Below are 57,115 nucleotides of genomic sequence, written 5' to 3' on the forward strand. Positions count from 1 at the left end.
CCCGGCGTTCAGGCCGGGCCGCGACCATCGATCAGCCGCCGCAACCCTTGCCGATCTGCTGACCAGCCTCGGCGCCCACCGCCTGCGGGTTGCCCTTGATCTTGCCGGCCATCGCCAGGGTGCGCACCTGGGCCGAAACGGCGGTCGAAATGCCGGTCGGACCGGATTTGCACAGCGCGGCATTGTCGGGATTGGCCGCCTTGGTGGCGGCAACCACGGCAGCCACCTCGGCCGGATTTTCTGCTGCAAAAGCCGCCGGCATCGACAGCGCCAACACCGCCGCGCCAATCACTAAAGCGAATTTCATAACGATCTCCCCCTTGCTGGTTCTATCGCACTGGCAGCGCTCGTCCGTAGACGGCACAACGGATGCACCTGTCATTTTCCCCCCGCGGGCCGGGCCGTCGCATCGCCCGAACGAGGTATGCGCTGAAAGTTCACATACCTCCCGCGCGTGGAGCATGCTTAGATACAACAAACAGTTGCCGCAGCAGACGGCCGGAGGGGGCATGGAGTTACGGGAGTTCTCTGTGTTGGTGGAGCGCCTTTACGAAGCGACCCTGCATCCCGATGGCTGGCAAACTGTCGCCACCGATCTGGCCCGGGCTTTTGACTCCAGCAGTTGTGCCATCCAGCTGCGCGATCTGGCCAATGGCCAAACGCTGATCCTGTCGAATACCGACAATTATGACGCCAAGGCGCTGGCCGACTATGAAGCCCATTATTACGCCAACGATCCCTATGTTGAAGGTGCGCTGAAAATCGGGTTCGGCGTTCCGCTGCTTGGACATCAAATCGTCGATGCCAATGCACTGCTGAATTCGGAATTGTATGCCGACTGGGGCAAGGGCATCGGGGTCTTCCATCTCACCGGTGCGATGATGTCCGTGGATTCGAGTGCCATTGCCGGGATCGGCATCCATCGCGCCTATGGCTCGACCGACTACACCGTGGAAGACCAGCAGGCGGTGGGCCTGCTGCTGCCGCATCTGACCCGCGCGCTGCAAATGTATCGCAAACTGAACGGCCTGGAGCGCCAGGGCCAGATCGGGCTGGCCGCGCTGGAGGCCCTGACGGTGGGCGTGATGGTGGTCGATGTCACGGGCCGGTTGCTGTTCTCCAACACCGTGGCCGAAAGGCTGCTGCAGAAAGGCCAGGGCATTGCGGCCAGCCATGGCCATCTGCGCGCCCAGTTCGCCGACCGCAATCCCGTCTTGCAGCAGGCCATTCGTGACGCTGTTGCGGGCTATTCGGGGCGGTCGTCGCATACCGGCATGCTGGTGCTACCGCGCCGCGATGCCCTGCCACTGTCGCTGCTGTTCTGTCCGGCCCCGGCCGACCGGCTGGGTAGCGACCGGCTGAAAGCCGCCGCGATCATCTTCGTGAACAACCCCGACGACCGCGTCACGCCGACAGAAGCTGCACTGACCGCGCAATTCCGGCTGACGCCCGCCGAAGCGCGCCTGACCGCCGCATTGCTGGATGGCGAGCATGTCGACGACTATGGGCTGCGCACGGGATTGAGCCTGCATACGGTGAAGACCCAGCTCAAGGCCATCTTCGCCAAAACCGGCTGTGGCCGGCAGGCCGACCTGATCCGCGTGGTGCTGGCAAATCCGGTGCTGCGCATGTGCCGCCCCGGCTGATAGCCCCGCCTTTTGCGGCTTCAGCCGCCGAAGCAGTCCTTGCCGATTTTCGCGCTGGCCTCGACACCCAGCGCCTGCGGGTTGCCGTGGATCTTGCCATCCATCGCCAGCGCCTTGGCCTGGGTGGAGACCGCATTCAGGATGCCGGCCTGGCCCGACTGGCAGAGCTTGGCGCTGTCGGGATGGGCCTCGCGGGTGGCGGCCACCACCACCTCGATTTCGGCCGGGTCCTCGGCGGCATGCGCCATCAGCGCCATCAACGCCAGAATCACCGCCACCTGCAGCGTTCCAACCGGCAGTTTGATCCTCATGACAGCCTCCGCGCCCATGGCGTGAACCTCCGTCATAGCAAAGGCGGACAGCACGGCGACTGGTGCAAAAGAGGTATGTGGCAGCGCATTTGCGCCATGGCGCCATGCGGATTTGTACCGACCCGGCGTGGCGGCCGGCTGACAATCCCTTCATTTTGCGTTAACTTATGCCGCGAAACACCGGATATAGTCGTTTTCTACGATTCGTTTCGCCGAGGGGGACGTCGAGCTTATATGGGCCTGATGCTGGAAGGCGCGCCACAACTGACGCTGGAGACGCTCCGGGCGCTCTATGCCTACTGGGCCGGCAAGCGCCATGGCCGCGCCCTGCCCGATCGCGCCGATATCGATCCCATCGAGATGAAGGCCTGGCTCGGCAACCTGATGCTGGTCGAACGCATCGAGGATGGTGACTACTTATATCGTCTCTATGGCTCGACCTTCGTGAACCAGTTCAAGGTCGACATGACCGGCAAGCGGGTCAATGGCCTGCCGGCCCAGCAGGCCGAATTGCTGCGCAGCGAATATGATGCCGTGGTGCATAGCGGCATGCCGATGTCGCGGCGCTATACCGCCACCTTCGACTACACCTCGCGCGACAAGCGCTCGACCTGGCAGGTGGAGCGCAGCTGGGAGCGGCTGTCGCTGCCGCTGACCGCCGGCGGCGACGAGGTGCGCATGCTGCTGGTGGCCGCCTTCCCGCTGGAACCGGCGCCGGAAGACCGGTTGTCCTGATCTCTCACTCCTGATTGCCTCCGGCCCGTTTGCGGCCGGTGATCATGGCTTTCACCAGATTTTCGCCATGCCGCAGGCTGCCGTACAGCACGCCGGCCACATGCACGGCAACCAGCGGCAGCAGCAGGTTGGCAAAGGCTTCGTGCACCTCTTCCAGCCATTTGACGCGGGTGAAGATGTCCCAGGTGGTCATCCAGCCACTCATGGCAATCAGCGCCAGCAATGCCATCAGCGCCAGGATCATGACGGCTCCGAGCGGGTTATGGCCCACATGGCGAGGCTCACGAAACATCAGCGCGGCCAGCCCATAGCGCCGCAGACGGGTCCAGCTCGGGATGAAATCGCTGAAGCGCGCGTGCCGGCTGCCCACAAAGCCCCAGAGAATGCGAATGACCAGAGCGCCCGCTATGGTGTACCCGACCCAACGATGGACCAGCTTGCCATCGTCGATCACGAAGTTGATCAGGCAGCCTGCCACCACGATCCAGTGAAACAGCCGAACGACTACATCCCAGACCGGGCGTTCGGCTTGGCCGGAAGAATCGACAGGGTGGTGGCTCGACAGGGTGCCAGACATCTTTATCTCCAGACGCAACACCGCCGGCGCAGTACCGGCAGGTGCCCCAAAATGCCTGGTCAACCTGACAATCAGCTGACAATTGCCGAAACTATCATTGATTATCAATATCTTATGAGACACCTACGGATGCCCGATTTGACAAGGCGGGTTGCATCGCCCATGTTCCGCCTGCCGCGCCGGTCGGGCCGTAGTCCAGACTCGGGTGTTATGTTCGTCTCATTTTTGTTGGAAAACCGCACATTATGAAAGTCGTTGTCGTCGAGAGCCCGGCGAAGGCAAAGACCATCGAGAAGTATCTCGGCCCAGGTCACACGGTCCTGGCCTCCTTTGGCCATGTCCGCGACCTGCCGGCCAAGGAAGGCTCGGTGGAGCCCGATAAAGACTTCATGATGCATTATGAGATGTCCGGCCGCGGCTCGGAGTCGATCCGCGCCATCGCCGGTGCGCTGAAGGATGCCGACACCCTGATCCTGGCGACTGACCCGGATCGCGAGGGTGAGGCGATCTCCTGGCATGTGCTGGAAGCCCTGAACAACCGCAAGGTCGTGAAGAGCAAGACCGTGCGCCGGGTGGTGTTCAACGAAATCACCAAGACCGCCGTGCTGGAGGCGATGGCCAATCCGCGCGACATCGACATGGACCTGGTCAACGCCCAGCAGGCGCGCCGCGCGCTGGATTACCTGGTCGGCTTCACGCTGTCGCCGGTGCTGTGGCGCAAGCTGCCCTCGGCCAAGTCGGCCGGCCGCGTGCAGTCGGTGGCGTTGCGCCTGATCTGCGAGCGCGAGACCGAGATCGAGGCCTTCCGGGCGCGGGAATACTGGACCATTGGCGCCGACTTCCGCACGCCGCAGAACCAGACCGTGACCGCGCGCCTGGTCGAGCTGGCCGGCAAGAAGCTCGACAAGTTCGACATCAACAACGAGCCGGCGGCCAGGGCCGCCGTGGCCAAACTGGCGGGCCTGAGCTACGCCGTCACCGACGTGTCGATCAAGCCGGCCAAGCGGCATCCCTCGCCGCCGTTTACCACCTCGACCCTGCAGCAGGAAGCCGCGCGCAAGCTGGGCTTCTCGGCGCAGATGACCATGCAGATCGCCCAGCGCCTGTATGAAGGCGTCACCATCGGCGGCGAGACAACCGGTCTGATCAGCTATATGCGTACCGATGGCGTCAGCATGGCCGATGAGGCCATCCGCGCCGCCCGCGATGTGATCGCGGAAGATTTCGGCCGCGAGGCCGTGCCGGAAAGCTGGCGCGTCTACAAGACCAAGCAGAAGAGCGCGCAGGAAGCCCATGAGGCGATCCGCCCGACCGATTTCCGCCGCCGGCCCAAGGCCGTTGCACGCTATCTCGATGAAGTCCAGCTCAAGCTCTACGAACTGATCTGGGTGCGCGCGCTCGCCAGCCAGATGGAATCCGCCGAGCTGGAACGCACCACCGTCGACATCACCGATGCCAAGAAGACCGGCATGTTCCGCGTCACCGGCACCGTGGTGCTCTCGCCCGGCTTCCTCAAGCTCTATGAGGAAGGCGTCGACGACAAATCCGCCGATGACGAGGAAGGCGCTCGCCTGCCGAAGATGACCATCGGCGAGGCGATGAAGGAAGAAGGCGTCAAGCCGGAGCAGCATTTCACCGAGCCGCCGCCGCGCTATTCGGAAGCCAGCCTGGTGCGCAAGCTGGAGGAACTCGGCATCGGCCGGCCGTCCACCTATGCCGCCATCCTGGAAGTGCTGAAAGCCCGCTCCTACGTGAAGCTGGAGAACAAGCGCTTCACGCCGGAGGATGCCGGCTGGCTCGCCTATGCCTTCCTGGTCTGCTTCTTCGAGAAGTATTTCGCCTACAGCTTCACCGCCGGGCTGGAAGAAAAGCTCGACGAGATCGCCGAACACAAACTCGAATGGAAAAAGGTGCTGGAGGACTTCTGGGAAGCCTTCAGCCTGCATGACGAGACCCAGGGTCTGACGCCCTTCTCGGTGAAGGATGCCGTCACCCGCATCGACGAGAAGATGGGCCGCCGCGGCGAAGTGCTGGACGCCATCAACGCGCTGCTCGAACATCACTTCTTCCCGGCACGCGAAGACGGCAAGGATGCCCGCCTCTGCCCGGCCTGCAACAAGGGCCAGCTGGCCATCAAGGCTGGCCGCACCGGCGCCTTCATCGGCTGTTCGGATTACCCGGAATGCAGCTACACCCGGCCGCTCAGCGCCGGCGGCAACGGCCATGGCGATATCGCCATCTCCGGCCCGCAGGAGCTGGGCATCGATCCGGCCACCAGTCTGCCGATCACGCTGCGCCAGGGTCCGTTCGGTCCCTATGTGCAGCTGGGCGAAGCGGAAGGCGAAGGCAAGGCCAAGACCAAGCCGAAACGCGCTTCCCTGCCTAAGGGCGTGACGCTGGAAGACGTGACGCTGGAAATGGCGCTTAAATTACTGGCGCTGCCGCGGGTGATCGGCCTGCATCCGGCCACCGGCAAGGAAATCCTCGCCGGGCTGGGCCGCTTCGGGCCCTACCTGCTGCATGATGGCGCCTATACCAAGCTCAAAGACGCCATGGAGGCGCTCGAGATCGGCATCAATCATGCCGTCGAGAAGATCGCCGAGGCCGATGCGCGCCGCAAAGGTCCGCGCCAGCGTGCCGAACTGAAAGTGCTGCGCGAAGTCGGCAAGCATCCTGATGACGGCGAGGCGATCCAGGTGATCGACGGCCGCTATGGTCCGTATCTGAAGCATGGCGCCACCAATGCGCCGATCCCGCGCGGCACCGAGGTTGAGGCCGTGACCATGGATATGGCGATCCTGGCAATTGCCTCGCGCGCCAAGAAGGGCGGCAAGGGCAAGAAGAAGGCCGCAGCCCCCAAGAGTGCGCCCAAGGCGAAGAAGGCTGCCGCGCCGAAGGCTGAGAAGCCCCAAAAGACTTCTGGGGCTGAAAAGCCTGTCGCCAAGAAGCCAGCGAAAAAAGCGGCGCCGAAGAAGAAGGCCGCAGCCAAGAAAGCCGCGGCAGCGTAAGCGACGTGGCAAAGAAGAAACTCGCCGAAGGCCTGCCGTCCAAACAGGACATCCTGAAATACATTGCCGACAATCCCGGCATGGTGGGCAAACGCGAGATCGCCAAGGCCTTTGGTGTCGGCCCAGAGCTGCGCGTGCAGCTGAAAGGCCTGCTGCGCGAGCTGAAGGCCGAGGGCGACATCAACCAGGGCCATGGCAAGCGCATGGCACCGAAGGACAGCCTGCCGGAAGTGACTCTGGTCGATCTGGTCAAGCTCGACCGCGACGGCGACCTGATGGGCCGTCCGGTGGAATGGACTGGCGACGGCGAGGCCCCGCGCATCATTTTCGAGACCGGCGGCAAGGCGCGCCGGCGTGAAATGTCCGATGTCGGTGTCGGCGACCGCGTGCTGGCACGGGTGACACGGGCCGGCCGCAGCCGCTATGTCGGCCGCGTCATCAAACGGCTGGAAAAAGACGAACAGCCAGTGCTGGGTGTCTTCACCCTCACCGAAGACGGCGAAGGCCGCCTGCAGCCGACCGACAAGAAGGTGCGCCACGAATATGTGATCGCGCAGGAACACCGCAACAATGCCAAGCCCGGCGAGATCGTGGTGGCGCAGCCGATGCAGGGCCGCCGCTTCGGCCTGAAGACCGCCAAGGTGATCGAGGTGATCGGCAGCAGCACCGATCCCAAGGCACTGAGCCTGATCCCGATCTTCAGCTTGGGGATTCCGACAAAATTCTCCGAGGCCGCGCTCCACGATGCGGAAAAGGCCAAACCGGTCCATCTCGGCCAGCGTGAAGACCTGCGCTCCATCCCACTGATCACCATCGATCCGGAAGATGCGCGCGACCATGACGACGCCGTGTTTGCCGAACCCGATGACGATCCGAATAACCCCGGCGGCTGGCATGCCATCGTCGCCATCGCCGATGTGGCGCATTACGTGAGGCCGGGCGGCGCGCTGGATCACGATGCACGCCAGCGCGGCAATTCCACCTATTTCCCCGACCGCGTCGTGCCGATGCTGCCAGAAGCGCTGTCAGCCGATCTGTGCTCGCTGGTCGAACACAAGGACCGCGCCTGCCTGGCCGTGCATCTGTGGTTCGATGCCAACGGCAACAAGCGGCGCCATAAATTCGTGCGCGGCCTGATGCGCTGCGCGGCGGGCCTGAATTACCGCCAGGTGCAGGCCGCCATCGACGGCATGCCCGACGATGCGGCGCAGCCGTTCCTCGAACCCGTGCTGAAGCCGCTCTATGCCTGCCACGCCGCCGTGAACAAGGCCCGCGAGGCGCGCCAGCCGCTGGCGATCAATGCGCCCGAGCGCCGTGTCGTCATGGGCAAGAACGGTCATATCGCTGCCATCAAGCCACGCGATCATATGCTGAGCCATCAGGTGATCGAGGATTTCATGATCATGGCCAATGTGGCGGCGGCCGAGGAACTGGAAAAGCGCAAGCAGCCCTGCATGTATCGCGTGCATGAGCAGCCGTCGGACGAAAAGATCGACTCTTTGCGCAAATTCCTCAACACGCTGGATTACAAGCTGGCCAAGGGCCAGGGTCTGCGGCCGATGCATTTCAACGCGATCCTGGACGCCGCCAAGGGCAGCGAGCATGAACGCCTGATCAACGAGGTGGTGCTGCGCAGCCAGATGCAGGCCATTTACTCGCCCGACAACAAGGGGCATTTCGGCCTCAACCTGCAGAAATACGCGCACTTCACCTCGCCGATCCGCCGCTATGCCGACGTGCTGGTGCATCGTGCGCTGATCCGCGGCCTCGGCCTGGGCGATGACGGCCTGCCGCCGGAAGACGACGCCGATTTCGAGAATATCGCCGAACATATCTCGCAGACCGAACGCCGCTCGATGCAGGCCGAACGCGATGCGATGGACCGTTTCGTGGCCGCCTTCATGTCCGAGCATGTCGGCGCGCAGTTCGATGGCCGTATCACCGGCGTCACCCGCTTCGGCCTGTTCGTCGAGCTGGACGAGACCGGTGCCGACGGTTTCGTACCGATCTCGACGCTGGGCGATGATTTCTACGAGCATGACGAGGCCCATCGCGCCCTGGTGGGCAAGCGCAGCCACAAGCGCTTCCGGCTTGGCGACGGAGTCACTGTGCGGCTGGCCGAGGCCACGCCGGTGACCGGCGGCCTGCGTTTCGAGATCATGGGCGGCGATGGTGCCAGCACCAACACGCGACGCGGTGGCGCGGGCGGCAAGCCGGTGGTGAAGAAACCGACCAATCGCGCCCCGTGGTCGAAACACCGGAGCAAGAAACGCAAATGAAGCGCGCGATCCTGACCATAGCCTTGATGCTGGCGGCAGGATCAGCCGCCGCCTTTGATTTGCAGGGCCATCGTGGTGCGCGCGGCCTGGCGCCTGAAAACACCCTGCCCGCCTTCGCCACCGCGCTCACGCTCGGCGTCACCACACTGGAGCTCGACGTCAATCTCAGCCGCGACGGCAAGCTGGTGGTCGGGCATGACCCGGTGCTGCTGCCGCATCTGGCCCGGATCGACGGCAAGTGGATCACCTCGCCCGGCCCGGCGATCTGGCACAGCACGCTGGACGAATTGCAGCGCTATGATGTCGGTCGCCTCGATCCGGCCAGCCGCTACGGCCAGACCTATCCCGAGCAGAAGCCGGTGGATGGCACCCGCATGCCGCTGCTGGAGCAGGTGTTTGCGCTGGCGGCGAAAAGCGGCCATGCGGATCTGCGTTTCAACATCGAGACCAAGCTCAGCCCGCTGAAGCCCGACGAGAGCGCGCCACCGGAACAGTTCGCCCAGGCGCTGGTGCTGGCGATCCGCCAGGCCGGCCTCGGCCATCGCAGCAGCATGCAGTCCTTCGACTGGCGCACCCTGCGCGAGGCGGCCAGGCTGGCGCCGGAGATTGCGCGCGTGCATCTCACCATCGAGGGCACCACCAGCGACAACGTGCAGCGCGGCCAGCCCGGCGCCAGCCCATGGCTCGGCGGGCTGGATGCCGATGATTTCACCTCGACCCCGGCGCTGGTGAAAGCCGCCGGCGGCCAGGTCTGGTCGCCCTTCTGGCGCAATGTCACCCCGGCCCTGGTGGCCGAGGCGCAGCAGCTTGGCCTGCAGGTGATCCCCTGGACGGTCAACGATCCGGCCGAGATGGAGCGGCAGATCGCCATGAAGGTCGATGGCCTGATCTCGGACTATCCCGATCGCCTGCGCGCCGTGATGCAGGCCCGGGGCATGGCGCTGCCGCGGCCATCGCCTGTTACGCCATAGACCGGCATGCCATAAAACTGCCGTATCCCGCTGCCACTGTGGTTGTGCGGCAAAATCGCCGCGGACCGGTTTCAGGGCTTCCCAGGCCCCGCTTACGGGGCTAAAAGGGCGCCGCGCTGCACCGCCGGGTCAGCGCCGGAACACCAGGGACGGCCAGCATGATTACTGCCTACCTGCCGCATGGCGGCCAGCTGCAACGTATCGAGCTTACCCCTGACTCGACCCTGCCCGAGGGTGTCGTGTGGATCGACCTGCTCGAACCGAGCCAGGCCGAAGCCAAGGCCGTCGAACGCCTGCTCGGCATCGAAGTCCCGACCCGTGAAGAGATGCAGGAGATCGAGATCTCCAGCCGCCTGTATCGCGAAGGCGATGCCAGCTTCATGACGGCCAATATCCTCTATCACGCCGAAACGCCGCAGCCGCAGACCACGGCCGTCACCTTCATGCGCACGCCGCGCGCCACCGTGACCCTGCGCTACGCCGATCCGCAGTCCTTCCGCCAGTTCGTCGCCCGCGCCCAGCGCCAGCCGGCGCTGCTGGTCTCGCCCGATGCAGCACTCTGCGGCATCCTCGATGCCGTGATCGATCGCGCCGCCGACGTGCTGGAAATCGGCAGCAAGGATCTCGACACCATCTCGCGCGACATCTTCGGCTACGACCGCAAGCCCGATGAAGTTCCTGATGACGAGTCCGACCTGGAAGCGGTGGTGCGCAAGCTCGGCCATATCGAGGACCTGAACTCGCGCATCCGTGACAGCCTGCTGTCGCTGACCCGCCTGATCGCCTTCCTGACACTGACCATGGCCGAGCAGCGCGGCACCAAGGAAAGCCGCACCTGGCTGAAGACGCTGGCGCGCGACGTGCAGTCGCTGAACGAACAGGCCGCCTTCCTCGCGCATAAAGGCAACTTCCTGCTCGATGCGACGCTGGGCCTGATCAACATCCAGCAGACCAAGATCATCAAGATCTTCTCGGTGGCCGCCACGGTGTTCCTGCCGCCGACCCTGATCGCCAGCATCTACGGCATGAACTTCCAGCATATGCCGGAGCTGAACTGGAACTTCGGCTATCCGATGGCCATCCTGCTGATGATCGCCTCGGCCGTGCTGCCCTACTGGTGGTTCAAGCGTAAGGGCTGGCTGTGACGCTGCCCCCGGCGCTCGACGATCTGGTTGAGCGGCCAACCGGCGAAGCGATGTGGCGCGGCTGGCGCCAGCGGTGCCCGCGCTGCGGCAGCGGGCGCATGTATGGCCGTTATCTCAAGGTCGAGCCGGTCTGCACGCAATGCGGTCTCGCACTGGCGGGCCATCGCGCCGACGATGCGCCGCCCTATTTCACCATCCTAATCGTCGGCCATATCATCGTGCCGCTGATGCTGATGTTCGAGCAGCGCCTGCAGCCGCCGGACTGGCAGCATATGGCGCTGTGGCCGCCACTGACGCTGCTGCTCTGCCTGTGGCTGCTGCCGCGCATCAAGGGCGTTCTCATCGGCCTGCAATGGGCCCGGCGCATGCACGGCTTCGGCAGCGAGCCGCATTAAGCCATTTGGCCTATACTGGGCCGATGGGAAACGCCGAATCGCCCCCTGCCAAAAAGCCGCCGCAGCCGATCCGGGACGCCGCCACGCTGGTGCTCTGGCGCCGGCGCGCGGGCCAGCTGGAAGTGCTGATGGGCGAGCGCCATGGCGCCAGCACCTTTATGCCGAACCGCTATGTGTTTCCCGGCGGCCGCCTCGATCTCAACGATTACCGCATCCACCCCGCGGCTGCCCTCAACCCGGTCAGCACCGCGCGGCTCGCACGCTGCAAGGGCACCGGGCCGCGCAAGGGCCTGGCGCTGGCCCTGGCGGCGATCCGCGAAACGTTTGAGGAAAGCGGCCTACGCATTGCCGGACCGGCCATGCCGGCGGCAAAGCCAGCCCCGGCGGGCTGGCGCACCTTCTGCACCGGCGGCCTCGCCCCCGATCCCGCGGCGCTGCTCTACATCTGCCGCGCCATCACCCCGCCGGGCCGGCCGCGCCGCTTCGATGCGCGTTTCTTTGCCGCCCCGGCCGAGCTGGCGACCGGCGAGCTGGTGCCCTCGGCCGAACTGGACAAGCTGAGCTGGGTCACCAGGGCCGATACCGAGGGCCTGCCGCTGCCCGGCATCACCCAGTATGTGATCGCCAATCTGGAACACTGGCTCAGCCCGGCCCAGGCCGCCGACCCGGCCCAGCGGGTGCCCTTCCACCACATGCTGCGCGGCGAGCGGCAGGTGGACTGGGAGTGACCCGGCCGGTGACGCCCCCTGTCAAACCCCGGGATGCCGCCAGCCTGGTGCTGGTGCGGCAGGCGGCAGCGGGGCCGGAAGTGCTGCTCGGCCGCCGGGCCGGTAAGCACCGGTTCCTGCCCAATGTCTATGCCTTTCCGGGTGGCCGGGTGGATGTATCCGATAAGGCAGAAACTCCCCTCAAGCCATTAAATTTCATCGGGAAAGAGAACTTTGAACCCCTTGCTGTCGCGGCCGTGCGCGAGACCTGGGAGGAAACCGGCATCCTGCTCGGGGCGGTCGAAAACGGCCAGCTGCGGCCCGACCTGTCGGGCCTGCGCTACCTGTGCCGGGCGATCACGCCATCGGAAAGCCCGATCCGCTTCCATGCCCGGTTTTTCCTACAGGATGTCAGCGGCCTGCCGCTGACGCTCGGCGGCTCGGGCGAGCTGCTGGACCTGGCTTTCCGGCCCGTGGACGAGGCCCTGCGGCTGCCACTGGCCGACATCACCGAGTTCGTGCTGCGGCTGGTCGGGCAGCTCGGTCCCGACCTGACCCCGCATCAGGCGGCATTCTGGCGCTACCGTCGGGGTAAACCCATGATTAGCTGGCATAATCCTTAAGCGTTGACATCGGGGCGCGAATCCCTATGCTGCGCCGCCAATCCCAGCCGCACGCATTTTTGGAACCGAGTCATGGCAAAGCCGACTACCCTCAAGATCAAGCTTCTGAGCACCGCCGATACCGGCTTCTTCTACGTGACCAAGAAGAACCCGCGGACCAAGACCGAGAAGCTGTCGTTCAAGAAGTACGACCCGGTGGCCCGCAAGCATGTCGAATTCAAGGAAACCAAGATCAAGTAAGGTTTCCCGCGCCGGCGTTCCGACGCCAGGCTGCCTGAACTAAAAAGCCCTGCCTTCCGGCGGGGCTTTTCGTTTTGGGTCTCAGATCAGGATCAGGATGCAGTCCGGTAGATGATCCGGTTGCGGCCGCCATTCTTGGCCTCATACAGCGCATCGTCGGCGCGCTTGAGCAGGCTGTCGGCGGTGTCGCCCCCCTGCTGCGAGGAGGTGCAGCCGATCGAGCAGGTCACCGTCAGCTCGCCGGCGCGCGTGGTCACCGGCTTGCCGCCGATCGCCTGCAGCAGGCGGTTGGCCACCACCTCGGATGATTCCAGATCGGTATCGGGCATCAGCACGACGAATTCCTCGCCGCCATAGCGGCAGGCCATGTCGATGCCGCGGATGTTGCGCACGATGCGGTTGCCGATTTCGCGCAGCACCTCATCGCCCACCGGATGGCCGTGGGTGTCGTTCACCTGCTTGAAGTGATCGAGATCGAGGATGGCGACGGCGGTGCCATGCTGGCTCGCGCTCTGCGCCAGCAGGGTGGCCAGATGCGAGGCCATGTAGCGGCGATTGTAGAGGCCGGTGAGCGGATCGGTGACCGCCATTTCCATGCTCTGCTGGTAATGCAGGCGCAGGCGGTCCTGATAGCGCTTGCGGCGCACCTGGGCGCGCAGGCGGGCGATGAATTCGTTGCGGTCGATCGGGCGCACCACATAGTCGGTGACGCCGATCTCCAGGCCCTTCACCAGCTGCTTCTGGTCGTCCGGCCCCACCAGCAGCAGGATAGGCACATTGCGGGTTTCCTCGGTGGTGCGGAACTGCGAGCAGAGCCGCAGGCCATCGGGATTCTGCAGGCTGAGGCTGACCACAACGGAATCGTATTCGACCTGACGGGCGCGATGCAGGGCATCCAGGCCATCGGCGGTCATTTCGGTGCGGAACTGGCCTTCGATCATGCGCTGCAGGCGCACCTGGTCGCGCGGATTGTCTTCCACCAGCAGGATCTGCGCCGCCGCGTAATCCTCGTCCAGGCTCGGCACCGGCGGCGAGATCACGCCCAGCGAGGCCGAGGTGCGCTCGCGCATGCGCAGTTCATCGAGCATCAGCTTGACGCGCAAGAGCGAGCGCACGCGCGCGAACATCGCGATGTCGTCGACCGGCTTGGTGAGGAAATCGTCGGCGCCGGCACTCAGGCCCTGCACGCGGTCTTCCGGATCGCCCAGCGCGGTGACCATGATCACCGGGATATGAGCCGTGTCGGGATCGCCCTTCAGCCGCCGGCAGACCTCGAAGCCGTCCATGCCCGGCATCATCACGTCGAGCAGGATCAGGTCGGGCTTCAGGCCAGCCGCTGCTTCCAGCGCTTCCGGCCCGCTGCTCGCGGCGATCACTTCGTAGTATTCACTGGTCAGCTTGGCTTCCAGCACCTTTACGTTGGTGCGGATGTCGTCGACGACCAGAATGCGCGCGGTCATCGCATCACTCGGGCGCTAGAGCTTAAGCCTTGGGGTCAAGGAATTGCTTCACCGTCTCGATGAACTTGCCGACCGAGATAGGCTTGGCGATATAGGCGTCGCAGCCGCCTTCGCGCATCTTTTCCTCGTCGCCCTTCATGGCAAACGCGGTCACGGCGACCACCGGGATGCTGCGCAGGTTGTCGTCTTCCTTGATCCACTTGATCACTTCCAGGCCAGAAACCTCCGGCAGCTGGATGTCCATCAGGATCAGGTCAGGCCGGTGCTTGCGCACCATGGCGAGGGCTTCCATGCCATCCTTGGTCTGCAGGGTCTGGTAGCCATGGGCGTCCAGCAGGTCGTGGAACAACTTCATGTTGAGTTCGTTGTCCTCGACGATCAATACAGTCTTGCTCATCAGGCCCCATCCCCGGATAGTATCTACTGCCGCACGCGCCGTTTTCCCTGCGTATCCAGTATTTTGTAGCATTCCCCACCGGCCGGGCCAAGCCGTTTACCGTGACATTCCAGCCCCAGATGAGCCACAAATCCCCTGATCCGACTGCGCTTCCCGCCCCGGTAGCCGAGCAACTGGCCACCCTTGCCCTGACGCGGGGCAGGCCGCTGCTGATCGTCGATGCCGACGAGGTGCTGTTCTATTTCATGCGCGGCCTGGAGCGCTTCCTGGACGGCCGCGATCTCTATTTCGACTGGGCCTCCTATGCATTGCACGGCAACATCCGCCAGCGCCGGGACAATGCCCCGGTTGCGGCGGAAATCCTGCATCCGCTGCTGCAGCGGTTCTTTGCCGAGGCCACGGAGGAACTGGAACCCGTGGATGGTGCTGCCGAGGCGCTGGCTGCCTTAAGCGAAACGGCACAAATCGTCGTGCTGAGCAATGTGCCGATGCCGGCGCGCGAGGCCCGCATCCGCGCCCTGGCCCGCCACGGCATGGCCTATCCGCTGATCGCAAATACCGGTCCCAAGGGGCCTGCGGTTGCCACCCTGCTGCGGCAAGTGATGGCACCGGCCGCCTTCGTGGACGATATACCTCATAATCATACGTCCGTGGCCGAGATGGCGCCCGCGACCCATCGCCTGCATTACATCGCCGACCAGCGGCTGGCCGCCCTGCTCGGCCCGGCGCCGGACTGCCATCATCGCGCCGAGACCTGGCCGGATCTGCAGGCGCATATCCACAGCCTGCTGACGCAAACGTGACCGCGAAACCGTGACGGACATGCGAATCGGGATCGATCTCGGCGGCACCAAAATCGAGGCCATTGCCCTGGCGGGCGATGGCAGCATCCGGGCGCGCCGCCGCGTGCCGGCGCCGCGCGGCGACTATGCGGCCACCGTCACGGCACTGCGCGATCTGGCACAGGCGGTGGCCAGTGAAGCCGGCGCCACCGGGCCGATCGGCGTCGGTATTCCCGGCACCATCTCGCCGGCCACCGGCCTGATCAAGAATGCCAACTCGGTCTGGCTGATCGGACACCCGCTCGACCGCGATCTGGCCGCGGCCACCGGCCGCCCGGTGCGCCTGGCCAACGATGCCAACTGTTTTGCCCTGTCAGAAGCCAGTGATGGCGCCGGCGCCGGCCATGGCGTGGTGTTCGGCGTCATTCTCGGCACCGGCTGCGGCTCCGGCATCGTTGTCGATGGCCGCGTGCTGACCGGCCCCAATGCCATTGCCGGGGAATGGGGCCACAATCCCCTGCCCTGGCCGCAGCCCGATGAACTGCCCGGACCGCAATGCTATTGCGGCAAGCGCGGCTGCCAGGAAACCTTCCTCGCCGGCACCGGACTGGAACGCGATTTCCTGGAGCAGACAGGGCGCGACCTGAAGGCGGCCGCCATCGCCACGGCTGCCGAGGCCGGCGATGCGCAGGCCGAAGCGGCCTTGCAGCGCTACGAGCACCGGCTCGCACGCGGCCTTGCCGCCATCCTCAACGTGGTCGATCCCGATATCGTGGTGCTGGGCGGCGGCCTGTCGAATCTCGACCGGCTCTATCGCAATGTGCCGAAGCTCTGGGGCGCCTTCGTCTTCTCCGACACGGTGAGCACACCGCTGGTGAAGAACCGCCATGGTGACAGTTCCGGCGTGCGTGGTGCTGCCTGGCTGTGGCCGCCGGCCTAGATTTCAGCAGGCGTCGCGCGGCTTCAGTTCAAGCAGTTTCAGCGAAGCGCGGATCGCGTAATCGCCGTAATCAAACACGATGTCATCGGCCACGCCATTCTCGTAAAGCCGATAGGCGATTTCATAATCGGGCGTGTCCTGCGCCTTGTCCGATGTGAAATAGGCCAGCCGGATGCGCCAAGACCGCTGGCCTTTCAGCGGCTCCAGCACCGGATTTGCGCCGCTTTCAACCGGCAGTTCGCTGCCGATGAATCCGCCCACTTCGCTGTAGGCGTCCGAGGATGCGCCGTCGTAGACGCTGGCCTGCAGCCAGTTGCCGCCACTGCGCGCCAGGGCCAGCAGGCGCACCGTATGATCGGTGGGAAACAGCGTCATCGGCGGCAGAGCCAGCGCGGTGTCCTCCGGCAGGGTGAAGCGCACGCTGCCGCCGCTGCGGTTATTGACCCGGGCCTCGCCGTTCAGCTCCTGCTCAATGTCGCCGTTGACCTCGTCCTTCATCTTGAAACGGAAGCTCTGACCATCCAGCGCCTCCCACGAATTCAGCACCATGTTGTTGAGGATGGTGCCGTCATCGGTGGTGGTCTCGATGACAAACCGCTGGTTCAGCACATAGCCATCGCAGGCATGCACGAATTCAAGACTGAGGCCTCCGGCAATGCCGCTGCGATAGTTGCGCGGATCGAGGCGGGCGACCGACAGCGTGTACAGCGCGCGATGGCTGACCAGGTTGCGGGCGATGGCCTGCATCTCGGCACTATCCTGCGCATGGGTAGCGGTCGCCGGCACGGCCATCAGGCCAAGCAGGAGGCAAACAACCAGCACCGTGCGATACAGCGCAACTGTCATCGGGGGCAGAACTGCAATCCGGGCCATCATCCTGCGGCCATACCTGTCACACCCTTGGGGTGGGGCGAAAATCGTGCCCCAGAATAGCCTTAGCCGGAATGGAAAGGAACCGGCCATGCCATATAAGATGGAATCGGCTTCTGCTGGAGGTTTGAATGGCCCGGCCTGTTGTTCTCGTCACCCGCAAGCTGCCGCCGGCGGTGGAAGCGCGCGCAACCCGCGATTACGACGCACGGCTTAATCCGGATGACCGGATTTACACGGCAGACGCGTTGCTGGCGGCTGCCGCCGGCGCCGATGCCATGCTGATCTGCACCTCGGAGAAAATCACCGCCGATCTGGTCGGCCGCCTGCCCGCCAGCATCAAGGTTATCTCGACCTTCTCGGTCGGCTACGAGCATATCGATATCGCCGCCTGCCGGGCGCGCGACATCGTCGCCGCCAACACTCCCGGCGCAATGACCGAGGCCACCGCCAATATCGCCATGCTGCTGATGCTGGGCGCCGCCCGCCGGGGTTACGAGGCACAGCAGATGGTGCGCCGGGGCGAATGGAAAGGCTGGACCTCGACCATGCTGCTGGGTGTCGATTTCAGCGGCAAACGGCTCGGCATCTTCGGCATGGGCCGGATCGGCCAGGCGGTGGCACAGCGTGCCCGCGGCTTCGGCCTGACCATCCACTACCATAACCGCCGCCGCCTGCCCGCCGGCGAGGAGCAGGGCGCGATATTCCATGACAACCTGGACAGCCTGCTGGCAGTGAGCGACATCCTGTCGATCAATGCACCATCCTCGCCGGAGACCCGCCATATCCTGAATGCCGCCGCCATCGCCCGGCTGCCCGATGGCGCCATCGTGGTGAACACGGCCCGCGGCGACATGGTGGAGGATGCCGCCCTGATTGCGGCGCTGACCTGCGGAAAACTGCGTGCCGCCGGACTGGATGTGTTTGCCGGCGAACCGAACCTCGACCCGGCCTATCTGGCCTTGCCCAATGCTTATCTGCTGCCGCATCTGGGCAGCGCCACCATCGAAACCCGCGACCGCATGGGCTTCATGGCGCTGGACAACATCGATGCCGTACTGGCCGGTCGGCCGGCGCCGCATCCGCTTTAGACCCCGCCGCCACGATTCGGCCATCCTGGTAATCCTGTCGATCCCGGGAGACCGGCAAATTCTGCCTTGAGGCTTTTGGAAATATTGTGAGTTTTCTGCAATTTTCCCTCTGGCATATGCCTTGCTTTGTTAAAAGCGAGGAATGATTGCCATGATGCCCGCAAACGATTCACCGCTGCCCACCTGGACCCTCGCCACCCCTGGCGAGACCGGCGCGCCCACATCCGCCGGCTTTGCCAGCCTGGTGCTGCGGCTGCGGCTGGCGCTGCGCCGCGATCCCGACCCGATCAAGCGAAACCTGGTCGAGCAGATTCTGACGGCGGCGGCCGAAAGCGAGCAGCAGCTGATCGACCAGGCCGGCCGCATCGCCGAGCTGGAGGCTCTCTCCACCACCGACGAACTGACCGGCCTGCCCAACCGCCGTGCCTTCGAAAGCTTCATGGCCAACGATCTGGCCCGTGCACGCCGCGATGGTCATGGCGGCACGCTCGCCTTCCTCGACCTCGACCGGTTCAAGGCCATCAACGACCGCTACGGCCATGCCGCCGGCGACGCCGTGCTGTGCCAGATCGCCCTGCGCCTGCGCCCGATCGCACGTGCCACCGACTGCCTCGCCCGCCTGCATGGCGACGAATTCGTGCTGGCGATGCCCGGCGCCACCCGCGACCAGGCGGAAACCCGCCTGACCGAACTGGCGGTGCGCATCGAGCGCCAGCCCCTGCGTTTTGGCGACAGCCTGATCCCGGTCGGCATCAGCTATGGTCTGGCCGGGTACGATGGCCAGGCCGACCTGCAGGGCCTGCTGCGCGAGGGCGACCGCGCCATGTATATCCGCAAGCAGGACCGCCGCGGCAGCTGACCGCCCGCCCTTCACAGACCGCCGCGCGTTGCCAGCCGCGCGCTATCCGGGCTAGACAGTATCCCTCGATACTGCCCGCCCCCAGGATAGCGCCAAGGACTGCAACCATGAGCCACGACGCCCGCCTAGCCGCCCTCAAGATCGAGCTGCCCGCCCCCGCCGCGCCGGCCGCCAACTACGTCCCCACCGTGATCGCTGGCAACCTGCTGTTCGTCGCCGGCCAGATCACCATCTTCAACGGTGAAGTGCGCTATCTCGGCAAGCTGGGCGCTGGCATCGACATCGAGACCGGCAAGCAGGCGGCGCGCCTGTGCGGCCTCAACATCATCTCGCAGGCCCGCAATGCCCTGGGCGGCAGCCTCGACCGCATCAAGCGCTGCGCCAAGGTTGGCGGCTTCGTCAACTGCACGCCCGATTTCATCGATCATCCGCAGGTGATCAACGGCGCCTCCGACCTGATGGTGGATGTGTTCGGCGAGGCCGGCAAACATGCCCGTTTCGCTGTCGGCGCCGTATCGCTGCCGCGCGGCGTTGCTGTCGAAGTCGACGCCATCTTCGAAATCGCCTGAGCCGATGAGCGGCCCGATGGCCGGCATGGTCGCCGCCCGCCTGCATGCCAGCGGGCTGCACCTGCCTCCAGCGCCAACGCCGGTGGCCAGCTATGTCGGCTTCGTCACCGTCGGCAAACTGGTGCATGTCGCCGGTGTCGGCCCCACCTGGGGCCCCGAGATCCGCTATCGCGGCAAGGTCGGCGGCACGCTGAGCTTCGAGGATGGCTATGCCGCCGCCGCCCTCACCGCACTGAACCTGCTGGCGCATATGGAAGTCGCCTGCGGTGGCGACCTTGACCGCATTGCCTGCTGCGTCAAACTGCTGTGCCTGGTCAATGCGGTGCCCGATTTCATGGATGCACAGAAGGTCGCCAATGGCGCCACCGACCTGCTGACCGATCTGTTCGGCGTCGAGAACCGGCCGGCCCGCACCACGACGGCGTCGCCTTCGCTTCCCTTCGACATCGCCTTCGAGGCCGATGCCGTGTTTCTGCTGCACTGAGAGTTCCGCATGGCCCGCACCGACATTCCGAAATGGCTGACCAAGACCCCGGTGGCGCATCGCGGCCTGCATGACATCGCCAAGGGCGTGCCGGAAAACTCCCTGCTTGCCTTCCGCAAGGCGATGGAAGCCGGCTATGCCATCGAGACCGACGTGCGCATCACCGGTGACCAGCAGGTGGTGGTGTTCCACGATCCCGACCTCACGCGGCTCTGTGGCCGTGAGGGCATCGTCAACCGGATGCCGCTGGCCGAGCTGAAGACGCTGAAACTGCTGGGCACCGAGGAAACCGTGCCGAGCTTCCGCGACCTGCTCGATCTGGTGCAGGGCGCCGTGCCGCTGGTGGTCGAGATCAAGAAGGACAAGGGCGAGCCGGTCGGCACGCTGGAAACCAGCGTGGCCCGCATGTTGCAGCATTATCCCGGCCCGTTCGTGGTGCAGTCGTTCAATCCGCGTACCGTGAAATGGTTCGAGAAGAACGCGCCGCAGATCGTGCGCGGCCAGATCTCGACCGACCTTGCCAATATGACCAAGGGCCTGAGCTGGTTTACCAAGCTGCAGCTGAAACGCGCCCTGATGAATGGTTACGGCAACCCCGATTTCCTCGCCTATGACGTGCGCGACCTGCCATCGGAAATCACCGCGGCGGCACGGCGGCGCGGCCTGCCGCTGCTCAGCTGGACCGTGCGCACGCCGTCGGAACGGGCGCGCGCGGCCGCCCATGCCGACAATGTGATCTTCGAGGACCTGTCGACCCAGGCATGATTGTATTGGCATGACAGGCCGCACCGCCGGGGCAGCAAGCAAAATCACCATCCGCGCGCTGGCGCGGATCGCCGAGCTGCCGGCCGCGGCCTGGGACGCCTGTGCAGGCGACGAAAACCCTTTCGTCTGCTATGCCTTTCTCGATGCCCTGGAGCAATCGGGCTGCGTCACGCCACGCACCGGCTGGCAACCGACCCATCTGGTGGCCGAGGATGAATCCGGCGCGGTGATCGGCGCCCTGCCGCTCTACATCAAGGGGCACAGCCAGGGCGAATACATCTTCGATCACGGCTGGGCCGAGGGCTATGCGCGTGCCGGCGGACAGTATTATCCCAAGCTGCTGGCTGCCGTGCCCTTCTCGCCGGTCACCGGGCCGCGCTTCCTGGTGGCGCCGGGCCAGGATTTCCCCAGCGTGGCCGGCGCGCTGCTGCAGGGCGCCCGCGAGATCGTGAAACGCTACGGCCTCTCGTCCCTGCATGTGAATTTCCTCACCGAGTCCGAGGCCGGCTGGGCCGAGGGCAACGGCCTGCTGCTGCGCATCGGTGAGCAGTTCCATTGGCAAAATGACGGCTACGCCGATTTCGATGCCTTCCTGGCGCAGCTGGCCTCGCGCAAGCGCAAGGCGATCCGCAAGGAGCGCCGCGATGCTGTCGAGGTCGGCATCGAGATCCAGACGCTGCAGGGCTCCGCCCTGACCGATGAACACTGGGATGCGTTTTTCGACTTCTACATGGATACCGGCAGCCGCAAATGGGGCCGGCCGTATCTAAACCGCGATTTCTTCCGCCGCCTGCAGGCCAGCATGGCCGACCGTATCGTGCTGGTGATGGCGCAGCGCGCGGGCCGCTGGATCGCCGGTGCCTGGAACATGCTGGGCCGCGACACGCTCTATGGCCGCAACTGGGGCTGCATCGAGTATCATCCCTGCCTGCATTTCGAATGCTGCTATTACCAGGCCATCGACTATGCCATCCGGCATGGCCTCAGCCGCGTCGAGGCCGGCGCCCAGGGTGAGCACAAGCTGGCCCGCGGCTACCTGCCGGTGCCGATCCATTCGGTGCACTGGATGGCCGAACCGGCCTTCCAGACTGCCGTGGCCCGCTTCCTCAAGGAGGAACGCGCCTATATGACCGGCATGATCGCCGCCATGGACCAGCACTCACCCTTTCGTCAGGTGACGGCGCCCGAGGAAAGCGAATAGTCTGTGTGCCAGACCCGGGATAACATCGGGGCACAGGCAGGGAGGACGATGACATGGCGGGCACACCGCATGACGGCGGCTGCATTTTCTGCAAGATCGTGAAGGGCGAAGCGCCGAGCTTCAAGCTCTACGAGGACGACCACACCTTTGCCATCATGGATATCAATCCGTTCAACCACGGCCATGCGCTGGTGCTGAGCAAGGGCCATTTCCCCAACCTGTTCGAGGCGAGCGATGACAGCATCGCCGCGGTGGCCCGCACCGCCAAGAAGATCGCGGTGGCTGTCGCCGATGCCGTGACCAACGATGGCATCAATATCGTGCAGGCCAACGGGCCGGGTGCGGCCCAGTCGGTGCTGCATTACCACGTGCATGTGCTGCCGCGCCGTCTGGGCGACAATGCCAAGCTGAACTGGAGCCTGTCGCCGGGCGACCATGAAGCCATCGCGAAACTGGCTGCCGATATCAAGGCAAGACTGTAAGCTCTGACCATGCGAGTCAGATCGTGAAATCCAGGTATCTGCTGGTCCTGCCGCTGCTGCTGCTGGCGAGTCTGCCGGCCATGGCGGCCGAGGATTATGCCGCGCAATGCCAGGAACAGGCGCAGCGCGGCCTGACCAGCGCCTGTGAACAGGCGATTGCCGCCAATCCGCAGGATGCCGAGTTGCGCGCCCTGCTCGGCCATGCGCATTTCGCCAGCGGCGCCTATGCCGAGGGGCTGCAGGCCCTGCGGGCTGCTGTCACTGTCTCGGGCGGAGCCGCCGCCTATCGCTACCGCTTTGCCGGTTTTGCCGCACTGATCAACGAATACGCCCAGGCAGCCGAAGAACTGGAACTGGCCGTCATGACCGCACCCAATGATGTGAAGATCTGGACCCTGCTGGCCGACTGCTACCGCTATATGAAGAACGCGAAGCAGGCCCTGCGTGCCGGCCGGCAGGCCGCCGAACTGGGCGATCCGGCCGAAGCCTATATCCTCGCCTCGCGCTACAACAGCGGCGACGGCGTGGCCGTCGACCCGGAGGAGGAACTGCGCTGGCTGGAGCGGTCGGCCAAGGCCGGCTACGTCGCCGCCATGCTGGACCTGGCGCAGCTCTATGCCGATGGCCGCCCCGGCATTCCCGCCGATCCGGCAAAGCGCAAATACTGGAAAGACAAGGTGCGCAGCAAACTCAACTAGCGCTCAGCGCAGCTTGGGATTCAGCGCATCGCGCAGCCAGTCGCCCAGCACATTCACCGCCAGCACCAGCAGCACCAGGGTCATCGCCGGGAAGAAGGTGATCCACCATTCGCCGCTGAACAGGAAGCTCTGGCCGACACGGATCAGGGTGCCCAGCGACGGCTGCGTCGGCGGCACGCCAACGCCGAGGAAGCTGAGCGTCGCCTCCGACAGCACCGCCAGCGCCAGGCCGACGGTGGCCAGCACCAGCACCGGCCCCAGCGTATTCGGCAGCACATGGCGCAGCACGATAACCCAGGAAGGCTGGCCGATCACGCGGGCCGCCGAGACATAATCCTTGTGCCGCTCCACCAGCGCCGCCGAACGGGCGACGCGGGCAAATTGCGGCCAGTCGGCGATGCCGATTGCGAAGATCAGCACGAAAATGGCGATTTCATTGTGCAGCTCGCGCGGCAGCGCCGTGCGGGTGACGCCATCGATGGTCAGCGCGATCAGGATGCTGGGGATGGTGAGCTGCACATCGGCGGTGCGCATCACGGCCACATCCAGCCAGCCGCCGCGATAGCCGCAGAGCACGCCGATCAGGGTGCCGAACACGGCGGCGAAGGCAATCGCGGCGAAGCCGACCAGCAGTGAGATACGGCTGCCATACAGGATGGTGGACAGCAGGTCGCGGCCCTGGTCGTCGGTGCCGAGCAGATAGGGCATCTTGCCCTCGTCGGTCCAGGCCGGCGCGGTGAAGGCATCCATCAGTTTCAGGGCACCCGGATCGAAGGGATTGAACGGCGCCACCAGCGGGGCAAACACCGCCGCCAGGATGATAACCACGGCCACCACGGCGGCGATCACCACCGATGGCGAGCTGCGGAAGCTGAAGGCCAGGTCGCTGTCATACCAGCGGCGCAGCATGGCAAGGGGTGTATTCATGGGGGGCGTGCTCATGTTGCCTTCCCCGCCGCCTTGGCACGATCCACCCTCAGGCGTGGATCGATCACGAAATAGGCCAGATCGACCATCAGGTTGAGCACCACGAACATCGCACCCACCAGCACCAGATAGGCCGCCATCACCGGGATATCGGCAAAGCCGACCGCCTGGATGAACAACAGCCCCATCCCCGGCCACTGGAACACCGTTTCGGTGACGATGGAAAAGGCAATCAGGCCGCCGATCTGCAGGCCAACGATGGTGACAACCGGCATCATGGTGTTCTTCAGCGCGTGGCGGAAATGCACGACGCGGTTGCTGAGGCCGCGGGCACGGGCGAATTTGATATAATCGGTGCGCAGCACTTCCATCATCTCGGTGCGCACCAGGCGCAGCACCAGGGTAAGCTGGTACAGGCTGAGCGTGATCGCCGGCATGATGATGGCGGCCCAGCCCGATTTGGTCAGGAAACCGGTGGTCCACCAGCCGAGCGACACCACCTGCCCGCGCCCGAAGCTGGGCAGCAAGTCGAACTGTACCGACAGCAGGTAGATCAGGCCGATGCCGATGACGAAGGTGGGCAACGACACGCCGACGAGGCTGGTGGTCAGCACCACGCGGCTGAACCAGCTGTCACGCCGCAGCGCCGTATAGACACCCAGCGGCAGGCCAATGACCAGCGAGGCCAGCGCCGAAAGGAAAACCAGTTCCAGGGTGGCCGGCAGGCGTTCCTGGATCAGCGCCGCCACCGGACGCTTCATGCGGTAGGACAGACCGAAATTGCCCTGCACCGCATTGCCGAGGAAACGGGCGAACTGTACCGGCGCGGGATCGTCGAGACCCAGCTGGTCGCGCAGCTCCTGGCGGTCCGTGGTCGTGGCTTCCTGCCCGACCATGTTGTTGATCGGGTCGCCGACGTAATTGAACAAAAGGAAAGCGACCAGAGCGACAGCCAGCATGACCGCCAGCGCCTGCGCCAGTCGTCCGACAATGTAACCGAGCATGGGGCCTGTACTTGCAATAAGACTCCGCCGCCCCGGTGTGATCCGGGGCGGCGGCGCGTGTTACTTCATCTTGGCGAAGTGGAAGCGCGGCACGTTGTCCGCGATGATCGGCATATCCAGCTTTTCGCTCATCGCCCAGTTCAGCACCTGGTGATGCAGCGGCAGGTAGATCACCTCGTCGTTGATGATGTTCCAGGAGTCGGCGATCAGCTTGTCACGCTTGGCCTGGTCCAGCTCGCTGAGCATGCCGTTGAACATGGCATCCAGCTTGGGGTTCGAGTAGTTGGTGAAGTTCCAGCTGCCGTTCTTGCCATCCGGGGTCTGCACCAGATACGAGAAGACATAGTGGCTGTCGAAGGTGGGCACGCCCCAGCCGAGCAGGAAGAAGCTGGTATCCTTCTTCTGCAGCTTGGGGAAATGCAGGGTCTTCGACTGGGCGGCCAGATCGACCTTGATGCCGGCCTGGGCCAGCATGCCGACCACGGCCTGGCAGACGCCCTCGTCGTTCACATAGCGGTCGTTCGAGCAGTCCAGCTTGACGCCGAAGCCATTCGGATAACCCGCATCCTTCAGCAGGGCCTTGGCCTTGTTGACGTCATACGGCAGGCGCTTGTCGATGGCGGTGTTGTAGCCATGCACACCCGGCGAGGTGATCATGCCGGCCACCACGGCATCGCCGCGCATCACCTTCTGGGCGATCGCCTGCATGTCGATGGCATGATACATCGCCTGCCGCACGCGCTTGTCGGCGAAGGGATTCTTGCCCTTGACGTCGGAATACTTCAGTTCAGCGCTGCCGACATCGAGACCGAGGAAGATCGAGCGGATCTCGTTGGTCTTCTTCACCTGCAGGCCCGGCGAGCGCTTGACGCGCTCCACGTCCTGCACCGGCACGTCGAGCACGAAGTCGAGCTGGCCCGAGAGCAGCGCGGCGACGCGGGTGGCCGGCGTGGTGACCGGGGTATAGACGATCTCGTCGATGTTATGCGGGTTGTCCTTGAGGCCCCACCAGGTCGGATTGCGCACCATCACCGTGCGCACATCCTGCTCGCGCTGCTTCAGCATGAACGGGCCGGTGCCGTTGGTGTTGCGCACCGCGAAGGTCTCTTCCTTGTCCTTGTAGGACTGCGGATTGACCACGTTGTTCTTTTCCGCCCAGGCCTTGGACAGGATGAAGATATTGGCGATCTGGTTCGGCAGGATCGGATTGGCGCCGTTGGTCTCGACATGCACGGTATGCGAGTCGACCTTCTTCACGTCCTTCACCGAGGCGATGTAGGTCTTGAAGTCGGACGCGGGATGCTGCGCGCGCTTGACCGAGAAGACCACGTCATCGGCGGTGAAGTCGGCGCCGTCATGGAACTTCACGCCCTGGCGCAGCTTGAATTCCCAGGTGGTGTCGTTGACGGCCTTCCACGAGGTGGCCAGTGCGGGGACGAATTTCAGATCGGCGCTGTAGCCGACCAGGCCTTCATAGGTCTGGAAGCTGCCGGTGCGGGTCAGGCCCTCGTTCTGGCTATGCGGGTCCATGGTGAGGTAGTCGCCCTGGCTGGCCCAGCGCAGCACCTTGCCCTGTGCCAGCGCCGGCGCGGCAGCCAGCGGCAGTGCCAGGGCGAGCGCGCCAGCCAGCAAAGCGGTCTTCAAACGGAATGCGGCCATTGAAAGCCTCCTGTTTATCGTTTTTTCAATCGGGCACAGAACGTGCCGGTTCGCCGGGATGCGGGCTGGAGGTCCAACCCGCATCCGCATGCGAACACTGTAGTTTTATGGGAATTTTATGTCTACGGACTCGCGGCCAGTGACGTAGCGTCAAAGGCTAATGCGCGTATTCAGGTACCTTGCCATCCGGGGCACCGTCGGCAGGGCCACCCTTGGCGCCCTTTTCGGCAGTGAACTCGAAGGCCAGCTTGTCGTCCTCGACCTTCACAAGCACGTGACCGCCCTTCACCAGCGCCCCGAACAGCAGCTCGTCGGCCAGCGGTTTCTTGATGTGCTCCTGGATCACCCGGCCGAGCGGACGCGCGCCATAGAGCTTGTCGTAACCGCGCTCGGCCAGCCAGGCACGAGCCTCGTCGGTCAGGGCCACGGTCACATTGCGGTCGGCCAGCTGGCCTTCCAGCTGGGCGACGAACTTGTCGACCACCTTGTAGATGACATCGGGCGACAGGGACGCAAACGGGATCACCGCATCCAGACGGTTGCGGAATTCCGGCGTGAACATCTTCTTGATCGCCTCCTCGTCCTCGCCTTCCTTCATGTCGCGGCCAAACCCGATGGCATTCTTCGACATTTCAGACGCGCCGGCATTGGTGGTCATGATCAGCACGACGTTGCGGAAATCGACATGCTTGCCGTTGTTGTCGGTCAGCTTGCCGTGGTCCATCACCTGCAACAGGATGTTGAACAGGTCGCCATGGGCCTTCTCGATCTCGTCGAGCAGCAGCACGCAATGCGGATGCTGGTCGACCGCATCGGTCAGCAGGCCACCCTGGTCGAACCCGACATAGCCCGGCGGCGCGCCGATCAGGCGGCTGACGCTGTGGCGTTCCATGTATTCCGACATGTCGAAGCGGATCAGCTCGACGCCCATGATGGTGGCGAGCTGACGCGCGACCTCGGTCTTGCCGACGCCGGTGGGGCCCGAGAACAGGTAATTGCCGATCGGCTTTTCCGGCTCGCGCAGGCCGGCGCGGGCCAGCTTGATCGCGCTGGACAGGGCTTCTATGGCCTTGTCCTGGCCATAGACCACCCGCTGCAGGTCACCCTCGAGATTGCGGAGCGACTCCTTGTCCTCGCGCGACACCGACTTGGGCGGAATGCGGGCGATCTTGGCGACGATGGCCTCGATCTCCTTCACGCCGATGGTCTTGCGACGCTTGCTTTCCGGCTTCATCAGTTCGGCAGCACCCACCTCGTCGATCACGTCGATCGCCTTGTCGGGCAGCTTGCGGTCGTTGATGTACTTGGCGGCCAGTTCGACCGCGGCCTTGATCGCATCCTCGGTGTAGCGCACGCCGTGATGCTGCTCGTAATAGCCCTTGATGCCCTTGATGATCTTGATCGCATCGGGGATCGACGGCTCGTTCACATCGATCTTCTGGAAGCGGCGCAGCAGGGCGCGATCCTTCTCGATGTAGGACCTGAACTCTTTGTAAGTCGTTGAACCGATGCAGCGCAGCGCGCCCGAAGCCAGCGCCGGCTTGAGCAGGTTGGAGGCATCCATGGCGCCGCCCGAGGTGGCACCGGCACCGATCACGGTATGCATCTCGTCAATGAACAGGATCGAACCGGGCTGACCCTCCAGCTCCTGCATCACCTGCTTGAGGCGCTCCTCGAAATCGCCGCGATAGCGGGTACCAGCCAGCAGGCTGCCCATGTCGAGCGCAAAGATGGTGGAGTCTTTCAGGATCTCCGGCACTTCGCCGCGCACGATGCGGCGCGCCAGGCCCTCGGCAATCGCCGTCTTGCCCACGCCGGGATCGCCGACATAGAGCGGGTTGTTCTTGGTGCGACGGCACAGGATCTGGATGGTGCGCTCGATCTCGGCCTCGCGGCCGATCAGGGCGTCGATCTTGCCGGCCTTGGCCTTCTCGTTGAGGTTGACGCAGTAGGCGCTGAGCGCCTCCTTGTCCTTGCCGGCATTGCGGTCGGTGCGCTCGCGCTCGCCGCGGTCGGCCCGTTCGGCGCGCTGCTCCACATCGCTGTCGGCACCACGCACGGGGCGGCGGTCGCCGCGGCCCGGGGCCTTGGCCACGCCATGGCTGATATAGCTGACCGCATCCAGGCGGGTCATGTCCTGCTCCTGCAGGAAATGCACGGCATGGCTTTCGCGCTCGGAGAAGATCGCCACCAGCACATTGGCGCCGGTCACTTCCTCGCGGCCCGAGGACTGCACATGGAACAGGGCGCGCTGCACGGCGCGCTGGAAACTCAGGGTCGGCTTGGCATCCTGCGGGATGCTGACCACCAGGCCACGCAGTTCCTCGTCGATGAAGGTGCCGACGCGCTGGCGCAGCTTCTCGACATCGACATTGCAGGCGCGCAGCACGGCGATGGCATCCTGGTCTTCGGTCAGGGCGAAGAGCAGATGTTCCAGCGTGGCGAATTCGTGTTTCTTGGCACCGGCGAGCGACAGGGCGCGGTGCAGGGTCTGTTCAAGCGTGCGGGAGAAAGATGCCATTCGTAGAAAGCCTCCCTCAGTCGCGTTCCATAGTGCATTGCAGCGGGTGCTGATGCTGGCGCGCGAAATCGATCACCTGGGTTACTTTGGTCTCAGCCACTTCGTAGGTAAAGACACCACAGATGCCGACGCCCTTCTGGTGGACATGCAGCATGATGCGGGTGGCATCCTCGCGCGCCTTGTTGAAAAAACGCTCAAGCACATGCACGACGAACTCCATCGGCGTGTAGTCGTCGTTCAACAACAGCACTTTGTACATGGGCGGCTTCTGCGTCTTCGGCCGGGTCTTGGTGACCACGCCGACCTCGGTGCGCCCGCGCCCGTCACGTCCATCCCGTTCGCTCATGCCTCAGACCCAGTCACTGACTGCGGCACCGGAAAACAATTGGTGCACGGAACGATGATATGGCTTCACCGGTTAAAATTACCAGTAGGCTTCGGACAAAAAAAGAGCCCGGTTTTGCAACCGGGCTCCAGAACGCACTCTGCTGGGGAGGAAACTGTAGCGGCAATCCGCTGTTTACGCGGCCAGCGGCTTGACGAACTTCTCAACCGAGGCCTGGACCTGGGCATTGATCGGGGCGAAGGCATCCTGCGCCACCTTGGTGGCAACTTCGCTCATCTTGGTGGTGTAGGCCGAATAGGCCTCGAAGGCGTTCTTGGCGAAGCCATTCTGCAGCTCGATCAGCTCCTGAAGGGTCTTGGCACCCATCATCGCCTTGGCGGCAGAAATCTGGTCTTCGATCTGGGTCTTGGTGAAGGCCATCGCTTCCGCGTTGATGGTCTCCATACCCTTGGTGGCGACATTGCCGGCAGTCACGCAGGCATCGACCTGCTCCTTGCCCATCTTGGCGATGTCTTCAAAACGATCCTTGCTCATCGAGAAAGCCTTCTCGAGCGCTTCGGTGCCGGTGGCGATAGCCTTCTCGACCTGCTCCTTGGACGCATAGATCGCGGCCTCAAAGGGGTTGCCGGTGAGGGCTTCGGTTTCGGTTCCGTCGATCTTCTTCTTGGTAGCCATGGGTGCTGTCCTTGCTGTGTCCGGGTTTGTAACGGTGCCAGAGCCGCCTGCATGGGACGGCGAAACTTTGCGCAAATGGTGCGCTGCAACACCCTAAACTTAAGAGCGAGCACTCGCTTCGTCAATAGAAAAATGGTGCGCTGCACAATAATTTTGTGCAGCGCACCAGAATCGGCGGAAAATCAGAGCAAATCAGCTTAATTGAACAGGATGCCCTGGCTGTAGCGCAGCCCGTTCTTGGCGACAATGTAGCGATGCGGCGGGCTGAACGGCTGGCCGCCCCGCCGCTCAAGCAGCAGGCTGTAGGGCGGCAGCGGCACCTCATAGGGCTCAATCGGCTTCTCGGCGGTCCGGTCAAACGGCGCCAGCGCCTTCAGCAGTGGCACGGCCATGCGGTCGAACTCCGGCGAGGGCCAGGCCCAGGCGTGGAAATGGAACTGCCCGTCCCGGCAGGCACTGGCGGTCCAGTAGAAAGTGTCTCCCCGGAGGAACAGCCCTTCGGGCGCCGGCGCCTCGAAACCGGTGGCGGTGACGGCCGCCTTCAACTGGTCGAATTCCGCCGGGGTCAGCCGGTAGAGCGCCTGCTCGCCGCGCCATGGCGCCAGCGGATCGGTCAGGAGCACCTTGTTGAGGTAGCCCCGGCCCATCACCCGGGCCTCCAGCATGGCACCGCCATCGGGCTGGGCCGAGATGTCATAGCTGCGCTGCTGGTCCTCCTGGCGGGCGTTGTACACCAGGCGATAGCGCGCGGGCTGCCCGGCGGCGCAGCTGCGCACCATGTCGTCGCCGCCGACATAGCGGTCCCAGGTCAGATTGCGCTGAACCGGGTTGTCGGTCGGCCCCTGGGAAGCGCAGGCGGCCAGCCCGGCCCCGACTCCGAGGACAAGTGTAAACGCCAAGACTTTGTTAAAGCTGTTCGTCATAGTCTGCGATTTCCTGCGTTTCGGCTGAACGGCACGGTGAATCCATGGAGATTCAACTTGTTAGTGAACAATACGCTGGACAAGTGGGGCGTCTGGTTAATATCCTTCTCCCGATTCGCGGCCTGGGGGGCACCCGGTCGTCACCCGCAGTCAGGGCATCCGAGGTAAGGCATAATGAAGCGAACTGATATGGCCAAGGGGCGGACTCTGTCGGCCATTGTAACAATCTGTTTCACCCTTCTGTTCCTGGTCTTTGCCGCTGCCCCGGCGGAAGCCGGTCCCTATTCTGCCATCGTGGTCGATGCCGATACCGGCCGCGTGCTGCACGCCCAGGATGCCGATGCCCCGCGCTATCCGGCGTCGCTGACCAAGATGATGACCCTGTACATGGCCTTCGACGCCCTGAAAGAGGGCCGTCTGAAGATGGACCAGCGCCTGACCGTCTCCCAGCACGCCGCCGCCCAGCCCTATGGTATCGCACTGCGGGCCGGCCAGACCATAACCGTGCGCGACGCGATTCTGGCTTCCATCACAAAGTCGGCGAACAATGCCGCCACCGTGCTGGGTGAAGCCATCGGCGGCAGCGAAAAGCAGTTCGCCGCCATGATGACCCGCCGGGCCCAGCAGCTCGGCATGCACAACACCGTGTTCCAGAATGCCTCTGGCCTGCCCAACACCAAGCAGAAGAGCACGGCCCGCGACATGGCCACCCTGGGCATCGCGCTGATCAAGAACCACAAGCCCTACTACACCTATTTCTCGACAGCCCAGTTCGAGTGGCAGGACCAGCCCATTCGCAACCACAACCACATGCTGACGCGCTATGAAGGCGCCGACGGCATCAAGACCGGCTTCATCGCCGCCTCGGGCTTCAACCTGGTGGCCTCGGCCAAGCGCGACGGCCGCCGCATCGTGGCCGTGGTCTATGGCGGCACCAGTGTGGTCGCCCGCGACAACCGCATGATCCAGTTGCTGGATATCGGCTTCGAGAAGATCGAGAACGGTGCCGACAGCAATGCCCCGCTGATGGTCGAGGGCCCGAAGCCGAACCACGGCCTGGGCTTGATCTCCAGCGCCGAAGCCGCCACCCCGGCACCGACCTCGGCCAAGGCCAGGCAGATCAAGAAAGCCACCAAGGCCGCCGCTCCGGCCGCCAATCCGCCGGCCGGCGAATGGGCCGTCCAGCTGGGCGCCTTCAAGCAGGCCGCCGCCGCCGAGAAGCTGCTCGACCGGGTGCGCAACAAGGCACCGGAAGCCGAGCCGCTGGTCGATGCCGTCGATGCCGGCAAGGTCACGCTCTATCGCGCCCGCCTCACCGGCCTGACCCAGACCGCCGCCCGCCAGACCTGCGAGCAGCTCAAGCGCGAGAAGATGACCTGCTCGGTGGTTTCGCCCGACGCCTGAGCGATATCCGCTTTCCAGTCTTCCAACGCCGCGGTGACCGCCATCACCGCGGCGATTTCATTTTCGACCCAGAATCCCTACAGTTTCCCGGCACTTCCCCGGCGGCCAGCAGTGCCGTGCCACAGCGAATCCCAATCCTATGACCTCTCCCAACCTCCAGCGCCGTCATCGGAAAACCCTGGCTTATGTTCTGGCGGTTTCGGCCTTCGCCGGGGCGATTTATGGCGGTGTCATCACCTACATTCTCGCTTATGCCGAGCCGCATGAACTGCTGGAAGACATCATCCGCGGCATACTCCGTGGCATATTCACCGGCCTGATGATCGGCGGCCTGATCGGCTGGTTCGACATCTTCCTGGTCAACACCGGCCGGGCACGGCTGCGCCGGCTGCCCTTCCTGTGGCTGATCCTGCTCAAGGGGATCTATTACAGCGGCGCCATCCTGGGCAGCATCTGGCTGGGCGGACAATTGTTCAGGATCGACGGCGACCCGGGCACCGGCTTCAACCGCACAACCATCATCACGGTCATCTTCGCCCTGATCTTCAGCACGATCTTCTCGTTCATGATGGAGATGTCGCAGCTGCTCGGGCCGGGCGTGCTGCGCGACGTGCTGCGCGGCCGTTATCACCACCCGCGCCGGGAAAAACGCCTGTTCGTCTTCTTCGACATGCGCGGCTCGACCGCCATCGCCGAGCGGATCGGGGACCTGGCCTTTCACCGCCTGCTCAACCGGTTCTTTTCCGATCTTACCGAACCGGTGCTGAGCTGGCGCGGCGTGATCCACAAATATGTCGGCGACGAGATGATCGTGACCTGGCCGCTGGACGGCAGCCGGGACTCCTCGGGCGCCTTTGCCGCCGTAGCCGAGGCCCATGCCCGGCTGGACAGCCTGCGTGAGGACTATCTGCACGAATTCGGCGTTGCCCCGCAATTCCGCGCCGTGCTGCATGCCGGCGAGGTGGTGACCGGCGAAATGGGTGAAGTGAAGCGGGAAATCGTCCTGCTGGGCGATACGATCAACACCACGTCCCGCATCGAACAGCTCGCCAAAAGCCTGCCCGAACACGCCACCATCGCCTCGGCCGAAGCGATTGCGGCCACCCCGCTGCCGCCGGGTCTTACCGCAGCCCCGCTGGGGCAGTTCTCGCTCCCGGGCAAAAGCACTGCTATAAACCTGTTCGCCGTCTCCTAATTTGCCATCTTCCAGGCAACAAAAAAGTTTGAGGAAATGCCCGTCTTTGCGCTGCTGACAAGCTGCTGTCGGTTGGCTATTTTTGCCTCCGCCCGAAGCCCTGATTTGCCGTCCCGCACTGCGGATGGCATGGCATCCCGCCCCTTGGTTGCTTCCCTCTGTCTGGTCGCCCAGACCGACAGGACGGCATAACCAAAAGAGGATCGAGGGTGATGCCCCTATCTAATCCAAGCATGGCTTTTGTGGCCTTCCGTGTCCTGCTGCCGTTCGCCTGCGGCTATTTCATGTCTTACCTGTTCCGCAGCGTGAATGCGGTAATCGCGCCGAACCTGCAGCGCGACCTCGGCATCGGCGCCGCCGATCTCGGTACCCTGACGGCGGCCTACTTCGTCACCTTCTCGCTGTTCCAGCTGCCGCTCGGCATCCTGCTCGACCGCTTCGGCCCACGCCGGGTACAGGCCTGCCTGCTGCTCTCGGCGGCCCTGGGCGCCGTGGTGTTTGCCATCGGCAGTGGCCTGACCCATCTGGTGATCGGCCGCGCCCTGGTTGGCCTGGGCGTCGCCGGCGGCCTGATGTCGGCGATGAAGGCCATCGCCCTCTGGCTGCCGAAAGAACGCTGGGCGCTGGCCAATGGCGTGTTCATGACGGCCGGGGGCCTCGGCGCACTGGCCGCCACCCTGCCGGTCGAGCTGGCGCTGGAGCACTATCACTGGACGGCGCTGTTCTGGGGCCTGGCGACCCTGACCCTCATCGCGTCCACCCTGATCTTCTTCGTCGTGCCCGAACGGGAAGCGGCACCGACCGCGACCACCAGCCTGGGCCAGCAACTGCGCGAATGCGGCCAGTTCCTGATGGATGCGCGGTTCTGGCGCATTGCGCCGGTGTCGATGATGGGCATGGCCAGCGGCATGTCGATCCAGGGCCTGTGGGCCGGGCCCTATCTGCGCGATGTCGGCGGGCTGGACCGTGCCGCCACCGCCCAGGTGCTGTTCATTGTCGCTGCCGCACTCACGGCCGGCTTCACGCTCACCGGCATCGCCGCCGACCGGCTGCAGCGCCGCGGGATCCCGCTGGGCCGCACTATGGTGTGGGGCGTGGTGTTCTATGCCGGCGTGCTCGCCGTGCTGGCCGGTGGCTGGACGCCGACCAACCCGCTGCTGTGGATCGCCTTCGGAATCCTGAGCAACACCACCGTGCTGGCCTATCCGATCCTGAGCGGGCAGTTCACGCCTGAACAGGCCGGACGGGTCAATACGCTGCTGAACGGCGTGGTGTTCGGCTTCACCTTCTTCGCCCAGGCCGGCATGGGCTGGCTGATCGCGCTGTGGCCGCGCGGCGACAACGGCAACTATCCGCTGCAGGCCTATCAGTGGACTTTCGGACTGGCGATGGTGCTGCTGCTGCTGGCGCTGGGCTGGTATCTGGCACCGCGCCGCAAAACCTGACCTTACGCGACCGGCGGGCGGCCGACCGAGTAATAGCGGAAGCCCGCCTGCTTCATCTCGGCCGGCTTGTAGATGTTGCGCAGATCGACCAGCACCGGCTGGCGCAGCAGGGTCTTGAGCCGGTCGAGATCCAGCGCGCGGAACTGGTTCCATTCGGTGATGATCACCAGGGCGTCGGCGCCGGTGGCCGCCTCATAGCCGTCGCCGCACCAGACCACGTCCTTCAGCAGCTTCTTCGCCTCATGCATGCCTTCGGGATCGAAGGCGCGGATGGTGGCGCCGGCCGCCTGCAGCGCCGGCAGGATCTCCAGGCTGGGGCTGTCGCGCATGTCGTCGGTTTCCGGCTTGAAGGTCAGACCGAGCACGGCAATCGTCTTGCCCTTCACGGAACCACCGCAGGCCGCGATCACCTTGTCGGCCATATGGCTCTTGCGCTTGTCGTTGACCTCGATGACGGTCTCGACAATGCGCAGCGGCGCCGCAAACTTGCGGCCGGTCGCTGCCAGGGCATTGGTGTCCTTCGGGAAGCATGAGCCGCCATAGCCGGGGCCGGCATGCAGGAACTTGCCGCCGATGCGGCCGTCCAGGCCGATGCCGCGTGCCACATCCTGCACGTTCACATTCACCTTCTCGCACAGATCGGCGATCTCGTTGATGAAGGTGATCTTGGTCGCCAGGAAGGCGTTCGCCGCATACTTGATCAGCTCGGCGGTTTCCAGCGCGGTGAACAGGATCGGCGTTTCGTTGATATAAAGCGGCCGGTACAGGGCCCGCAGCAGCTCCTTGGCGCGGTCGCTGCCGGCGCCGCAGACCACGCGGTCGGGCCGCATGAAGTCCTCGATGGCGGCACCCTCGCGCAGGAATTCCGGATTGGAGGCTACCTCGAACTCGGCATCGGGGCGGGTTTCGCGGATAATGCGTTCGACCTCGCGGCCGGTGCCCACCGGCACGGTCGACTTGGTCACCACCAGCGTATAGTGGGTCATCGCCTCGGCGATTTCCTTGGCGGCGGCATAGACGTAGGACAGGTCGGCTTCGCCATCGCCGCGGCGCGAGGGCGTGCCGACGGCGATAAAGACCGCATCGGCATTGCCGACCGCGGCCTTGATATCCTGGGTGAACGACAAGCGGCCGGCCTTGACGTTGCGCGCCACCAGATCTTCCAGCCCGGGCTCGAAGATCGGGCTTTCGCCACGCAGCAGGCTGTTGATGCGCTCGGGGTTCTTGTCGACGCAGACGACGCTGTGGCCGAATTCGGAGAAACAGGTTCCGGACACCAGGCCAACATAGCCGGTGCCGATCATGGCTACGCGCATTCTCTACCCCCCGGCACCATGGCCGTCTGCAACAGACTTAAAGCGTTTTGTAAACCTCGCGGACGATCTCGGCCGCATCCTGGCGCATCTCCTCGCGATCGAGCGCGAAGGCGATGTTGGCATGCAGGAAGCCGATCTTGTCGCCGCAGTCATAACGGGTGCCACTGAAGCGCAGGCCATGGAACGGCACCTCGCCGATCATGCGGGCCAGCGCATCGGTCAGCTGGATTTCGCCGCCGGCACCGCGCTGCACCTTGTCGAGATGGTCGAACACCGAGGGCTGCACGATATAGCGGCCGATCACGGCGGTACGGCTGGGGGCCTTGTCCGGGCTCGGCTTTTCCACCAGGCCCTTCACCTCCACCAGCTTGTCGGCATCCTTGCCGGGATTGATCACGCCATAGCGCTTGGTGTGCTCATGCGGCACATCCATGGCGGCGATCATGTTGCCGCCGACCTTGTTATAGGCCTCGACCATTTCGGCCAGGCAGCCCTGGTCCGACAGGATCAGGTCGTCGGCCAGCAGCACGGCAAAGGGTTCGTCGCCCACCAGCGACTTGGCACAGCGTACGGCATGGCCCAGACCCAGCGGCTCCATCTGGCGCGTGTAGGACACCGCACCGGCCTTGGGCATCCAGCTGTTGATCAGCTCGAGCATGTCGGTCTTGCTGCGCTCCTTGAGCACGTCTTCCAGCTCGTAGGACCGGTCAAAATGGTCTTCGATCGCCTGCTTGCCACGACCGGTGACGAAGATGAATTCCTCGATGCCGGCGGCCTGCGCCTCTTCCACGGCATACTGGATCAGCGGCTTGTCGACGACCGGCAGCATTTCCTTCGGCATCGCCTTGGTGGCGGGCAGGAAACGGGTGCCGAGGCCACCGACGGGAAATACGGCCTTGCGGATCGGGCGAATCATGCGGCAGGGACTTTCTTGTTGTTGGGCGGTGGGCGATTCGGGCCCGGGCCACTTCGCGGTTTTACGCTGCCGCCCCACCTTCATGCAACTGGGGCGACCCGGCCCGGGTCGCCTTTCATCGCCCGGTAATGGGGCGGAAATGCGGCCCGGAACCGGCATTGTCCGGGCGACCTTTCCCTGCACGGCCACGCACCCTATCATGGCCGCCAACCTGTTAAAAAAATGCCCCGGAGACGCCCGTGTCAGCCGCAGCCGATCTCAAACCCGCCGATGGTCCTGTCCTCCGCGCCCAGCCCGAGGTCGGCATCCTCCGCCTGACCCTGAACCGGCCCAAGGCCTATAACAGCCTCTCCACCGGGATGATGGCCGCCCTGCAGGCCGAGCTGGATGCGGCAAAGGCCGACCGCAGTGTCAAAGCGGTGATCATTGCCGCCAACGGCCCCGGCTTCTGCGCCGGCCATGACCTGAAGGAAGTGCGCGCCAATCCCGGACGACAGAATTACGAAGCCCTGTTCCGCCAGTGCTCGATGCTGATGCAGTCCATTGTCGCCCTGCCCCAGCCGGTGATTGCCCAGGTGCATGGCGTGGCCTCGGCCGCCGGCTGCCAGCTGGTCGCGAGCTGCGACCTGGCCGTGGCCGCCGACACCGCGCGCTTCGCCACGCCGGGCGTCAATATCGGGCTGTTCTGCTCGACGCCGATGGTGGCGCTGTCACGCAACGTGTCGCGCAAGCATGCCATGGAAATGCTGCTGACCGGCGACCTGCTGCCGGCCGCGCGCGCCGCCGAGATCGGCCTGGTCAACCGCGTGGTCCCCGAAAGCGCCCTGTCAGAAACCGCCCTGGCGCTGGCCGGGCAGATCGCCGCCAAGTCGCCGCTGACCGTGAAGATCGGCAAGGAAGCCTTCTACCGCCAGCTCGATATGCCGCTGGCGCAGGCCTATGACTATGCCAGTCGGGTGATGACGGAAAACATGCTGGCCCGCGATGCCGAGGAAGGCATCGATGCCTTTATCGAGAAGCGCGATCCGAAATGGGAAGGGCGTTGAGTTATGAGTGCCGTGTTGGAAAAGATCGATCACGACGCCTACGACGATGACTACATCCGCGGCATCCTGCGGCAGGTGAATGTGATCGCCATGGTGGGCGCCAGCTCGAACTGGAACCGCCCATCGTATTTTGCGATGAAATACCTGCAGCAGAAGGGTTACCGCGTCATCCCGGTCAACCCCAAGGATGCCGGCTCGGAAATCCTCGGCGAGAAGATCTATGCGTCGCTGGGCGAGATTCCGGTGAAGGTCGACATGGTCGACTGCTTCCGCAATTCCGACGCCATCCCGCCGATTGCCGATGAAGCGATCAGGATCGGCGCCAGGGTACTGTGGCTGCAGCTCGGCGTGCGCAATGATGCGGCGGCACAGAAGGCCGAGGCTGCCGGACTGAAAGTGGTGATGAACCGCTGTCCCAAGATCGAATACGGCCGCCTCAGCCAGGAGATCGGCTGGATGGGCGTCAATACCCGCGTCATCAATTCCAAACGCCAGCGTCGGATATAAGATTATGACCGATACGAAGAAGCCCGCCGCTGCCAACCGCGCGGCAGAGAATACCTCGCCTTACGGTTTCGACACCCTGCAGGTGCATGCCGGCACGGCGCCCGATCCGGTCACCGGCGCGCGCTCGACGCCGATCTACCAGACCACGGCCTTTGTCTTCGAGGATGCCGACCAGGCCGCATCGCTGTTCAACCTGCAGAGCTTCGGCAACATCTATACCCGCCTGACCAACCCGACCACGGCGGTGCTGGAGCAGAAGGTGGCCGCACTGGAAAACGGCCGCGCGGCGACGGCGGTCGCCACCGGCCATGCCTCGCAGCTGGTCGCCTTCCACATGCTGATGAGCCCGGGCGACCATATCGTGGCCTCCAGCAAGCTCTATGGCGGCTCGATCACCCAGCTCGGCGTCAGCTTCCAGCGCTTCGACTGGCATACCACCTTTGTCGATCCCGACGATCTTGCCGGTTTTGAGGCGGCCATCACGCCGAAAACCAAGGCGATCTATGCCGAGAGCCTGTCCAACCCCGGCGGCGTGATTGCCGATATCGCGGCCCTGGCCGAGATCGCCCATCGCAACGGCATTCCGCTGATCATCGACAACACCATGGCCTCGCCGTATCTGTGCCGCCCGATCGAGCATGGCGCCGATATCGTGCTGCATTCGGCCACCAAGTTCCTCGGCGGTCATGGCAATTCCATGGGCGGCGTGATTGTCGATTCCGGCAAGTTCGACTGGGGCCAGAACGACAAGTTCCCGCATCTGTCCAAGCCCTCGCCGGCCTATCACGGCCTCACCTTCTGGGAGACCTTCGGCGACATGGCGCTGGCTGTCGCCTGCCGCGTGATCTCGTTGCGCGATCTCGGCCCCGCGATCTCGCCCTTCAATGCCTTCATGATCCTGACCGGCATGGAGACGCTGAGCCTTCGCATGCGCAAGCATTGCGACAATGCGCTGGCGGTGGCGGAGTTCCTGTCGAAACATCCGAAGGTCGCCTGGGTGTCCTATGCCGGCCTGAAGGGCGACCGGTACCACACGCTCGCGCAGCGCTATCTGCCCCTCGGCGCCGGCTCGGTCTTCACCTTCGGCCTGAAGGGCGGCTATGCGGCCGGGCTGAAATTCGTCGACACCGTGCAGATCTTCTCGCATCTGGCCAATGTGGGCGACACCCGCAGCCTGGTGATCCATCCGGCCTCGACCACCCATCGCCAACTCTCGCCTGAGCAGCGCGCGGCGGCCGGCTCCGGCGACGACGTGATCCGGCTCTCCATCGGCATCGAGGATGTGGCGGACCTGATGAAGGATCTGGATCGCGCCTTGAACGCGGTGTGATTATTCCGCGGCTTGCGCCACAGCTGACGATTCCGCCGCCCGGTCGCGCGGCAGCAACAGCGCGAAAATGCCGGCACCGGCGGCGGCTACGGCCAGCAGGATGAACAGCATGTCGAGCGTGCCAGTGACGCGGTAGATCACCGGGATCACGGCAACGCCGAGCGAAGACACGCCCAGCGTCAGCACGAACTTGGCGCCAAATGCCCGGCCGCGCCATTGCGGCGGGGTGTATTTCGCCAGCAGCGAGTTTTCGGCCGCCTGCCCTGCCACATTGAGGCTGACCATCAGCGCCGCCACCGGCACCAGCGCCGGATGGATCAGCATCATGGCGGTGATGATCACCGGAATCTGCAACCACTGCACGACGGCATAGACGCTGCGCAGCGCGTAGCGGTCGGCCAGTTCACCGCCGACGATCTGCGAGAATGCTGACGCGGTATAGACCAGCGTGACCATGCCGCCGATGCCGAGCATGCTGTCGTTGAACAGGCCCGACAGCCGCGTGTCGAACACCTTGGGCAGCGCGAAGGCGGTCGCCTGGAAGATCAGCCCGGTGCACAGCATGGTGGCCGACATCACCCAGAAGACGCGCCAGATGTCGCTCTTGCCGGGTGCCGGCGTCGGCACGGCATCCTCGCCGCGATCGAGCAGGAGGTTGGATTGCCGCGTCCAGACGAAAGCCGCGCCGGTGACCAGGCAGATGATGCCCGGGATGATGAAAGCGGCGCGCCAGCCATAGAGATCGGCGAGGAAACCGGCGACCAGCGCGGCAGCTGCCGTGCCGACCGAACCGAACACGCCGTTGATGCCGAGCGCACGACCGCGATTGACCGCGTTGCGCACCAGCCAGGGAATCCCGACCGGATGATAGATCGCGCCGAACAGCCCGATGCCGGCGAGCCCGATGCCGATGGTGAGCGGGGTATCGGCCAGGCCGGTGAGGATCGAACAGGCGCCGACGCCCAGGAAGAACAGCGCCATCATCCCCGACGCGCTCCACTTGTCGCCCAGCCAGCCGGCCGGCAAAGCGGCGGCGCCGAACAGCACGCTCATTGGGATCGACAGCGCGAACAGCGTGTCGTAGCCGAGCCCCCATTCGCGCTCGAGCACCAGCACCACGGTGGCATAGAGCAGCGTGAACAGATGGGAATAGGTATGAGCGAGGCTGGAAAACACCAGCGTCAGGAAACCGGCAAAACGGGACATCGAAACGCTCCTGGGGACGCCCTCAGCCTACGCCGACCAGGGCGCGCGGCAAACCCGAAAAATGTATCGCTGCAATCAACCCGGCTTCGTTTCGCCCAACAGCCAGGCGATATAGTCCGGATTGCCGCCCGCGCCCACGCTGAGCGGCAGCACGCAGGGCACGCTGTAGCTATGGGCGGCCTTCACCGCCGCCGTGGCGGCTTCGACCAGATCGGGCCGGGTCTTGAGGATCAGCACGGCCTCCTCGGCTTTTTCCAGTTTTCCCTGCCACCAATACAGGGACCGCATGCCGGGAAGGATGTTGGCGCAGGCGGCGAGCCGCTGGCCCACCACGGCTTCGGCAATCGCCTCGGCCTCGGCGGTGCTGGCCGCCGTGCAATAGAGCAGGACGATCTCAGTCATACCGCTGCAGCGACCGGTCATGCCACAGCGTGACCGCAATACCGAGCACCACCACGGCGCCGGCCTGATGCAGGGTGCCGAGCGCGACCGGCACATGGTGGAGCAGCGTGGCGATGCCCAACCCGACCTGCAGCAGCACGGCGCTGAGCAGGCCATGGCGCAGACCGACCGGCGCGCGGCCCTTCAGCAGCACCGAAGTGAGCAGCGCCAGCGCGAAGACGAGATAGGCCAGCATGCGATGCTGGAACTGCACGGTCATCGCATTCTCGAAAAAATTGATCCACCACGGACTGGCGATCAGCAGGCCGTCAGGGATGAAGGCGCCATCCATCAGCGGCCAGGTGTTATGCGCCAGACCGGCATTCATGCCGGCGACCAGCCCGCCCGACAGCACCTGCAGGAAAACCACGACGGTGAGCAGCGCCGCGATGCCGCCGTCACGCGCAGATACCATGCGGCCATGGCGCAGCAGCGAGAGCGCCCCCCAGAGCAGATAGGCAAAGATCAGGAAGGCAAGGCCCAGATGCGCGGTGAGCCGGTAGTGGCTGACGTCGGGATGATCGACCAGGCCGCTGGCGACCATGAACCAGCCGAGCGCGCCCTGGCTGCCGCCCAGCACAAACATCAGCAGCAGATGCGGCTTCATGCCGGCGGGGATGCGCCCGGCGATCCAGAACAGGATCATCGGCAACGCGAAGGCGACGCCGATCAGGCGACCGAGCAGGCGATGGATGTATTCGAGCCAGAAGATGCTTTTGAAGCCTTCCAGCGTCATGCCGATATTGACCTTCTGGTATTCGGGGAACTGCTTGTATTTCTCGAACTCGGCCGCCCAGGCGGTGTCTGACAGCGGCGGCAGCCAGCCGGTGATCGGTTTCCATTCCACCATGGAGAGGCCGGACTCGGTCAGCCGCGTCAGGCCGCCGATCACCACCATCAGCGCCACCAGGCCGGCGACGGCAAACAGCCACAGCGCCACGGCCCGCGCATCGCCCTCGCGCCGTTCCGCCACCGCCTTCAAAGCCGTCATCGTCTGCATCTTGAATCCCTGAACACCACCGGTCGAATGCCCTGAAACAAAGACCGCACCCCCGCCCGGGTCAAGGGTGGCCGGCTGCGACATTTTACCGTTTTTTGCGCGCCCGGAAGTCGTGAATGCCGGGCCGCTGGCGCGGGTCTTCGCCAGCTTTGAAAATCTGGGTCTTCTGCACCTTCTGGGTCCCGGTGGTGGGCAGGCTGTCGACAAACAGCAGCCAGCCCGGGGCCTTGAAGTAGGCCAGCCGGTCGAAGCACCAGGCGAACAGCGCCTCGGCCAGCGCCGGCGTCGGCGCATGGCCCTCCATCGGCACGATGCAGGCCATCACTTCCTCTTCGCGGATCTCATCCGGCGCGGCCATCACCGCCACCTGCGCCACGGCATCATGCGCCTGCAGGCAGGCCTCGATCTCGGCAGCGGCGATATTCTCGCCGGCGCGACGGATGATGTTTTTCATGCGATCGACGAAATACAGCATGCCGTCATCCGACTGCCGCACCACGTCGCCGGTGTGGAACCAGCCATTGGCCCAGGCGTCTTCCGTGGCCTTGTCGTTCTTCAGATAGCCGGAGAAAAACCCGCGGCGCGGATCGGCCGCCGAGTGGCGCACCAGCAACTCGCCCTCCTGACCGCGCGGCACCTCGTGATCATCAGGACCGGCCACCCTGGCCTCCAGGCCCGGCAACGGCCGGCCGAAGGCGCGGGTGTCGATCTGGCGCGGCGGGTGGCAGTCGGCAAAGATGCGGCCGGTCTCGGTCATGCCCCAGACCTCGATCAGCGGGAAGCCGTAGCGCTGCTCGAACACGCCGTGTAATTGCGGTTCCACCCCGGCCCCCAGACCGAAGCGCACGGCATGCTGTTTCTCCTCCGCCGTTTCCGGCTGGTTGAGCAGCAGCGGCGGCACCACGCCGAGATAATGGATGATGGTGGCGCGGGTCTGCACCACCTCCTGCCACCAGCGGTTCGGGCTGAAGCGTTCGGTGAGGATCAGGCAGTTGGCGGTCAGCATGGCGCAGGCGGCCGTGACGGCGCCATGGTTCATGTGGAACAGCGGCAGCGGATTGTAGAAGCGATCCTGCCCCGGCCGGATGGCGAGCATGCCGCCGAGATGGCGATACCAGTCGCCGGCATTCAACACATAGAAATTGCTGAGGATGCAGCCCTTGGGCCGGCCGGTGGTGCCGGAGGTGTAGAGCAGAGTGCATTCGGTATCGTGACCGATGCGGCCGCCCGCCGTCTTCTGCTGCGGCGCGGGGATGACAGTGGGAACCGCCGTGCAATCCAGCACCGGCAGCGGTTTTTCGCTGCGGTCGCGGGCCACGGCTTTCAGATCATCGACGCGATGGGGCACGCCCACGATCAGATCGGCCTCGGAATGCTGCATCTGGTACAGCATCTCGTCGTGGCGGTAATCCGGGTTGATCGGCACCACGGCACAGCCCAGCGCATTCAGCGCCAGGGCATGGAAGAAAAACTCCGGCCGCATTTCCAGCAGCAGACCGACGCGATGGCCGATGCCATAGCCGGCGGCGGCATAGCGCGCGCGCAGGTCGTCTACGATAGCGGCAGCGGCACCGTAGCTCAGTTCCAGACCCTCCGGCGCATAGGCGCGATCAGGGCGGACCGGCACGCAGAGGAAACTGTTCTGCGGATGCGCTGTGGCGCTGTGCTTAAACGCCGCGTAGACCGATGGCGGCAGCCCCTCTCCCATCAACGATATCCTCCGGACTTTTTTTCATTCTTCTAGCGCAGGCTGAGCAGTGCAAGCATCGCGGCGCCGATGACGATGCGATACCAGGCAAAGGGTACGAAGCCATAACGGTTGATGAAGCCGATCACCGTGCGCACCACCAGCATGGCACAGAGGAAAGCCACGATGAATCCGACGGCGATCAGCCCGGCGCCATCCAGCGTCAGGCCGTCGCGGTTCTTGAACAGGTCATAGGCGGTGGCGGCCGCCATGGTGGGCACGGCGAGGAAGAAGGAGAATTCCGCCGCCGCCGCGCGCTGCACGCCGAGCAGGCGCGCCCCCATGATGGTGGCGCCCGAGCGCGACACACCAGGGATCATCGCCAGGCATTGCAACAGGCCGATTTTCAGGCTGAGACGGAATTTGAAATCATCGACGCTTTTGACCTCGCCTTCGCCGGTGAAACGCTCGATCGCCAGGATGGCAAGGCCGCCGACGATCAGCGCCACCGACACGACCCAGGGATTGAACAGCACGCCCTTGATGAAGCCATGGGCGAAAAAGCCGATCACCAGCGCCGGCAAAAAGCCGAACAGCACATTGACGGTGAAGCGGTTGGCGGTGTCGCTGCGGCCCAGCCCCGACAGCGTGCCCCACAGGCGCGGCCAGTAGACCACGCAGATGGCGAGGATGGCGCCGAGCTGAATGGCGATCTCGAACACCTTGCCCGGTGGGCCCTCGAAGCCGAGCAGGTCGACCAGCAGGATCAGATGGCCGGTGGAGGAGACCGGGATGAACTCGGTCAGGCCTTCGACGACGCCCAGAAAGGCCGCCTGGAGGTAGTCGATCAGCATGCCATTGCTCCGCTTCGGCCGGCTTCGGGGCGCTTCGCTGGTATTCGTGGCGCTTCGCTGGCATTCCTGACGCTTCGCCGGGCTTCGCGGGTGTTCGCTGGCATTCCCGGCGCTTCGCCGCGGTTCATGCCGTCTGCATACAATGTCATGTCAGCTTCCCGTGACCCGCCGCAAAGAACAAATATAGTACAAAATGACCGACTCCGCAATCGACCTGTCCGTATCAAACAGGCTTCCGGCGGCACCGCAAAGAGTCCCATGGCGGGTGAAACGAAATGACGCATCAAGCGTTTATGGAGCGGTTATGACAACATGGAGTTTCAACATGCGTGGCATTCTGCTCTGGTTATTGGGCATCCCGATCCCGATTATCATCCTGCTCTACATTTTCGGTGTGTTCTGATCGCGACACCAGACCGAGACGGGCCGGCCGGGCAAACACCCGCCGGCCCTTTTCATTTTCCGGGCCTCACGGCGGTTTGCCACGCCCCTCTTCAGCCACCAGCCCCAGCCGCACGAGGCGTGCCGCCACTGCATCACGCGAACGGCCGAAGCGGCGGGCGATATCCTCGGCCCGCAACCCATGGCGGACCAGCGCCTGCAGAGCGGCATCCTCACCCGAGGTCCAGGGCTTGCCGGTGTTGAGCGGCAGGTTCAGCGCCCGCACGCGCTGCTGCCGGCGCTGTTCGCGTTCCTGCAGGCAAGGTTCGCGATCGAGCCGGTCATGCGGACCCGGCCCGGCAATGCGCGGCGCACCAAAGCCGGCGCTGCGCGACGCCTGCTGCAGCTCCTGGCGCGCATCGGCCTGTGGCGGCACATTCAGCAACGCGCAGCCGCGCCGACGCAGCAGGGCGATCCAGAAGGCCTCGGCGATGCTGAGCCGGCGCAGCGGCACATCGGCCTCCAGCACCACCACCAGCGGCAGCAGGCCATTGCTGCGGATCACCTTGATCATGCCACCTGAGACCGAATGGCCGCCGGCGAAATGGGTGCGTTTGCGGCTGTCGAGGTCGCGGGTCTGGCCAACGTAGAAAATGTTGTGATCGCGCGGATCGACGAGCGCGTAAATCCAGCCAGTCAGCTGCGGTATCCGGTCTTTCTGACCGGCTACATCGCCACCCACGAAAGCATCCACCCTGCTCTACTTTTAATAATCATATTCCGTGTGAAGACACACTTAAAGGCTAGTTTTCGCCTTTACAAGACGCGTTTTAATTGCTTTTCCGGCAGATTGATTCTTGCTCCTGCTGATGGGCTCGCTGGTCGTTGCCTGCACCACCGGCGGCGCCCGCGACACCCCATCGAAAGCCGCATTGAAGCGACGCAACAGGCGCAGGAATTCCGCTGCCTCGGCCTTGCTGAACGGCGCCAGCAAGGCCAGCCGGGCCTCTTCCGCCGCGGTGCGACAGCCGTCCAGCAGCTTGCGACCCGCAGGCGTCAGCGTCAGGGCGAATTTGCGTCGGTCCTTGGGATCAGCCATGCGGGCAATCAGGCGGCGGCCGACCAGCAGGCGCACCACCAGCGCGGTGGTCGACCGGTCGAAGCCCAGGCTGCGCGCCAGGTCGATCTGGCTGACCGGGCCCCAGCGACTGACCATGGTCAGCGCACCAAACTGGGTCGGGGTCAGGTCGAAGGGCTTCAGGGTTTCGAGAAAGACGGACACGGAATTCTGGTGCGCGCGCCGGATCTGGAAACCGGGGCGGTCGTAAATCTCGGGCAGCGGATGCGCGTTGCGGTTGGATTTCGCCATCCCCCGTCCCTGCCCGATCACCGCGCGCAGTGCAAGCGCAGACTGCACCGGCGCCTGATTTCGTGAATTGACAGAACCGGCCGCCCGGCCTATTCGTCATACGTATGATGATTTTAGCGACCCGACAATGAAGCGGGCCTGAGGAGGAAACATGACGTCATCCATCGCAGCATCCCGCTCCATCATCCTGTCGCGCCGCAGCCTGCTGGGCGCCACCGCTGCATCTCTCGCCCTCGCCGCCCTGCCGGCCGGTGTGATGTCGGCGCGGGCGCAATCGCTGATCCAGCGGCCGGTGAAGATCATTGTGCCCTTCTCGCCCGGCACCGGCATGGACTCGCTGGCGCGCATCGTGGGCCAGCAGCTGCAGCAGCGCTCGGGCCAGCCGGCGGTGGTCGAAAACCGCGTCGGCGCCTCGGGCAATATCGGCAGCCAGGTGGTGGCCACCGCGGCACCGGACGGCTACACGCTGATGGTGACGGCGAACACCTTCGTGATGACGCCGCCGCTGTACAAGAACGTGCCTTACGATGTGGTGAAGGATTTCGCACCGATCGGCATGATTGCGCTGGGGCAGATGGTGCTGGTCATTCATCCCTCGGTGAAGGCGACAACCCTGCCGGAGTTCATCGCGCTGGCGAAGGCGCAGCCCGGCAAGATCGACTATGCCTCGCCCGGCAACGGCACGCCGCAGCATCTGGCGATGGAATCCTTCAAGCTCGCCGCCGGCATCAACCTCAACCACATTCCCTACAAGGGTTCGGGCGGCGCGGTGCAGGATCTGCTGGGCGGCACCGTCGGCGCCATGATCATGCCGGTGCATACAGCGCTGCCCTACCTGGCGGATAATCGCATCCGTGTCTTGGGCCTGACCGGCGCCGAGCGCTCGGCCATGGCACCACAGATCGCCACGCTCGCCGAACAGGGCGTCAGCGGTTTCGCCGTCGATCTGTGGTACGGCATGTATGCGCCGGCCAAGACCCCGCCGGACATGGTGAAGCACCTGAATGCCGAGCTAAACCAGATCCTGGCCGATCCCGCCGTGCGCGAAACCATCCAGAAACAGGGCATGGTGGTGCGCAGCGGTACGCCGGATGCGCTGGCGCAACTGACGGCGAAAGACCTGGCGCACTGGACCAAGGTAATCAACGACGCGAAGATTCAGCCCGAGTAAGGATACCTGCGTATGGATGTGCTGATTATCGGCGGCGGCATCGGCGGCCTGACGCTGGCGCTGACCCTGCATGAACGCGGCATTCCCTGCCGCGTCTTCGAGATGGCGCCGCAGATCAAGGCCGTCGGTGTCGGCGTCAACCTGCTGCCGCACAGCACGAAAGAGCTGATCCGGCTGGGCCTGGAAAGCGAGCTGGCGAAAGCGGCGGTGGCGACCAAGGACGCGGCCTTCTTCAATCGCTTCGGCCAGTTGATCCATCGCGAACCGCTCGGCCGCGCGGCCGGCTATGACTGGCCGCAATTCTCGATCCATCGCGGCGACCTTCAGATGATCCTGCTGGCCGCTGTCGAGCAGCGTCTCGGCAAGGACCGCATCCATACCGGCTGGCAGTGCACCGGCTTCAGCCAGGATGCGCAACAGGCCACCGCGCAGTTCCGCGATACGGTGACCGGCGCTGCCCTGCCCGACCAGAGCGCCGCGGTGATCGTGGCCTGCGACGGCATCCATTCCGCCATCCGCAAGCAGATGCATCCGCAAGAAGGCGAACCGCGCTATTCCGGCGTCAACATGTGGCGCGGCGTGACGCGCATGCAGCCGATCCTGTCGGGCGCCTGCATGGTGCGCGCCGGCTGGCTCAGCCATGGCAAGATGGTGATCTATCCGATCCGCAACGACATCGATGCCGCCGGCAACCAGCTGATGAACTGGGTGGCCGAGATCGAAACGCCGGTCTATCGCAAGCGCGACTGGAGCCGGCCGGGCAATCTCGACGACTTCCTGCCCGCCTTCGCCGACTGGCAGTTCGACTGGCTGGATGTGCCCAAGATGATCCGCGATGCCGACATGGCACTGGAATTTCCCATGGTCGACCAGGACCCGCTGGACCACTGGACCGAGGGCCGCGTCACCCTGCTGGGCGATGCGGCGCATCCAATGGTGCCCCGCGGCTCGAACGGCGCCGGCCAGGCCATCATCGACTGCGCCGTGCTGGCCGATCTGCTGGCAGAAACGAAAGATCCGGTCGACGCGCTGAAGGCCTATGAGGCCCTGCGCCTGCCGGCGACGGCGCAGGTGGTGCTGACCAACCGCACCAATCCGCCGGATGCGATCCTGCGCGAGGTGTTCGAGCGCACCGGCGACAGGCCGTTTGCGCGCATCGAGGATGTGATCAGCCCGGCAGAGCTGACCGCGATTACCGACCGCTACAAGAAGGTTGCCGGCTACGACCGCGAGAAGCTGAAGGCGGCGGGATAAGGGCCATTTCTCGGTCAGCCGCGTCTTCAGCTTGACCATTCCAGACCGGAATCTGCCATAATCCCCGCACTGCTCTGTGGGGGGGAATACATGCGTATGACTGGTGAAGGCAGCCGGTTGCTCCAGCTCTGCGCCATGCTGCTACTGCTGATTACAGTCGTACAGCCAGCCGGCGCACAGCCATTTATCGAAGGTACGCATTTCTGGTTGGAGCCGGCGGTGTTTCCCGGCAAGACCATCCTGCAGGCACACCCACAGGGGCCGGCCAAGGCCAAGGGGGTGGTGATCTGGAATGATGGCTACAGCGGTGACAAGATCGCACCGGGCAAGGTTCCGCCCATCGTGCAGTACTTTGCCGAAGCCGGCTGGGACGCCTATAACCTGCGGCGCCATTCCGAATTCTACGCGCAACGCATTGCGCTGGTGATGATGGTGGGGGTCGAGAAGATCAAGGAGAAAGGCTACCAGCGCATCGTGCTGATGGGCCAGTCCGGCGGCGCCTGGGGCAGCATCGAACTCGGCACCTATCGTACCGACATTCTCGGCATTCTGCCGCTGGCCCCAGCGGGCTATGGCGACTACAGCCACGACGGCCGCTGGCGCCAGAACGATTTCGAGATGCGCACCAAGTGGGACTCCTACAAGGGCTCGACCATCCGTGTCGGCGCCGGGTTCTTCACCAACGACGACTGGTACGAAACCAAGCAACCCAATATCCGTGGCCCTTTCGCGCGCCAGCGCCTGACCGAACTGGGGATTCCAAACTTCATCATCAGCCAGCCTGATTATTCGGGCATGAGCACGCATTTCGGCGGCGTCGGCTGGGAATTTGCCCGCCGCTACGGGCCATGCCTGGATGCCTTCTTCGAAACCGGCAAAACGCCTGCCTGCAATGATGACGATCCGGCAACAGCCGCTACTTTTCAGATACTCCCTGCCCTTCCGACTCTTCCCCGCAAGGGCACTGGCTATACCGGTTTCTGGCAGGGCACCATCGCAACCGGACGATTTGCACGGCTTATCATCCCGGCTTTAGCCGATGGACGCACCGAGGCTTACTATCAGATCGGTACTGGCATCGACGGGGAAAAGCCGACCACTGCGAAATGGGTGTTGGCACAACGAGACGGCCACCTCGTTTATGAGTCCGGAAAATTCGAATATCGTCTCGCCTTTGCAGGCAATGACCAGATCCGGATAACCTACATTAACCATGCAGCGGCACAGCGAGCCGAGGCCTATTTCGCCACACTGCACCGCCTGTTGCAGCGTTAACCGTCAACTGAACCGGTTATTCTTGTTGAAGCCGCGCGGCACGATGCGGCCGGCCTGGGCGCGCTCGCCGCGATACTCCTTGATGTCGCTTTCGGTCTTGGTGCGGCCCGATGAATCCACCCAGCTGAGGCCCTGCTTCAGCGTGAAGGTCTTGGCATCGGCGAGACCGCCATCCTTGTATTTCTGCAAGGTGATGCCGCGACCCTTGGTCATCTCCGGCAGTTCCGCCAGCGGGAACAGCAAAAGCTTGCGGTTGTCGCCGACGACAGCAACCGTATCGCCTTCGACCACCCTGCAGACACAGGCCTCGGCCGGCGCCTGCACGTTGAGGATCTGCTTGCCGGTGCGGGTGGCCGCCTGCATCTCGGCCTCGGGGCAGATGAAGCCGCGCCCGTCACTGCTGGCAACCAGGAATTTGCGCTCGCCCTGGTATTTCATCAGCTCGACGATTTCCTGGTCATTGCCCAGGTCGATCATCAGGCGCACCGGTTCGCCATGGCCGCGGCCGCGCGGCAGCTTGTCGCAAGCGATCGTATAGGCGCGGCCATTGGTGCCGAACAGCAGCAGCTTGTCGGTGGTCTCGGCATGCAGCCAGAAGCGGCCCTTGTCGCCTTCCTTGAACGCCGCCGTGCCGTCATCGGCGACATGCCCCTTGATGGCGCGGATCCAGCCCTTGGCGGAGCAGATCACGGTGATCGGCTCGCGCTCGACCAGTACCTCGAAGGCCTCTTCCGAGATCACCGGCGCATCGCCGATCTTGGTGCGGCGCTTGCCCAGTGCCGATTTCGGTCCGAACTGCTTTTTCAGCTCCTGGATTTCGCCCGCAATCGCAGCCCAGCGCAGGGCCTCGTCGCTGAGCAGGCTCTTCAGCTCGGCCAGCTCCTTGGAGAGTTCCTTATGCTCGCCGCGCAGCTCCATCTCCTCCAGCTTGCGCAAGCTGCGCAGCCGCATGTTGAGGATGGCCTCAGCCTGCACGTCGGTGAGCTTGAAGCGCTTCATCATCACCGGCTTGGGCTCGTCTTCCCGGCGGATGATCTCGATCAGCTCGTCGAGATTGAGATAGGCGATCAGGTAGCCGTCGAGCACTTCGAGGCGATGCTCGATCTTGCCCTGGCGATACTTGCTCTTGCGCTCCAGCACCTCATGGCGGTGGTCGAGATAGGCCTGCAGCGCCTCGCGCAGGTTCATCACGCGCGGCAGCTTGCCGCCATCCAGCACATTCAGGTTGAGCGGGAAGCGCGTTTCCAGATCGGTGCTGCGGAACAGGCTTTCCATCAGCACGGCCGGATCGACGGTCTTGCTCTTGGGGATGATGACCAGGCGGACGTCTTCGGTAGACTCATCGCGCACGTCGTCCAGCAGCGGCGCCTTGCGCTCGGTGATCAGCTCGGCGATGCGCTCGATCAGCTTGGACTTCTGCACCTGATAGGGAATTTCGGTGACGACGATCTGCCACATGCCGCGCGGTAGCTCTTCCTGCTGCCATTTGGCGCGGTGGCGGAAACTGCCGCGACCGGTCTTATAGGCCTCGATGCGGGCACTCAGCGGCTCGACCAGGATGCCGCCGGTGGGGAAATCCGGGCCCTGCACGAAGTCGACCAGCTTCTCGATGCTGGAATTGGGATGCTTGATGAGATGCAGCAGCGCATCGCACAGCTCGGGCAGATTGTGCGGCGGAATGGATGTCGCCATGCCGACGGCAATGCCGCTGGCGCCATTGGCCAGCAGATTCGGCAGGCCGGCCGGCAGCACCACCGGTTCGTCATTCTCGCCATCGTAATTGGGGCGGAAATCGACGGTGTCGTCATCCAGGTTGGTGAGCAGCACATTGGCGACTTCGGTCAGCCGCGCCTCGGTGTATCGCATGGCGGCCGCGTTATCGCCGTCGATATTGCCGAAATTGCCCTGGCCATCGACCAGCGGATAGCGCTGGGCGAAATCCTGCGCCAGGCGCACCAGGGCGTCGTAGACCGACTGGTCGCCATGCGGGTGGTATTTACCGATCACGTCGCCGACGACGCGGGCGCATTTCTTGTAGCCGGCGCTGGGGTCGAGCTTGAGCAGCCGCATGGCGAACAGCACGCGGCGCTGCACCGGCTTCAGCCCGTCGCGGGCATCGGGCAGCGAGCGAGAAGTGATCGTGCTGAGCGCATAGGCCAGGTAGCGCTCGGACAGCGCATCGGGCAGCGGCACATTGCGGATATCTTCGGGAACGTCTTTGGGAGGCAGGTGCTTGCTCATGACGCGCTTTCTACACCAGACGGCGCAGGCTTTCTACTTTTGGGCCGGGGTCTGCGCCTGGCCGCGCAGGACCTCCAGCAGGCGCGCCCGGGCCTGCGGAACCGCGGCATGCAACTGGGCGAACAGGCGGTTTTCCAGGAAATGCCCGGTGAGCGCGAGGCCATCCTGCACGGCCCTGATCGCAGAATCCGGCGGCAGCGAATCGGCAGACGATTCGCCGCCTCGCCCCGGCACCAGAAAGCCCGGCAGCGCCAGCAGGCGACCGGCATAGGGCGCCGCCGCACCGGCCGAGACCGCACGGCCGGTGCGCGGCGACACATGCGTCAGGTCGGTTGTGGCGCCGGTGGCGGCACAGCTCTGCAGGTCGATGCCATAGCCCATCTCGGCCAGCAGGCCGGTTTCCCAGCGCACATAGAGCGCACCCCAGTCGCCCGGATCATCCATCTCGGCCATCAGGGTGAACAGCGTGCGGGTGGCGGCAAAGAGATTCGGATGCGGCTCGCGTTCCGACACGGCGGCATCGATCAGGGCGCAACTGGCGCGCAAGGCGGCCAGGCGCGCCGGATCGTCCAGCATCATGGCGCCGGGATGGCCGAGCGATTCCAGCGTGTAATAGCCAAGCTGTTCCGACAGCCGCGCGCGCCAGTCGGCCCGCACGATCTGGCCGACCTGGATGCTGCCGCCACGGCTGGCGCCGCTGCCGCGCAGCAGTCCGGCATGGCGCCCATGCGCCTCGGTCAGCAATGTCACGATCCGGGCGCTTTCGCCGTGATGGCGAACGCTTAAGACAACGCCTTCATCCTGCCAGTCCATGTGAATGGCTTAGGGTGATTCGGCCGAAGCGGCAAGCCGACCTATTTAAGGGTTCGCAGTTTCTCGAACAGCTTCTGCGGTTCTGTCGCATTTATGTTGAAGAACCCTCGGGAGCCGTGCGGCCAAGGAACATAATTGCGTGTCTGTTCTTGTAGAAAGAAGAGGTAATCAACACCAGCCATCAGCATCAGGCCACAATTACCTGGTCCGGGCGTAAAGTCCCGCACTGTATTGTCAGCCGGAGGCCGACCCTTAAAAATCTCACCTGGCCGGAATGTTCCAATCACGATCGGTACCGGACTATTTCGAGGACCGACATTGTCGATCGCTTCTTCAGTTTTATAGACTCTGGCGACAAAGACGGCCGATGCCTCTCTGAAAAGATCTTCATCGGTCGGCTCGGGCATGCCGGGCGCGCGCGAGCAAGCCAATGCCTGCTGAATGCCGCTCAGCAGTAATGCCAGAACCAGGAAAAGACGGATCATCGCAGCCCCCTTGCCTGCCAGCATCCTGCACCTGGAAAAACGACAAAAAAAGGGCGGCCCAAAGGACCGCCCTTCTCTATTCGCTATGAACCCGAAGACTTACTCGGCGGCGTCGCCGACAGCAGCCTGCAGTTCGCTTTCCAGCGCATCGGCGAAATCGCGATCGCGCTGGGCAGCCAAGCCCTTCATGCGGTTCATGATGGCGCCGGTGCCGACCGGGATCAGGCGACCGACGATCACGTTTTCCTTCAGACCGATCAGCTTGTCGACCTTGCCGCCAACGGCAGCTTCGGTGAGCACGCGGGTGGTCTCCTGGAACGAGGCCGCCGAGAAGAACGACCGGGTCTGCAGGCTCGCCTTGGTGATGCCGAGCAGAACCGGCATGCCCTTGGCCACCTTGCGGCCTTCGGCTTCGGTCTTGGCATTCACCTCTTCGAACTCGCTGCGGTCGACCTGCTCGCCGATCAGGAAGGTGGTCTCGGCCGGGTCGGTGATCTCGATCTTCTGCAGCATCTGGCGGCAAATCACCTCAATGTGCTTGTCGTTGATCTTCACGCCCTGCAGACGGTAGACCTCCTGGATCTCGTTGACGAGATAGTTGGCCAGCGCCTCGATGCCGAGCACCTTCAGGATGTCATGCGGGGCCGGGTTGCCATCGAGCAGATGGTCGCCGACACGCACGAAGTCGCCTTCCTGAACGGCAATATGCTTGCCCTTCGGGATCAGGTATTCGACCGGATCGACGCCCTCTTCGGCCGGCTTCAGGATCAGGCGGCGCTTGGCCTTGTAATCCTTGCCGAACTCGACGCGACCATCGATCTCCGCGATGACCGCGTGATCCTTCGGACGGCGGGCCTCGAACAGCTCCGCCACGCGCGGCAGACCGCCCGTGATGTCGCGGGTCTTGGTGCCTTCCACCGGGATACGCGCCAGCACGTCACCGGCATGCACCTGGGCGCCGTCCTCAACCGACAGAATGGCGTCGGCCGAGAGGTAGTACCGGGCCTCGGAACCGCTGACGAGCATGAGGATCTCGCCCTTGTCGTTGCGCAGCGTGATGCGCGGACGCAGCTCGCTGCCCTTCGGGTTCTGCTTCCAGTCGGAGACGACCTTGTAGGAAATACCGGTCGACTCGTCGGTCGCTTCACGCATCGACACACCTTCGACGAGGTCGCGATAGTTCACGACGCCCTCGCGCTCGGTGATGACCGGACGGGTGTAAGGATCCCATTCGGCGATGCGCTGGCCCTTCTTGACCTTGCCGCCTTCGTCGGCCACCAGACGGGCACCGTAAGGCACCTTGTGGCGGGCGCGCTCGCGGCCGTTCTGGTCGACCAGGATGACTTCACAGTTGCGGCCCATGACCACGAAGCGGCCCTGGCTGTCGGTCACCAGGTTGCGGTTCGCAACCTTGATGGTCGCATCATAGGCGGCTTCCAGGCTCGACTGCTCCGCCACCTGGGCGGTGCCGCCGATGTGGAAGGTACGCATGGTCAGCTGGGTGCCCGGCTCGCCGATCGACTGCGCGGCGATCACGCCGACAGCCTCACCGATGTTGACCTTGGTACCGCGGGCCAGATCGCGGCCGTAGCACTTGCCGCAGACGCCGGTCTCGGAGTCGCAGGTCAGCACCGAACGGATCAGCATGGATTCCACGCCAGCCGTCTCGATGATGTCGACGTCCTTTTCCTCGATCAGTTCGCCAGCCTTCATCAGCACCTCACCGGTCAGCGGATGCTTCACATCCGTGCTGGGGGTGCGGCCGAGGATGCGTTCGCCCAGGGTGGCGATAACTTCGGCGCCCTCGACGACCTCGCGCACGGTCAGGCCGCGCTCGGTGCCGCAATCTTCCTCGGTGATGATGCAGTCCTGCGCCACGTCGACGAGGCGACGGGTCAGGTAACCCGAGTTGGCGGTCTTCAAGGCGGTGTCGGCCAGACCCTTACGGGCGCCGTGGGTCGAGTTGAAATACTCGAGCACGGTGAGGCCTTCCTTGAAGTTCGAGATGATCGGCGTTTCGATGATCTCGCCCGACGGCTTGGCCATCAGGCCGCGCATGCCGGCGAGCTGCTTCATCTGGGCGGCCGAACCACGGGCGCCGGAATGGGCCATCATCCAGATCGAGTTGATCGGCTTGCGCTGACCGGTGACCTGGTCGATGTCGGTCTGAATGACCTTCATCATCTCGTCGGCGACGCGGTCGGTGCACTGCGACCAGGCATCGACCACCTTGTTGTACTTCTCGCCCTGGGTGATCAGACCATCCTGGTACTGCTGCTCGTATTCGCCGACCAGCTTGCGCGTGTCGTCGATATGCTTCTCCTTCGTCAGCGGCACGACCATGTCGTCCTTGCCGAACGAAATGCCGGCCTTGAAGGCGCGGGTGAAGCCGAGCGCCATCATGCGATCGCAGAAGATGACGGTCTCTTTCTGGCCGCAATGGCGATACACCACGTCGATGACGTTGGTGATCTCCTTCTTGGTCAGCT

55 protein-coding genes (1 of these 55 cut by a window edge) are annotated in these 57,115 nt (G+C 64.3%); 29 read left to right on the plus strand and 26 right to left on the minus strand.

What is annotated here, in order from left to right; all coding sequences use genetic code 11:
* Positions 1-31 precede the first annotated feature (31 nt).
* Positions 32-307, minus strand: a complete 276-nt coding sequence (locus AAG821_RS15845) for a hypothetical protein (protein ID WP_341914651.1) — start codon at positions 305-307, stop codon at positions 32-34.
* A gap of 226 nt (positions 308-533) precedes the next feature.
* Here AAG821_RS15845 and AAG821_RS15850 point away from each other — a divergent pair, with 226 nt between their 5' ends.
* Positions 534-1,646, plus strand: a complete 1,113-nt coding sequence (locus AAG821_RS15850; protein WP_341914650.1) for a hypothetical protein — start codon at positions 534-536, stop codon at positions 1,644-1,646.
* A gap of 20 nt (positions 1,647-1,666) precedes the next feature.
* Here the strand turns inward: AAG821_RS15850 and AAG821_RS15855 are convergent, their stop codons facing one another.
* Positions 1,667-1,957, minus strand: a complete 291-nt coding sequence (locus AAG821_RS15855) for a hypothetical protein (RefSeq protein WP_341914648.1) — start codon at positions 1,955-1,957, stop codon at positions 1,667-1,669.
* 234 nt (positions 1,958-2,191) lie between these two features.
* On the opposite strand from AAG821_RS15855, the gene AAG821_RS15860 reads away from it, so the two are divergent.
* Entirely contained in the window at positions 2,192-2,692 is a 501-nt protein-coding gene (locus AAG821_RS15860) for a PAS domain-containing protein (RefSeq protein ID WP_341914647.1), read from the plus strand.
* A 4-nt stretch (positions 2,693-2,696) separates the two neighbouring features.
* Here AAG821_RS15860 and AAG821_RS15865 read toward each other — a convergent pair whose 3' ends face one another.
* Positions 2,697-3,269, minus strand: a complete 573-nt coding sequence (locus AAG821_RS15865; RefSeq protein ID WP_341914645.1) for a cytochrome b/b6 domain-containing protein — start codon at positions 3,267-3,269, stop codon at positions 2,697-2,699.
* Between the two features lie 245 nt (positions 3,270-3,514).
* On the opposite strand from AAG821_RS15865, the gene topA reads away from it, so the two are divergent.
* From topA to rpmG, 8 genes are all read left to right on the plus strand, one after another.
* Complete coding sequence (gene topA, locus AAG821_RS15870) at positions 3,515-6,277, plus strand: type I DNA topoisomerase (protein WP_341914643.1); 2,763 nt, start codon at positions 3,515-3,517, stop codon at positions 6,275-6,277.
* A 5-nt stretch (positions 6,278-6,282) separates the two neighbouring features.
* Complete coding sequence (gene rnr / locus AAG821_RS15875) at positions 6,283-8,556, plus strand: ribonuclease R (RefSeq protein ID WP_341914641.1); 2,274 nt, start codon at positions 6,283-6,285, stop codon at positions 8,554-8,556.
* The gene (locus tag AAG821_RS15880; protein ID WP_341914640.1) at positions 8,553-9,527 is read left to right on the plus strand and encodes a glycerophosphodiester phosphodiesterase; all 975 of its coding nucleotides are present in this window, start codon (positions 8,553-8,555) and stop codon (positions 9,525-9,527) included. The genes rnr and AAG821_RS15880 overlap by 4 nt, the downstream gene beginning before the upstream one ends.
* A 158-nt stretch (positions 9,528-9,685) precedes the next feature.
* Positions 9,686-10,672, plus strand: coding sequence for a magnesium transporter CorA family protein (locus tag AAG821_RS15885; protein ID WP_341914639.1), 987 nt, complete (start codon positions 9,686-9,688; stop codon positions 10,670-10,672).
* On the plus strand, positions 10,669-11,067 hold the full coding sequence (locus AAG821_RS15890; RefSeq protein WP_341914637.1) for a DUF983 domain-containing protein: 399 nt from the start codon (positions 10,669-10,671) through the stop codon (positions 11,065-11,067). The genes AAG821_RS15885 and AAG821_RS15890 overlap by 4 nt, the downstream gene beginning before the upstream one ends.
* A 23-nt stretch (positions 11,068-11,090) precedes the next feature.
* On the plus strand, positions 11,091-11,795 hold the full coding sequence (locus tag AAG821_RS15895; protein ID WP_341914636.1) for an NUDIX hydrolase: 705 nt from the start codon (positions 11,091-11,093) through the stop codon (positions 11,793-11,795).
* A gap of 8 nt (positions 11,796-11,803) precedes the next feature.
* Positions 11,804-12,397: an NUDIX domain-containing protein gene (locus AAG821_RS15900; protein WP_341916338.1), complete on the plus strand. Its 594-nt coding sequence runs from the start codon at positions 11,804-11,806 to the stop codon at positions 12,395-12,397.
* 72 nt (positions 12,398-12,469) lie between these two features.
* Entirely contained in the window at positions 12,470-12,637 is a 168-nt protein-coding gene (gene rpmG / locus AAG821_RS15905) for a 50S ribosomal protein L33 (protein WP_297684618.1), read from the plus strand.
* A gap of 92 nt (positions 12,638-12,729) precedes the next feature.
* Here the strand turns inward: rpmG and AAG821_RS15910 are convergent, their stop codons facing one another.
* Together AAG821_RS15910 and AAG821_RS15915 are read right to left on the minus strand one after the other, a co-directional pair.
* Positions 12,730-14,097 (minus strand): PleD family two-component system response regulator, encoded by a 1,368-nt coding sequence (locus tag AAG821_RS15910; protein WP_341914633.1) that lies wholly within the window; start codon positions 14,095-14,097, stop codon positions 12,730-12,732.
* A 22-nt stretch (positions 14,098-14,119) separates the two neighbouring features.
* Complete coding sequence (locus AAG821_RS15915; RefSeq protein ID WP_144069616.1) at positions 14,120-14,494, minus strand: response regulator; 375 nt, start codon at positions 14,492-14,494, stop codon at positions 14,120-14,122.
* Positions 14,495-14,595: 101 nt separating this feature from the next.
* Here AAG821_RS15915 and AAG821_RS15920 point away from each other — a divergent pair, with 101 nt between their 5' ends.
* On the plus strand, positions 14,596-15,297 hold the full coding sequence (locus tag AAG821_RS15920; RefSeq protein WP_341914631.1) for a hypothetical protein: 702 nt from the start codon (positions 14,596-14,598) through the stop codon (positions 15,295-15,297).
* 19 nt (positions 15,298-15,316) lie between these two features.
* The gene (locus tag AAG821_RS15925; RefSeq protein WP_341914687.1) at positions 15,317-16,216 is read left to right on the plus strand and encodes an ROK family protein; all 900 of its coding nucleotides are present in this window, start codon (positions 15,317-15,319) and stop codon (positions 16,214-16,216) included.
* Between the two features lie 3 nt (positions 16,217-16,219).
* On the opposite strand, the gene AAG821_RS15930 is transcribed toward AAG821_RS15925, so the two are convergent.
* Complete coding sequence (locus AAG821_RS15930; RefSeq protein ID WP_341914629.1) at positions 16,220-17,062, minus strand: DUF1849 family protein; 843 nt, start codon at positions 17,060-17,062, stop codon at positions 16,220-16,222.
* A 155-nt stretch (positions 17,063-17,217) separates the two neighbouring features.
* On the opposite strand from AAG821_RS15930, the gene AAG821_RS15935 reads away from it, so the two are divergent.
* The 8 genes from AAG821_RS15935 to AAG821_RS15970 all read left to right on the plus strand — a co-directional run bounded on the left by AAG821_RS15935 (position 17,218) and on the right by AAG821_RS15970 (position 23,235).
* Positions 17,218-18,177, plus strand: a complete 960-nt coding sequence (locus AAG821_RS15935; protein ID WP_341914627.1) for a D-glycerate dehydrogenase — start codon at positions 17,218-17,220, stop codon at positions 18,175-18,177.
* Between the two features lie 151 nt (positions 18,178-18,328).
* Entirely contained in the window at positions 18,329-19,036 is a 708-nt protein-coding gene (locus AAG821_RS15940) for a GGDEF domain-containing protein (protein WP_341914626.1), read from the plus strand.
* 107 nt (positions 19,037-19,143) lie between these two features.
* On the plus strand, positions 19,144-19,605 hold the full coding sequence (locus tag AAG821_RS15945) for a RidA family protein (RefSeq protein ID WP_341898306.1): 462 nt from the start codon (positions 19,144-19,146) through the stop codon (positions 19,603-19,605).
* Complete coding sequence (locus tag AAG821_RS15950) at positions 19,526-20,089, plus strand: RidA family protein (protein ID WP_341914624.1); 564 nt, start codon at positions 19,526-19,528, stop codon at positions 20,087-20,089. The genes AAG821_RS15945 and AAG821_RS15950 overlap by 80 nt, the downstream gene beginning before the upstream one ends.
* 9 nt (positions 20,090-20,098) lie before the next feature.
* On the plus strand, positions 20,099-20,854 hold the full coding sequence (locus AAG821_RS15955; RefSeq protein WP_341914622.1) for a glycerophosphodiester phosphodiesterase: 756 nt from the start codon (positions 20,099-20,101) through the stop codon (positions 20,852-20,854).
* A 10-nt stretch (positions 20,855-20,864) separates the two neighbouring features.
* Entirely contained in the window at positions 20,865-22,055 is a 1,191-nt protein-coding gene (locus AAG821_RS15960; protein ID WP_341916340.1) for a GNAT family N-acetyltransferase, read from the plus strand.
* 53 nt (positions 22,056-22,108) lie between these two features.
* Positions 22,109-22,537 carry an HIT family protein gene (locus AAG821_RS15965; protein ID WP_341914942.1) on the plus strand — a complete coding sequence of 143 codons (429 nt, stop codon included), beginning with the start codon at positions 22,109-22,111 and terminating at the stop codon, positions 22,535-22,537.
* A 23-nt stretch (positions 22,538-22,560) separates the two neighbouring features.
* Positions 22,561-23,235, plus strand: coding sequence for a hypothetical protein (locus AAG821_RS15970; protein WP_341914944.1), 675 nt, complete (start codon positions 22,561-22,563; stop codon positions 23,233-23,235).
* Positions 23,236-23,238: 3 nt separating this feature from the next.
* Here the strand turns inward: AAG821_RS15970 and AAG821_RS15975 are convergent, their stop codons facing one another.
* The 7 genes from AAG821_RS15975 to AAG821_RS16005 form a co-directional block, all read right to left on the minus strand.
* Positions 23,239-24,177 carry an ABC transporter permease gene (locus AAG821_RS15975; protein WP_341914946.1) on the minus strand — a complete coding sequence of 313 codons (939 nt, stop codon included), beginning with the start codon at positions 24,175-24,177 and terminating at the stop codon, positions 23,239-23,241.
* Entirely contained in the window at positions 24,174-25,166 is a 993-nt protein-coding gene (locus AAG821_RS15980; RefSeq protein WP_341914948.1) for an ABC transporter permease, read from the minus strand. Before AAG821_RS15980 ends, AAG821_RS15975 begins: the two co-directional genes overlap by 4 nt.
* Before the next feature lie 60 nt (positions 25,167-25,226).
* Positions 25,227-26,825 carry an ABC transporter substrate-binding protein gene (locus AAG821_RS15985; protein ID WP_341914950.1) on the minus strand — a complete coding sequence of 533 codons (1,599 nt, stop codon included), beginning with the start codon at positions 26,823-26,825 and terminating at the stop codon, positions 25,227-25,229.
* Between the two features lie 157 nt (positions 26,826-26,982).
* On the minus strand, positions 26,983-29,346 hold the full coding sequence (gene clpA, locus AAG821_RS15990) for an ATP-dependent Clp protease ATP-binding subunit ClpA (RefSeq protein WP_341914951.1): 2,364 nt from the start codon (positions 29,344-29,346) through the stop codon (positions 26,983-26,985).
* 16 nt (positions 29,347-29,362) lie between these two features.
* Positions 29,363-29,692: an ATP-dependent Clp protease adapter ClpS gene (clpS, locus tag AAG821_RS15995; RefSeq protein WP_341914953.1), complete on the minus strand. Its 330-nt coding sequence runs from the start codon at positions 29,690-29,692 to the stop codon at positions 29,363-29,365.
* A 174-nt stretch (positions 29,693-29,866) separates the two neighbouring features.
* The gene (locus AAG821_RS16000) at positions 29,867-30,367 is read right to left on the minus strand and encodes a phasin family protein (protein WP_341914955.1); all 501 of its coding nucleotides are present in this window, start codon (positions 30,365-30,367) and stop codon (positions 29,867-29,869) included.
* 197 nt (positions 30,368-30,564) lie between these two features.
* Positions 30,565-31,290 carry a hypothetical protein gene (locus AAG821_RS16005; RefSeq protein ID WP_341914957.1) on the minus strand — a complete coding sequence of 242 codons (726 nt, stop codon included), beginning with the start codon at positions 31,288-31,290 and terminating at the stop codon, positions 30,565-30,567.
* 174 nt (positions 31,291-31,464) lie between these two features.
* Here AAG821_RS16005 and AAG821_RS16010 point away from each other — a divergent pair, with 174 nt between their 5' ends.
* The 3 genes from AAG821_RS16010 (at position 31,465) to AAG821_RS16020 (ending at position 35,334) form a co-directional block, all read left to right on the plus strand.
* Positions 31,465-32,694 (plus strand): D-alanyl-D-alanine carboxypeptidase, encoded by a 1,230-nt coding sequence (locus tag AAG821_RS16010; RefSeq protein WP_341914959.1) that lies wholly within the window; start codon positions 31,465-31,467, stop codon positions 32,692-32,694.
* Between the two features lie 139 nt (positions 32,695-32,833).
* Positions 32,834-33,889 (plus strand): adenylate/guanylate cyclase domain-containing protein, encoded by a 1,056-nt coding sequence (locus tag AAG821_RS16015; protein WP_341914962.1) that lies wholly within the window; start codon positions 32,834-32,836, stop codon positions 33,887-33,889.
* Positions 33,890-34,122: 233 nt separating this feature from the next.
* Entirely contained in the window at positions 34,123-35,334 is a 1,212-nt protein-coding gene (locus AAG821_RS16020; protein WP_341914964.1) for an MFS transporter, read from the plus strand.
* 2 nt (positions 35,335-35,336) lie between these two features.
* Here AAG821_RS16020 and AAG821_RS16025 read toward each other — a convergent pair whose 3' ends face one another.
* Both AAG821_RS16025 and galU read right to left on the minus strand, forming a co-directional pair.
* Positions 35,337-36,650, minus strand: a complete 1,314-nt coding sequence (locus AAG821_RS16025; protein WP_341914966.1) for a UDP-glucose/GDP-mannose dehydrogenase family protein — start codon at positions 36,648-36,650, stop codon at positions 35,337-35,339.
* A gap of 37 nt (positions 36,651-36,687) precedes the next feature.
* Positions 36,688-37,566: a UTP--glucose-1-phosphate uridylyltransferase GalU gene (galU, locus tag AAG821_RS16030; RefSeq protein ID WP_341914968.1), complete on the minus strand. Its 879-nt coding sequence runs from the start codon at positions 37,564-37,566 to the stop codon at positions 36,688-36,690.
* A 239-nt stretch (positions 37,567-37,805) separates the two neighbouring features.
* On the opposite strand from galU, the gene AAG821_RS16035 reads away from it, so the two are divergent.
* From AAG821_RS16035 to AAG821_RS16045, 3 genes are read left to right on the plus strand one after another with little or no spacing between them, the layout of a single operon-like run.
* Positions 37,806-38,612 carry an enoyl-CoA hydratase gene (locus tag AAG821_RS16035; protein ID WP_341914970.1) on the plus strand — a complete coding sequence of 269 codons (807 nt, stop codon included), beginning with the start codon at positions 37,806-37,808 and terminating at the stop codon, positions 38,610-38,612.
* 3 nt (positions 38,613-38,615) lie between these two features.
* Positions 38,616-39,119, plus strand: a complete 504-nt coding sequence (locus AAG821_RS16040) for a CoA-binding protein (RefSeq protein WP_341914972.1) — start codon at positions 38,616-38,618, stop codon at positions 39,117-39,119.
* Between the two features lie 4 nt (positions 39,120-39,123).
* Complete coding sequence (locus AAG821_RS16045) at positions 39,124-40,449, plus strand: O-acetylhomoserine aminocarboxypropyltransferase (RefSeq protein ID WP_341914974.1); 1,326 nt, start codon at positions 39,124-39,126, stop codon at positions 40,447-40,449.
* On the opposite strand, the gene AAG821_RS16050 is transcribed toward AAG821_RS16045, so the two are convergent.
* The 7 genes from AAG821_RS16050 to AAG821_RS16080 all read right to left on the minus strand — a co-directional run bounded on the left by AAG821_RS16050 (position 40,450) and on the right by AAG821_RS16080 (position 47,387).
* Positions 40,450-41,655 carry an MFS transporter gene (locus AAG821_RS16050; RefSeq protein ID WP_341914976.1) on the minus strand — a complete coding sequence of 402 codons (1,206 nt, stop codon included), beginning with the start codon at positions 41,653-41,655 and terminating at the stop codon, positions 40,450-40,452.
* A gap of 75 nt (positions 41,656-41,730) precedes the next feature.
* Positions 41,731-42,057: a divalent-cation tolerance protein CutA gene (gene cutA, locus AAG821_RS16055; protein WP_341914978.1), complete on the minus strand. Its 327-nt coding sequence runs from the start codon at positions 42,055-42,057 to the stop codon at positions 41,731-41,733.
* Positions 42,050-43,087: a COX15/CtaA family protein gene (locus AAG821_RS16060; RefSeq protein WP_341914980.1), complete on the minus strand. Its 1,038-nt coding sequence runs from the start codon at positions 43,085-43,087 to the stop codon at positions 42,050-42,052. Before AAG821_RS16060 ends, cutA begins: the two co-directional genes overlap by 8 nt.
* 94 nt (positions 43,088-43,181) lie before the next feature.
* Positions 43,182-44,804: an AMP-binding protein gene (locus AAG821_RS16065; RefSeq protein WP_341914982.1), complete on the minus strand. Its 1,623-nt coding sequence runs from the start codon at positions 44,802-44,804 to the stop codon at positions 43,182-43,184.
* A gap of 32 nt (positions 44,805-44,836) precedes the next feature.
* The gene (locus AAG821_RS16070) at positions 44,837-45,637 is read right to left on the minus strand and encodes an undecaprenyl-diphosphate phosphatase (protein ID WP_341914983.1); all 801 of its coding nucleotides are present in this window, start codon (positions 45,635-45,637) and stop codon (positions 44,837-44,839) included.
* A 469-nt stretch (positions 45,638-46,106) separates the two neighbouring features.
* Positions 46,107-46,760, minus strand: a complete 654-nt coding sequence (locus tag AAG821_RS16075) for a hypothetical protein (protein ID WP_341914987.1) — start codon at positions 46,758-46,760, stop codon at positions 46,107-46,109.
* 54 nt (positions 46,761-46,814) lie between these two features.
* Positions 46,815-47,387 (minus strand): MarR family transcriptional regulator, encoded by a 573-nt coding sequence (locus AAG821_RS16080; protein ID WP_341916341.1) that lies wholly within the window; start codon positions 47,385-47,387, stop codon positions 46,815-46,817.
* 151 nt (positions 47,388-47,538) lie between these two features.
* Here AAG821_RS16080 and AAG821_RS16085 point away from each other — a divergent pair, with 151 nt between their 5' ends.
* From AAG821_RS16085 to AAG821_RS16095, 3 genes are all read left to right on the plus strand, one after another.
* The gene (locus AAG821_RS16085; protein ID WP_341914990.1) at positions 47,539-48,558 is read left to right on the plus strand and encodes a tripartite tricarboxylate transporter substrate binding protein; all 1,020 of its coding nucleotides are present in this window, start codon (positions 47,539-47,541) and stop codon (positions 48,556-48,558) included.
* Positions 48,559-48,570: 12 nt separating this feature from the next.
* Positions 48,571-49,812 carry a flavin-dependent oxidoreductase gene (locus tag AAG821_RS16090; RefSeq protein WP_341916343.1) on the plus strand — a complete coding sequence of 414 codons (1,242 nt, stop codon included), beginning with the start codon at positions 48,571-48,573 and terminating at the stop codon, positions 49,810-49,812.
* 90 nt (positions 49,813-49,902) lie between these two features.
* On the plus strand, positions 49,903-51,087 hold the full coding sequence (locus AAG821_RS16095) for a hypothetical protein (protein WP_341914994.1): 1,185 nt from the start codon (positions 49,903-49,905) through the stop codon (positions 51,085-51,087).
* Positions 51,088-51,090: 3 nt separating this feature from the next.
* Here the strand turns inward: AAG821_RS16095 and parC are convergent, their stop codons facing one another.
* The 4 genes from parC to rpoC all read right to left on the minus strand — a co-directional run.
* A complete protein-coding gene (gene parC / locus AAG821_RS16100; protein WP_341914996.1) occupies positions 51,091-53,328 on the minus strand; it encodes a DNA topoisomerase IV subunit A in 2,238 nt (745 codons plus the stop codon).
* 33 nt (positions 53,329-53,361) lie between these two features.
* The gene (recO, locus tag AAG821_RS16105; RefSeq protein ID WP_341914998.1) at positions 53,362-54,141 is read right to left on the minus strand and encodes a DNA repair protein RecO; all 780 of its coding nucleotides are present in this window, start codon (positions 54,139-54,141) and stop codon (positions 53,362-53,364) included.
* A 41-nt stretch (positions 54,142-54,182) separates the two neighbouring features.
* Positions 54,183-54,626: a hypothetical protein gene (locus AAG821_RS16110; protein ID WP_341915000.1), complete on the minus strand. Its 444-nt coding sequence runs from the start codon at positions 54,624-54,626 to the stop codon at positions 54,183-54,185.
* A 99-nt stretch (positions 54,627-54,725) separates the two neighbouring features.
* Positions 54,726-57,115, minus strand: the 3' portion of a protein-coding gene (gene rpoC, locus AAG821_RS16115) for a DNA-directed RNA polymerase subunit beta' (protein ID WP_341915002.1). The gene runs 1,933 nt beyond the window's last position; the window shows 2,390 of its 4,323 coding nt (coding positions 1,934-4,323); its start codon lies off the right edge, out of view — the gene reads right to left on this strand; the stop codon is at positions 54,726-54,728.

The sequence above is a fragment of the Ferrovibrio terrae genome (genome assembly GCF_943372915.1).
Classification (GTDB): Bacteria; Pseudomonadota; Alphaproteobacteria; order Ferrovibrionales; family Ferrovibrionaceae; genus Ferrovibrio; species Ferrovibrio terrae_A.

Coding starts and splice junctions, on each gene's coding strand:
- AAG821_RS15845 (WP_341914651.1), bottom strand. CDS start 307: ATGAAATTCGCTTTAGTGATTGGCGCGGCGGTGTTGGCGCTGTCGATG.
- AAG821_RS15855 (WP_341914648.1), bottom strand. CDS start 1,957: ATGAGGATCAAACTGCCGGTTGGAACGCTGCAGGTGGCGGTGATTCTG.
- AAG821_RS15860 (WP_341914647.1), top strand. CDS start 2,192: ATGGGCCTGATGCTGGAAGGCGCGCCACAACTGACGCTGGAGACGCTC.
- AAG821_RS15865 (WP_341914645.1), bottom strand. CDS start 3,269: ATGTCTGGCACCCTGTCGAGCCACCACCCTGTCGATTCTTCCGGCCAA.
- topA (WP_341914643.1), top strand. CDS start 3,515: ATGAAAGTCGTTGTCGTCGAGAGCCCGGCGAAGGCAAAGACCATCGAG.
- AAG821_RS15880 (WP_341914640.1), top strand. CDS start 8,553: ATGAAGCGCGCGATCCTGACCATAGCCTTGATGCTGGCGGCAGGATCA.
- AAG821_RS15885 (WP_341914639.1), top strand. CDS start 9,686: ATGATTACTGCCTACCTGCCGCATGGCGGCCAGCTGCAACGTATCGAG.
- AAG821_RS15895 (WP_341914636.1), top strand. CDS start 11,091: ATGGGAAACGCCGAATCGCCCCCTGCCAAAAAGCCGCCGCAGCCGATC.
- rpmG (WP_297684618.1), top strand. CDS start 12,470: ATGGCAAAGCCGACTACCCTCAAGATCAAGCTTCTGAGCACCGCCGAT.
- AAG821_RS15910 (WP_341914633.1), bottom strand. CDS start 14,097: ATGACCGCGCGCATTCTGGTCGTCGACGACATCCGCACCAACGTAAAG.
- AAG821_RS15915 (WP_144069616.1), bottom strand. CDS start 14,494: ATGAGCAAGACTGTATTGATCGTCGAGGACAACGAACTCAACATGAAG.
- AAG821_RS15925 (WP_341914687.1), top strand. CDS start 15,317: ATGCGAATCGGGATCGATCTCGGCGGCACCAAAATCGAGGCCATTGCC.
- AAG821_RS15930 (WP_341914629.1), bottom strand. CDS start 17,062: ATGACAGTTGCGCTGTATCGCACGGTGCTGGTTGTTTGCCTCCTGCTT.
- AAG821_RS15935 (WP_341914627.1), top strand. CDS start 17,218: ATGGCCCGGCCTGTTGTTCTCGTCACCCGCAAGCTGCCGCCGGCGGTG.
- AAG821_RS15940 (WP_341914626.1), top strand. CDS start 18,329: ATGATGCCCGCAAACGATTCACCGCTGCCCACCTGGACCCTCGCCACC.
- AAG821_RS15945 (WP_341898306.1), top strand. CDS start 19,144: ATGAGCCACGACGCCCGCCTAGCCGCCCTCAAGATCGAGCTGCCCGCC.
- AAG821_RS15950 (WP_341914624.1), top strand. CDS start 19,526: ATGCCCGTTTCGCTGTCGGCGCCGTATCGCTGCCGCGCGGCGTTGCTG.
- AAG821_RS15955 (WP_341914622.1), top strand. CDS start 20,099: ATGGCCCGCACCGACATTCCGAAATGGCTGACCAAGACCCCGGTGGCG.
- AAG821_RS15960 (WP_341916340.1), top strand. CDS start 20,865: ATGACAGGCCGCACCGCCGGGGCAGCAAGCAAAATCACCATCCGCGCG.
- AAG821_RS15965 (WP_341914942.1), top strand. CDS start 22,109: ATGGCGGGCACACCGCATGACGGCGGCTGCATTTTCTGCAAGATCGTG.
- AAG821_RS15975 (WP_341914946.1), bottom strand. CDS start 24,177: ATGAGCACGCCCCCCATGAATACACCCCTTGCCATGCTGCGCCGCTGG.
- AAG821_RS15980 (WP_341914948.1), bottom strand. CDS start 25,166: ATGCTCGGTTACATTGTCGGACGACTGGCGCAGGCGCTGGCGGTCATG.
- AAG821_RS15985 (WP_341914950.1), bottom strand. CDS start 26,825: ATGGCCGCATTCCGTTTGAAGACCGCTTTGCTGGCTGGCGCGCTCGCC.
- clpA (WP_341914951.1), bottom strand. CDS start 29,346: ATGGCATCTTTCTCCCGCACGCTTGAACAGACCCTGCACCGCGCCCTG.
- clpS (WP_341914953.1), bottom strand. CDS start 29,692: ATGAGCGAACGGGATGGACGTGACGGGCGCGGGCGCACCGAGGTCGGC.
- AAG821_RS16000 (WP_341914955.1), bottom strand. CDS start 30,367: ATGGCTACCAAGAAGAAGATCGACGGAACCGAAACCGAAGCCCTCACC.
- AAG821_RS16005 (WP_341914957.1), bottom strand. CDS start 31,290: ATGACGAACAGCTTTAACAAAGTCTTGGCGTTTACACTTGTCCTCGGA.
- AAG821_RS16010 (WP_341914959.1), top strand. CDS start 31,465: ATGAAGCGAACTGATATGGCCAAGGGGCGGACTCTGTCGGCCATTGTA.
- AAG821_RS16015 (WP_341914962.1), top strand. CDS start 32,834: ATGACCTCTCCCAACCTCCAGCGCCGTCATCGGAAAACCCTGGCTTAT.
- AAG821_RS16020 (WP_341914964.1), top strand. CDS start 34,123: ATGGCTTTTGTGGCCTTCCGTGTCCTGCTGCCGTTCGCCTGCGGCTAT.
- AAG821_RS16025 (WP_341914966.1), bottom strand. CDS start 36,650: ATGCGCGTAGCCATGATCGGCACCGGCTATGTTGGCCTGGTGTCCGGA.
- galU (WP_341914968.1), bottom strand. CDS start 37,566: ATGATTCGCCCGATCCGCAAGGCCGTATTTCCCGTCGGTGGCCTCGGC.
- AAG821_RS16040 (WP_341914972.1), top strand. CDS start 38,616: ATGAGTGCCGTGTTGGAAAAGATCGATCACGACGCCTACGACGATGAC.
- AAG821_RS16045 (WP_341914974.1), top strand. CDS start 39,124: ATGACCGATACGAAGAAGCCCGCCGCTGCCAACCGCGCGGCAGAGAAT.
- AAG821_RS16050 (WP_341914976.1), bottom strand. CDS start 41,655: ATGTCCCGTTTTGCCGGTTTCCTGACGCTGGTGTTTTCCAGCCTCGCT.
- cutA (WP_341914978.1), bottom strand. CDS start 42,057: ATGACTGAGATCGTCCTGCTCTATTGCACGGCGGCCAGCACCGCCGAG.
- AAG821_RS16060 (WP_341914980.1), bottom strand. CDS start 43,087: ATGACGGCTTTGAAGGCGGTGGCGGAACGGCGCGAGGGCGATGCGCGG.
- AAG821_RS16065 (WP_341914982.1), bottom strand. CDS start 44,804: ATGGGAGAGGGGCTGCCGCCATCGGTCTACGCGGCGTTTAAGCACAGC.
- AAG821_RS16070 (WP_341914983.1), bottom strand. CDS start 45,637: ATGCTGATCGACTACCTCCAGGCGGCCTTTCTGGGCGTCGTCGAAGGC.
- AAG821_RS16080 (WP_341916341.1), bottom strand. CDS start 47,387: ATGGCGAAATCCAACCGCAACGCGCATCCGCTGCCCGAGATTTACGAC.
- AAG821_RS16085 (WP_341914990.1), top strand. CDS start 47,539: ATGACGTCATCCATCGCAGCATCCCGCTCCATCATCCTGTCGCGCCGC.
- AAG821_RS16090 (WP_341916343.1), top strand. CDS start 48,571: ATGGATGTGCTGATTATCGGCGGCGGCATCGGCGGCCTGACGCTGGCG.
- AAG821_RS16095 (WP_341914994.1), top strand. CDS start 49,903: ATGCGTATGACTGGTGAAGGCAGCCGGTTGCTCCAGCTCTGCGCCATG.
- parC (WP_341914996.1), bottom strand. CDS start 53,328: ATGAGCAAGCACCTGCCTCCCAAAGACGTTCCCGAAGATATCCGCAAT.
- recO (WP_341914998.1), bottom strand. CDS start 54,141: ATGGACTGGCAGGATGAAGGCGTTGTCTTAAGCGTTCGCCATCACGGC.
- AAG821_RS16110 (WP_341915000.1), bottom strand. CDS start 54,626: ATGATCCGTCTTTTCCTGGTTCTGGCATTACTGCTGAGCGGCATTCAG.